Origin of the sequence: Microbacterium sp. ET2 (genome assembly GCF_030347395.1) — a bacterium.
Classification (GTDB): domain Bacteria; phylum Actinomycetota; class Actinomycetes; order Actinomycetales; family Microbacteriaceae; genus Microbacterium; species Microbacterium albipurpureum.
On sequence record NZ_CP128170.1, the window covers coordinates 171380 to 227025 of the forward strand.

Consider the following 55646-nt stretch of genomic DNA (forward strand, 5'->3'; position numbering starts at 1 on the left):
GGAGCCGGCGTCGTCCACCGCGACCTCAAGCCCGCGAACATCCTCGTCACGCCGTCTCCCCTGCCGCATCGCCTGTTCCGCGCCAAGCTCGCGGACTTCGGCATCGCCTACCTGCTCGACAGCGCGCGGATCACCACACCCGGCACCGTGATCGGCACCGCCTCCTACCTCGCCCCCGAGCAGGTGCGGGGTGCCGCCCCTGCACCACCAGCCGACATCTACGCGCTGGGGCTGGTGCTGCTCGAAGCCCTGACCGGCACGCGGGCGTTCCCGGCCGCGTCCGCCGCCGAGGCGGCACTCGCCCGACTGGCCGCACCGCCGGTGATCCCTGCCGACGTGGGGCAGGGATGGCGGGCGCTCCTGGAGCGCATGACCGATCTCGATCCGGCCCGCAGGCCCACCGCACTGGAGGTCGCCGTGTCGTCGGCGGACCTCACCGGCGTCACGCCCGTGGAGATGTCGACCGCCGTGCTTCCGGCGGCACCCGCGCGCGGTGAGGAGCCGACGGCCGTCCTCGCCCCTTCCGATCCGATCGGGGCGACCTCCCCGACCCGACGTCGCCGCGCCCCGGTCGTCTGGGGGGCCGTGGCGACCGGTGCGGCCCTGGTCCTGGGACTGGGCACGTGGGCCGCCGTCAGCGCCGGCACCGCGCAGCCGGGACCGGTGGCGACGGTGCCCGCGACGAATGACCCGAGCGAGGGCCCCGTGCCTGCGACGACCACCTCCGACCCCGGGGTGGATCCGGCCGTCGAACAGCCCGCCGATCCTGCCCCGCCGGCCGACGACGAGGCCCAGCCCGAGGCCGAGGAGGCGCAGCGCGAGGCCGAGAAGGCCCAGCGAGAGGCCGAGAAGGAGGCCGAGAAGGCACGCAAGGAGGCCGAGAAGGAAGCAGAACGAGACCGCGAACAGGCCGACGACGGGCCCGGCGACCGCGACGACTGACGTCCCGGCCGGAACGCACGAAAGCCCCCGGGCGAACCGGAGGCTTTCGAACTGTTGGTGACCCCAGCGGGATTCGAACCCGCGTTACCGCCGTGAGAGGGCGGCGTACTAGGCCGCTATACGATGGGGCCGTCAGGCAACCGTTCGATTATGCCATGGCCCTGCCGCCGCGAACAAATCGGGTCAGCGCCGGCGAAGGCCGCTTGCCGATGCCGCCCCGCACAGGTTGACTCAGGGCATGCGAGTCACCAAGCACGAACACGCGGCGCTCACCATCGAAGACTCCGGCTCGACGCTGGTGATCGATCCAGGCGCTTTCACCGACCCCCTTTACGACCTCAGCGACGTGGCCGCGATCGTGCTGACGCACGAGCACCCCGACCATTGGACCGCTGATCATCTCGACCGCATCCTGAAGATGTCGCCGGGAACCCCCATCTACGGTCCGGCGGGCGTCGCCGCGGCCGCCGCGGGCTTCGATGTGATCGTGGTGAACCCCGGTGACACTCTGGAGCTCGGACCGTTCCGCCTGCGGTTCTTCGGTGGCCAGCACGCGGTGATCCACTCATCCCTCCCGGTCGTCGACAACGTCGGAATCCTCGTCAACGACGTCTTCTATTACCCGGGCGACTCCTACACCGTCCCGGGTGGGGTCGACGTGCAGTTGCTGGCCGCCCCGCTGGGCGCCCCCTGGCTGAAGATCGGCGAGGCGATCGACTTCGTGCTCGCGGTGAAGCCGCGGAAGGCGTTCGGCACGCATGACATGACCCTGTCGGTCCTCGGCCGCGATATGCACCGCGGGCGGCTGCGCTGGGCGACCGAGCAGAACGGCGGCGAATTCCTCGATCTCGACCCCGGGGACTCGATCGACGTCTGATCCTCGTTCACGGCGAAACGACGAAACCCCCGAGGAATCGGGGGTTTTCGTTGTGCTGGGGTACCTGGACTCGAACCAAGAACAACTGAACCAGAATCAGCCGTGTTGCCAATTACACCATACCCCACTGGCCTCAGCCGAAGCCGTGCCGAGGGTCGAGTCTAGTGGACCTCGGACTGCTCGCCAAACCGAGAGCGGATGCCGCAGCGCTTCACCCGAGGTGCGCGACCAGCCGACCCAGCCGCCGCAACGATTCGTCCTTTCCGAGGAGCTCCATCGACTCGAACAGCGGCGGGGAGACACGTCGACCTGTGATCGCGACGCGGGGCGGACCGTACGCCACGCGCGGCTTCAGGCCGAGGTCTTCGACGAGGACGCGCGCAAGGGCTTCCTGCACGGCCGCGGCCGTCCACTCCCCCGCCGGCACGAGCTCGAGAGCTCCGACGCTGGCGACGAGCACCTCGGAGGCATTCGCCGGCAGACCGGCCAGCGCATCGTCGTCGTACTCCGGGTCGGCCACGAAGAGGAACCCGAGCATGCCCGAGACATCGCCGAGCAGCTGCATCCGCTCCTGCACGAGAGGAGCGGCCTCCCGAAGCAGTGCCGCCTGGTCGTTCGACGGCGGGTCGGTGATGACGCCGGCCGTGGCGAGGTACGGGACGATGCGTGCCGCGAAATCGCCGGGCTCCAGCATCCTGATGTGATCACCGTTGATCGACTCCGCCTTCTTCTGATCGAATCGAGCGGGGTTCGGATTGACGTCGGCGATGTCGAAGGCCGCGACCAGCTCGTCCAGGCTGAAGACGTCGCGGTCGGGAGCGATCGACCACCCGAGGAGAGCGAGGTAGTTCAAGAGCCCCTCGGGGATGAAGCCCTTCTCGCGCTGAAGGAACAGGTCGGCGCGAGGGTCGCGCTTGGAGAGCTTCTTGTTCCCGTCGCCCAGCACGAGCGGCATGTGGCCGAAGCGCGGGATGCAGGTGGTCACACCCGCATCGATGAGCGCGCGGTACAGCGCGAGCTGACGCGCAGTGGAGGGCATGAGGTCTTCGCCACGGAGCACATGGGTGATTCCCATGAGCGCGTCGTCGACCGGGTTGACGAAGGTGTAGAGCGGAACACCGCCGGCCCGCACGATGACGAAGTCCGGGAACGATCCCGCGGGGAAGGTCACCTCGCCTCGGATGAGATCGACGTAGGTGAGGTCCTCGTCCGGTACTCGCAGGCGCCACGCCGGCTCACGGCCTTCGGCGCGGTAGGCGGCCTTCTGCTCCTCGGTGAGGTCGCGGTCGAAGTTGTCGTAGCCGAGCTGCCTCGCGCGGCCTGCCGCCTCGTTGCGTGCGTCGATCTCCTCGGCGGTGGAGAAGCTCTCGTACACCGCGCCGGAGGCGATGAGCTCCTCCAGGACGCCGCGGTAGATCTCGTGCCGCTGCGACTGACGGTAGGGCGCGTGAGGACCGCCCACCTCGACGCCTTCGTCCCAGTCGATCCGCAGCCACTGGAGCGCGTCGAGGAGCTGCAGGTAGCTCTCTTCGCTGTCGCGCGCCGCGTCGGTGTCCTCGATGCGGAACACCATGGTGCCGCCGTGGTGTCGTGCGTAGGCCCAGTTGAACAGGGCGGTTCGCACGAGTCCGACGTGCGGCAGACCTGTCGGCGAGGGGCAGAATCGGACGCGGACGTCGGAACCGGTGGCGGTCGTGGTGCGGGGATCGGGCGTAGCAGGCATCCGTGCCAGTTTAGGCGTCCGCCCGAGCCCGTCCGCGTAGCGCCAGAGGGGCGAGCGCCGAGGTCGCGACCACGGCGATCGACACCGCGACCGCGAGCCCGCCGTAGCCGATCCACCCGAGCACCACGCCCGCGAGGATCGCTCCGGCCGCCCCCACGAGGCTCATGAGGAAGTCGCTCGTGCCCTGGCGCTTCGTGCGGTGAGCCTCCGACGAGGCCTCGGTGAGCAGCGCCGACCCCGCGACCGTCGACGCGCTCCATCCGAGGCCGAGGAGGATGAGACCGACCGTCACCCAGAGGGTCGAGTCCTGCCCGAAGGAGGCCGTCACGAGCGCCGCGGCGAGGATCGCCTGCCCGACGAGGATGGTCTGCACGCGCCCGATACGGTCGGCGAGCAGGCCGAACACGGGGGCGACGGCGTACATGCCGGCGATGTGGAGGCTGATGGTGAAGCCGATGACCGTCAGTGTCGCACCCTGGTGCAGCAGGTGGACCGGCGTCATCGCCATGACGGACACCATCACCCCGTGCGCCGCGGCGATGGCGAAGATGGCGTAGCGAGCCGGCCGGGGATGGTCGATGCGGGGCGCGATGGGCGACCCGCCCGCTGCATCCCTGCTGAGCACCAGCTGCTGCGCCGTGAGCAGCGGATCGGGTCGGAGCGCGGAGAGGTAGAGGGCGATCGCGAGCGCCTGCCCCAGAACAGTGAAGACGTAGGGACCGGTGAGGGCGGGAAGGCCGAGGAGGTCGCCGACGGCCTCGCCGGGGCCGGTGAGATTCGGGCCGAGGACCGCGCCGATCGTGGTCGCCCAGACGACGATGGACAGGTCCCGGCCTCGAGTGGCATCGGTGGCGAGGTCGGCCGCGGCGAAGCGGGACTGCAGGTTCGCCGCCTGGCCCGCGCCGACCAGAAGGAAGGCCACGAGCAGGAGCGGGAACGACGCCGCTGCCACGGCGGTGATCACGCCGGCGACACCGACGAGCGCGATCGCCATTCCGGCGGCCAGCGACAGCCGTCGGCCGCGTCGCCGGGCAAGCGCGGCGAGCGGAACGGCGGTGAAGGCCGTGCCGAGCGTGACGGCCGCGGCGGCCAGGCCCGACAGCGACTCCTTTTCCGAGACCTCGCCGGCGAGGATGGCACCGAGCGAGATCGTCGCGCCGAAGGCGATGCCGCCGAGGATCTGTCCCGCTGAGAGCACCCGCACGGTCCGGCGCTGAATGACCGCCGCAGCGGCCAGGTCGTCGTCGAACCCGGTCGCCGGTCGCGAGCTCGGTGAGCCCCCGGCATCCGGAGTCCCGGTCATCACCCCTCGCCGGCGGCGCGCGCGGTGTTGCGGAGGGTCCCGAGCCCTTCGATCTCTACGTCGACCGTGTCGCCGGCTGCGATCGGTCCCACCCCCGCCGGGGTTCCGGTGAGCACGACATCGCCGGGGAGGAGGGTGAACGCCGCCGAGGCGTAGGCGATGATGTCGGCGACGGAGAAGATCATGTCGGTGAGGGGCGCGCTCTGCACGGTCTCGCCGTTGCGCCGCGTCGTCAGACGCGCCGGCGCGGTCGGGTCGAACTCGGTCTCGATCGCCGGTCCGAGCGGACAGAACGTGTCGAAGCCCTTCGCACGCGACCACTGTCCGTCGCTTTTCTGCAGGTCGCGAGCCGTGACATCGTTGCCGATCGTGTAGCCGAACACATGATCCAGAGCGCGCTCGGCGGGGACGTTCTTCGTCACCCGGCCGATCACCGCCGCGAGCTCGCCTTCGAAGTCCACCCGCTCCGACTGCGGCGGCAGCACGATTACGTCGCCGGGGCCGATGACGGCGGTGTTGGGCTTGAAGAACAGCAGTGGCTCGGCCGGCACGTCGTTTCCGAGCTCGGCCGCGTGGTCCTGATAGTTGCGACCGACGCAGACGATCTTCGAGCGAGGAATGACCGGCGCCAGCAGCGTCACCGCGCCGAGCGGCACCCGCTCCCCGGTCGTGTCGAAGCCGGCGAACATCGGGTCGCCGGCGAGGACGACGAGTTCGCCGTCGTCGACGATTCCGTAGCTGATCGTGTCGTTGTGGCTGAAGCGGGCGACTCTCACCCGCTCAGCCTAGCGATCGCACCCGCTGCCGGAGGGTCAGCCGTCGAGCCGCAGCAGCCAGCCGTGGCGGTCTTCGCGCCGACCGTATTGGATGTCGGTGAGTTCCTGGCGAAGGGACAGGGCCAGTTCGCCCATCGGCTGCTCGTCGAGGAACCCCTTGCCCTTCAGCACCCCGATCGGGGTCACCACGGCCGCGGTGCCGCAGGCGAAGACCTCGACGATCTCGCCGGAGGCGACGCCCTCGCGCCATTCGTCGATCGAGACGGCGCGACCCTCGACGTGGTGGCCGCGGTCGATGGCGAGCTGCAGGATCGAGTCGCGCGTGATCCCCTCGAGGATCGACTCCGACTGCGGGGTGACGATCCGCCCGTCCTTGAAGACGAAGATGATGTTCATCCCGCCGAGTTCTTCGACGTTGCGGTGCTCGTCGAGGAACACCACCTGGTCGCATTCGTTCTCGTAGGCCTCGGACTGCGGCAGCAGGCTCGCGGCGTAGTTGCCGCCGGTCTTGGCCGCTCCGGTGCCGCCCTTGCCGGCGCGCGAGTAGTCCTCGCTCAACCAGATCGACACGGGCTGCACGCCCCCCTTGAAGTAGGCGCCTGCCGGGCTCGCGATGACGTAGTAGTTCACCTTGTGGGCGGGGCGCACTCCGAGGAAGGCCTCCTTGGCGAACATGAACGGCCGGAGATACAGACTCTGGTCCGCGCCGCCGGGCACCCACGCGCCGTCCACAGCGATGAGCTCACGCAGCGACTGGATGAAGTAGCTCACCGGGAGTTCCGGGAGGGCGAGCCGGCGCGCCGAGCGCTGCAGGCGTCGGCCGTTCTGATCGGGGCGGAAGGTGTGGATCGAGCCGTCGGCGTGGCGGTACGCCTTGATCCCCTCGAAGATCTCCTGGCCGTAGTGGAGGACGGCGGCGGCAGGATCCATGGCGATCGGACCGTACGGCTGCACGCGGGGACGGTGCCACCCGCCTCCCACCGACCAGCAGATGTCGACCATGTGATCGGTGAAGTGGGTGCCGAACCCGGGATTGGCCAGGATCGCGTCACGCTCCGCCGGCGTCTTCGCCGCCGGATTGGTGGTGACGGCGAACCGCAGCGGGGCGAGGCCGGTGTCGGGATCTGAGTCGATGAGCGTCATGCGGGCATCCTGAGGTGTGTGGCGCGGAGGTGTCCAGGTTACGCCTGGAGGCGTGCGACGATGTCGTCGCCGATGCGCGAGGTCGTTCGCGGTGCGCCGCTGCGGGCGGCGATGTCCTCCTCGACCGCGCGCGTGACGCGATCGGCTTCGGTGCCGAGACCGAGGTGATCCAGCATCAGAGCGACCGAGAGGATGGCCGCCGTCGGGTCGGCCTTCTGCTGCCCGGCGATGTCGGGAGCCGATCCGTGGACGGGCTCGAACATCGACGGGAACGCCCCCGCGGGGTTGATGTTCCCGGAGGCAGCGAGGCCGATGCCACCGGTGACGGCGCCGGCCAGGTCGGTCAGGATGTCGCCGAAGAGGTTGTCGGTGACGATGACGTCGAAGCGACTGGGGTTCGTGACCAGGAAGATGGTGGCCGCGTCGACGTGGAGGTAGTCTACGGCGACATCCGGATGCTCCGCCGCGACCTCGCGCACGATGCGCTGCCAGATCGCTCCGGCGTGCACGAGCACGTTGGTCTTGTGCACCCAGGTCAGCCGACGCGAGCGGCGCTCGGCGAGGCCGAAGGCGTACCGGACGACGCGTTCGACGCCGAAGGCGGTGTTGACCGATGTCTCATTGGCGACCTCCTGCGCCGTTCCCCGGCGGATCGCACCGCCGTTGCCGACGTACGGGCCCTCGGTGCCCTCGCGTACCACCACGAAGTCGATGTCGCCGGGGTCCGCCAGCGGTGTGGCCGAGCCGGGGTACGTCTTGGAGGGCCGGAGGTTGACATAGTGGTCGAGCTCGAAGCGGAGCCTCAGCAGGAGACCCCGCTCGATGTTGGCGTCCTTCAGCCGCGGGTCGCCCGGCACACCGCCGACGGCGCCGAGCAGGATCGCGTCGTGCCCCGCGATCGCAGCGAGATCGTCATCGGTGAGCGTGTCTCCGGTGTCGAGGTAGCGTCCGGCGCCGAGCGAGAACCGGGTCTTGTCGAAGGTGACGCCACCCGCCGTGACGGCGTCCAGCACCTTCTCCGCCTCGGCGACGACCTCCGGGCCGATCCCGTCTCCGGGGATCACGGCCAGCTTCACCACACGCGACATCGCACTCCTGTCCATCGGAAGCCTCGTCCGACGAACGGGTCGGTCACGAGGCGCGGGATCCCTTCAGAGTAGCGGCCGCGACGACCGCGGCGAGGACGACCAGTCCCGCCCCGATGAGCGCGGTGACGCTCACCCCGGCGGAGAACGCGTGCGCCGCCGCGGCCTGCACCGCCTCCCCCGCTGCGCCTCCGAGATCCGCCGCGGCCCGCACGGCCCCGGCGAGGGTCTCCTGCGCGTCCGCCGCGACAGCGGACGGGACGCCCTCGGGAAGGACCAGATTCATTCGGTAGAGCGCGGTCAGAAGACCGCCGAGCACCGTCGTCCCCAGCACCGCGCCCAGCTCGTACGCCGTCTCCGACACCGCGCTGGCCGCTCCGGCTTTGGCGGGTGGCGCGCTGGCGAGGATCAGCTCATTGGACACGGTCTCAGCCGCCCCGATGCCCATCCCGAGCGCGACGAACGCGCCGATGAGGAGCCCGGGCCCGGTGTCGCCGCCCGCTGCGGCGATGAGGAGATACCCGAGCACCGAGAACGCCAGGGCCCCCGGCACGACGATGCGGGGCGCGACGCGCTTGGCGATCGGCACCACCGTCAATCCTGCCGCGATCATCGCGGCCAGGCCCGGAACGAGGGCCAAACCCGATTCCAGCGGTGTGAGCCCGAGAACGAGCTGAAGGTGCTGGGCGACGAAGAAGAGGAAGCCCACGAGCCCCACGACGCTGAGGAGGTTCACCACGAGAGCCCCGCTGAAGGTTCCCACGCGGAACAGACGCATATCCAGCATCGGGTTCGGCACCCGCAGCTGCCGGCGCACGAACAGCACGCCGAATCCGATACCGGCCAGGGTCAGCAGCGGAGCGGGGCCCGACACCCCGTACACCGCGAGTTCCTTGATGCCGTAGACGATCGGGACCATCGTCGCCAGAGACAGCGCGATGCTGAGGGGATCGATGCGCCCCGGGTTCGGGTCCCGGCTCTCGGGGACGACGAGTGGGGCGAGGATCAGCAGGGGGATGAGCACGGGCACGGCCATCAGGAACACCGCCCCCCAGGAGAAGTGCTCGAGGAGGATGCCGCCGACGATCGGTCCGAAAGCGGAACCCGCCGAGAACATCGATGCCCACACCGCGATGGCGAAGCGGCGCTGATCACGGTCGGTGAAGATGCTGCGCAGCAGCGAGAGGGTCGACGGCATCAGCATCGCGCCGAAGACGCCCATTCCGGCGCGGGCGGCGATCAGCCACTCTGCGCTCGGGGCGAAGGCGGCCAGGGCCGAAACGGTGGCGAAGCCGGTCGCGCCGAGCAGCAGCATCCGTCGTCGACCGAATCGGTCGCCAAGCGTCCCCATCGTGACCAGCAGTCCCGCGAGGACGAGCGGATACGCGTCGATGATCCACAGCTGCTGGGTGCTCGAAGGGGCCAGATCGGCGGAGATGGCGGGCAGCGCGAAGCTCAGCACCGTGTTGTCGACCGAGACCAGGAGCACGGGAAGCATGAGGACGACCAGCGCCGCCCAGCCGCGCCACCCGACCCGCCTGCCCGCGGCGTCTGCGAGTTCGATCTCCTGTGTCAGTGTCATCATTACTATACCGTCCGGTCGGTATAGTAACAGAGCGGAACCCGTCACGTCGATACGATCGAGGCCATGAGCAGACCGCCCCTCGCCCGAGAGAAGGTCCTCGACGCGTTCGAGGCGCTGCTCATCGATGAGGGGGAACGAGGCTCGACCCTGGATGCGACCGCACGGGCCGCGGGTGTGTCCAAAGGCGGTCTGCTGTATCACTTCGCCTCGAAAGAGACGCTCGAGCAGGCACTGCTCGAGCGCCTCCACGCACTGGTCGACGCCGACGTGGCAGCCACCGCTGCGGCGCCGGAGGGCCCGATCGCCTATTTCCTGCGCACGTCGGTGATGAACGATGACGATCTGGATCGCGCGCTGCTCGCCGTGGCCCGTCTCGCGCAGGGCGGGAACGCCGCGGCCAGCGAAGCGCTGCGCGACGTCCGCGCGAAGTGGGCCGACGTGCTGCGTCCGCACACCCGCGACGCCGCGGCGCTGGATCTGGTGATGCTCGTCAGCGACGGTCTCTACTTCAACAACGCCCTCGGCGGCGGGAATGTCCCCGGACCGACGCCGCGCGGTGCCGCACTGGATGCCCTCGTCGGGCTCGTCGAGCGCGCCGCGGGCACCTGAACCGCTCCGGTCAGGCTTCGGTGATGTCGATCTGCCGGAAGAGATCGGCCCCCGTCGCTCGTCTCATCTCGTCGAGGATCTCATCGGGCACGGGCGAGTCGACGGTGAGCACGCTCAGCGCGCGCCCCGTGCTGTCGGGCTGCGCCACCTGGAGGGCCTCGATGTTGATGTCGGCGTCGCCGAGGTGTTTGCCGTAGATCGCCACGATGCCGGGCCGGTCGGCGTACCGCATGACGAGGTGGTGGCGCGCGATGGCGACTTCGATGTCGTAGCCGTTGATGCCGACGACCTTCGGAACCATTCGCGTACCCGCAAGCGTTCCGGCCACCGTGAGGACCGTGCCGTCGGAGAGGGTGCCGCGCAGGACGGTGATGTTCCGATAGAGCGGGCTCTCGGCCTCGACGATCAAACGGGCCTCGATGCCGCGCTGTTCGGCGAAGAGCGGCGCGTTGACGTACGAGACGTTCTCGCTGACGATGTTGGTGAAGATGCCCTTCAAGGCCGCGAGCCGGTAGACGCTGACGTCGTACGCGGCGAGGCTCGCCGCGCACCTCGATGTCGAGGCTGGTCAGAGCGCCGTGCGCGAGAGCGGTGAAGAACTGGCCGAGCTGTTCGACGAGCGCGATGCCGGGGCGGACGAACGGGTCGATCACTCCCCCGGCGACGTTGACCGCGTCGGGGACGAGATCGCCCTCGAGAGCGAGCTTGACCGAGCGCGCCACGGAGACGCCCGCCTTCTCCTGCGCCTCCTCGGTGCTCGCCCCGAGGTGCGGGGTTCCGACCACGTTGGGGAGCGACACCAGGCGCGCAGCCACCGAATCGGCGGCGGGCGGCTCGGAGGTGAAGACGTCCAGGCCCGCGCCGGCGATCACTCCGGTCGTGAGGGCGGTGTAGAGGGCGTCTTCGTCGATGAGGCCGCCGCGGGCGACGTTGACGACATAGGCCGAGGGCTTCATCAGCGCGAGCTGGTCGGCACCGATCATCCCCGTCGTCTCGGGAGTCTTCGGCATGTGCACGGTGATCGCGTCGCTCTGTCGCAGCACCTCGTCGAAGGGCAGCAGCTCGACACCCAGCTGCTGGGCGCGCGCCGGCGTGACATAGGGGTCGTAGCCGACCACGCGCACACCGAAAGCGCGAAGGCGCTCGGCCACGAGCGCCCCGATTCGACCGAGACCGAAGATGCCGACGGTCTTCTCGAACAGCTCGACGCCGGTGAAGGCGCTGCGCTTCCACTGCCCGTCGGCGAGGGACGCGTGGGCGGCGGGGATGTGACGGGCGAGGCTCAGGATATGACCGACGGTCAACTCGGCGGCGGAGATCACATTGGAGGTGGGCGCATTCACGACCATCACACCCCGAGCGGTCGCGGCCTTGATGTCGACATTGTCGAGGCCGACACCGGCGCGCGCGACCACCTTGAGGTCGGGAGCGGCCACCAGCGCCTCGGCGTCGATGCGCGTCGCTGATCGGACCAGCACCGCGCGCGCGTCGGCGAGGGCGGACAGGAGCGCGGAACGGTCGGTGCCGTCGACGTGGCGGATGTCGAAATCGGGCCCGAGGGCGTCGATCGTGGCGGGCGAGAGCTGTTCGGCGATCAGGACGACGGGCTTGGACACAGGGGCAGACCTTCGGTGCGGGCGCGAGCGGCGACGAGCGGCTGAGGGATGTCCCGCCGCACGCGGGGCGGGCAGCTGTCAGCCTATCGCGCGGGCTCGGGGGCCTCCGACCGTATGACGTACGGCGGAGACGTCAGCCCAGAAGCTGGGCCCCGTACGTGTAGGCGTAGGCCAGGACATTCACCCACAGCACGGCGACGACGGCGAGGCCGACCAGCAGCACCAGGGCGAACTCGCCGAGCGGTCGCCGGTAGCCCACCGCGAACGCCACCCCGAAGGCGACAATCGGGAACACGATCGTGAACCCGAGCACCGCCCAGCCGAGCGCGTTCAGCCCGAGCGGACCCGACGCCTGGGCGACGAGGAGGGTCACGGCGTTCCAGACGACGTACGCGTAGAACAGCCCGAACGCACCGCTGACAGCGACGGTGACCCAGACGGGTCGCCGGCGGAGAGGCGCGGCGGCGGAAGTCGAGGTCATGATCCGAAAGCTCCCACGACGATGAACGGCCAAGGCACGAGCAGCACGACACCGGCTCCGAGGAGCACCCAGCGAAGCCATGCCGCAGACCGGCGGGTGAGCGTGTACACCGCGGTGAACCACAGTGCGGGAGCCGCCACCGCGAGCCCGACGGCCGCCGCGTTCCCGGTGGTCCACACCGGGGGGGCGATGCCGTCGCCGGAGACGAGGAAGGAGGCGACCCCGTGAACGCGCAGTCCGCCGATCAGCCAGCCGATCGAGAACAGCAGATAGACGCCGCCGAGAATCCCCAGGGCGATCAGAGACGCGTTGCCCATCCCGCCGGGTGCGTCGAGTTCGGCAGTTTCGTCGCCCGACGCGGTGTCGGCGCCCGTCTCGACGTCGGATTCGCTCGCCGCCTCCTCCGTCGGCGGACTCTCATGACTGCCCTTCCCCACCGCACGGTAGCCCGGCGGCAGCGTCGGTGGCGCTCCCTCGGCCGCGGAGGGCGGGTCGACCGGGGCGGGGTCGTCGCCCTCCCAGCGGAAGGCGTCTTCGTCGCGCGACGTCACCGCCCCAGCGTATCCGCCCCGCGGTCACCCGATGGTGATCGCCTCGGTCTCGACGGCTTTGGCGTACTGCAGCGAGAGCCCGACCGCGAACTCGTCATCCGCCTCCGTGTAGCGGTTCTGCAGGCCTCGGTCGATCACGTTCCAGGGGCGTTCGTTGGAATGGATGCCGTCCGCGCCGTTGTCGGGGACGAACTGGGTGTAGTCGAACGGATGACTTGCCGAGGCGTCCAACGGAACGGAGAACGTGTCCACCGCGAGCGTTCCTCCGGCCAGATCGAATTGCAGCAGACGCTGGAAGCCGGTCGCCCGTTCGCCGGTGGGCGTGCGGAACTCCTGGTAGTCGGCCACGGCCTCCATCACCGTGTGGCCGGGTATGCCCCCGGCATCCTCGGTGATGATGGCGCCGACGCCGTGGAAGTGTCCTGACAGGACGAGCACCACGTTGCGGTGAGGGGCGATCACCCTGTCCCACAGCAGGTCGGCGTGCGACAGCCACCGCGACGAGTTCGACCGGGTGGCGGGGCCGCCGTGCCCCTTCGGGGTGACGTGCTCGTGCGTGGCGACCACGATGTTGGCGTCGGGGTGAGCGCCGACCACTTCCTCCGCCCAGGGGACGTCGTCTCCGCCGTAGCCGTAGGGCAGGCTCAGCACGACGAACGGGGCGCCGCCTGCCTCGAAGGCCGACCAGCTCGCCCGGTTGTCGCCCGGCTCGATCGAGCCGCCGTACCACGGGGTGTCGGCGTACCGGTCGGGGCCGAAGTAGTCGTTGAAGAGGACGTTGGTCAGTCCCCGCTTGTTGTCGTGATTGCCGGGCAGCACGCTGTTGGCGACCTGCGCGTCGAGAGCACCCTGCAGCTGAGAGGCCACCTCGAACTCGTGTCGAGCCCGCGCCTCGCGCTGATCGGGATCGATCCAGCTCTGGATCAGGTCGCCGGTGTGGACCGCGAACTCGATCTTGCGCGGCTCGGCGTTGCGGATGATCCAGTCGATCTCGGCCGCGTACACCTCGGGATAGCTTTCGGACAGGTATTGCGTGTCGGTGATGTGAGCGAGCGCAAGATCGTAATCGCCCGGGTCGGCGATGCCGGCTGCGTCATGAACCACTGCCTGACCCGGGACCACCTGGATGAGGATCTGCGCCAGTCCGTCGGACACCTCGGCGGGCTCCACCATGCCGCTGAGGACCACCGACTCCGCCGCCGTCCGATCCGCGGCCGTTCGGGTGCCTGCCGCCTCGTCGAGCAAGCGCCACGAGCGCTCGCCCGGTTGCCAAACCGACAGCGCGACACCGCTGCGGCCCACCGTGCGTCCACCCCAGGTGACTTCTCCCCCCATCACCGGGAGCGCCAGGCCCAGTCGCAGATACGGGAAGCCGTACCCGTCGTCTCGGCTCGCGAGCGAGGAGGAATCGGCGATCGGCGCCTCTCGGGCGGTCGAGAGCGTCCGAAGCGGCGCGGACGATGACCCCGCGAAGGCCCAGCGGACATCGGCGGGTGCACCGACGCCGGACGGCGCGCGGCGCGCGGTCGCCCGTTCCTCCTCGAGCGGAGTGGTGACGGTCACGGCCTGGATCCGGTCGCGGGCGGCACGGATGAGCGCCGCGGGTTCGAGCACCGGAAGACGGTCGATGACGCCGGGCGTCGCGCCCGCGACGACGAAATCGCTCACATCGCTGCCGGTGAACCCCGCGCGCCGATACGTCTCGCCGCGGAGGCGGTCGGGAGCGAAGGTCGCGAGGGCGAGCCCGTTCGTACAGGGACTCGCGCGCTCCACGCTTTCGTCCATCTCGTTGCGGTGGTAGATCCCGACGCTGTCGATACGGTGCCCGAGGTCATCCTGTACCCAGACGCCCGCTCCCTGCAGCGCGAACGGGTCGTCGAAGGTCGCCTCTGCGGCCACCGCCGTTCCGGCGAGGGCGGCGAGCCAGGTCTCCCCGGGTGCGAGTGTGGTACCCGAGGGCACGGTGGCGAGGTCATCGAAGGCGCGGAAGCCGTCCGCCGTGCAGGCGATGATCGTCCATCCGGAGATGTCCTGCGGCGTGTCGGCGTAGTTCCCCAGTTCCACGAAAGCATGGCGATCGCCGCCCGGCACCGGCAGCTCGGGGTCGGTCGCGACCTCGCTGATGGCGACGGGCGGCGATGTGCGTGCGGCCGGGCGGTCAGTGAGCCGGCGATCCACGGTCGCGTTCGGCAGGCCCGGCGTCCGGGTCGCGACCACCCACCCGTCGCGTGTCTTCTGCCAGCTCTGGCCGGAGCGGTAGTCGACGATCCCGTCGAGGCGCTCGACGCCGCTTTGGCACCCCGTGTCGTGCTGGGCCGAGACGGTGACGCCGTCCACGCGTCGACCGTCCGCCGTCACCAGGAGCGCTCCCGACAAAAGGTCGGCCAGCGACGTCCGCGTTCGGATGTCGGGGGCGCCGGTGTAATCCGGACCGCCGACCAGGAGCCTCTCCCCCGGTTCGAGGACCCGGGGAGACTCGAAGGCATGCTGGAGGGTGTCGTCGGACGCCACGCCGAGCGCCGTGCAGCGGTAGAGCCGCCACCCGGTGACGTCGACCGGAATCCGCCCCGCGTTGTGCAGTTCGATCAGATCGTCACCGTGTCCCGCCGGTCCGGCCGCGGTGATCTCGCTGATCTCGATCGAAGGCGGGCGACGGAGGTCGGCATCCGAGGGCGGCACTCCCGGGGTCGAGGTGCCGCGAACCCACGTGCCGTCCACGGAGCGCTGCCAGCTCTCGTCGAGGGCCCAGGCGAGCGCCACCGGCACGTCGGCCTCGCCGCACTCGCTGACGGCGGCGCTGTCCTCTCCCGACGGATACGCGGCGACCGCGTCGGCGACCTCGGCGTCGGGGGCGACCAGGATCAGCCCGAACCCGCGGGTCGACATCATCTGCGAGAACACGGCGTCGGCGGGCCCAGCGAGGTCCCCGGACATCTGGGCCACCACCAGCCGGTCATCCGACGCCAAGGTCACCTGGTCGAGTGGGGTCTCGGGGTTCGACGGTTTCGCGCGGAGTCCGTCCTCATCGCAGCGGAACACCGACCACCCGCGCAAGGACACCGCATCGTCGGAGGCGTTGTGCAGTTCGAAGAATGCGCCGCTGGGACCCGACCTTCCACCGTTCGCTATCTCGCTGATGATGACGTCGCCCGGCGAGGCGGCACGGACGCCGGCGCCGGTGGCCGCGCTCGGGGCGGCACTGGAGACGAGGAAGACGGAGACCAGCAGCAGGGCGGCCACCACGGGCACGAGCTTCCGCACCAGACCACGGTGGCGGGCCGCGGTGAACGCGGCCCGCCACGGACGGGATGGTCAGGTGAACGGGAGGGGGCGGCTCAGCGCGCCGCGGACCCTTCCGTGTAGTCGGAGTCGGTCTGCTTCCACGCGAAGAGCGAGCGCAGTCCCCGGCCGACCTCTTCGATCGGGTGCTGGGCGGCCTTCTCGCGAAGGGCGAGGAACTCCTGGCCGCCGTTGTCCTGGTCGTCGATGAATCGCTTCGCGAAGGCACCGGACTGGATGTCGGCGAGCACGCCCTGCATGTTCTCCTTCACGTGCGGGTCGATCACGCGGGGCCCCGAGACGTAGTCGCCGTACTCTGCGGTGTCCGACACCGACCAGCGCTGCTTGGCGATGCCGCCCTCCCACATCAGGTCGACGATCAGCTTCAGCTCGTGCAACACCTCGAAGTAGGCGATCTCGGGCTGGTAGCCCGCCTCGGTGAGGGTCTCGAAGCCGTACTGGATGAGCTGGGACACCCCGCCGCAGAGCACAGCCTGCTCGCCGAAGAGGTCGGTCTCGGTCTCCTCGGTGAAGGTGGTCTTGATCACACCGGCGCGGGTGCCGCCGATCGCCTTGGCATAGGACTTCGCCACGTCCCACGCCTGCCCGGTAGCGTCGTTCTCGACGGCGATGATGTCGGGGATGCCACGACCGGCGACGAACTCGCGCCGCACCGTGTGGCCGGGTGCCTTCGGCGCCACGAGGATCACGTCGACACCGTCGGGTGCCTGGATGTAGCCGAAGCGGATGTTGAAGCCGTGGGCGAAGGCGAGCGTCTTTCCGGGGGTCAGCTTGTCCTTGATGTGGTCGGTGAAGATTCCGCGCTGATGCTGGTCGGGCGCGAGGATCATGATCAGATCGGCCCACTCCGCGGCGTCCGCGACGTTCTTGACCTCGAAGCCCTCCTCCTGGGCCTTCTCGGTCGACTTCGACCCGTCCTTCAGCGCGATGACGACCTCGACGCCCGAGTCGCGGAGGTTCAGCGCGTGGGCGTGCCCCTGCGAGCCGTAGCCGACGATCGCGACCTTCTTGCCCTGGATGAGCGAGAGGTCGGCGTCGTCGTCGTAGAAGATCTCAGCTGTCATGGATGTTTCTCCTTGTCATGGTCGTTTCGTCTCGCTTCGCTCGCTCAACGACCGGTGCGAGGAAGCCGGAAGTGAAGATCAGCCGCGCAGGACGCGCTCGGTGATGCTCTTGCCGCCTCGGCCGATGGCGAGGAGCCCCGACTGCGCGAGCTCCTTGATGCCGAACGGCTCGACCGCGCGCAGGAACGCCTCGATCTTGCCCTTGTCGCCGGTGATCTCGACCACCACGGCGTCGGGGGCGTAGTCGACCACCGAGGCGCGGAAGAGGTTCACGACCTCGAGCACGTTGGAACGGTTGGCGTTGTCGGCGCGGACCTTGACGAGCATGTGCTCCCGCTGGACCGATGCCGTGGCATCCAATTCGACGATCTTGATGACGTTCACCAGCTTGTTCAGCTGCTTCGTGACCTGCTCCAAGGGAAGCTCGTCGACGTCGACCACGACGGTGATGCGGGAGAGGCCGGGAACCTCGGTGACGCCCACCGCGAGCGACTCGATGTTGAAGCCGCGACGGGCGAACAGGCCCGCGACGCGGGTGAGGAGACCGGGCTTGTCCTCCACGAGGAGGCTCAACACGTGGCTCGGCATCTCACATCTCCCGCTCGAAGGCCGGCGAGTGGTCGCGGGCGTACTGGATGTAGCTGTTGCTCACGCCCTGCGGCACCATCGGCCACACCATCGCGTCGGCGCTCACGACGAAGTCGATGACGACCGGGCGGTCGTTGGTCTCCAGCGCCGTCCGGATGGCGGCGTCGACGTCCTCAGCCCGCTCCACGCGGATCGCGAGGCATCCGTAAGCCTCGGCGAGCTTGACGAAATCGGGGATGCGGATCGTGTCGTGCCCGGTGTTCAGGTCTGTGTGCGAGTAGCGGCCGTCGTAGAACAGGGTCTGCCACTGGCGGACCATGCCGAGGGACGAGTTGTTGATGATCGCGACCTTGATCGGGATCTTGTTGATGGCGCAGGTGGCGAGCTCCTGATTGGTCATCTGGAAGCATCCGTCACCGTCGATCGCCCAGACGACCCGGTCGGGCTCGGCGACCTTCGCACCCATCGCCGCCGGCACCGAGTAGCCCATCGTGCCCGCCCCGCCGGAATTCAGCCAGGCGTTGGGACGCTCGTACTTGATGAATTGGGCCGCCCACATCTGGTGCTGACCCACGCCCGCGGCGTAGACGCCCTCGGGACCGGTCAGCTCGCCGATGCGCTGGATGACGTACTGGGGGGCGAGGAGCCCATCCGTCGTCGGAGCGTAGCCGAGGGGGAATTCGTCGCGCAGTCCGTCCAGGAACGACCACCACTGGGCTATGTCGGGCTCCGCGGCCGCACTCGCCGACCGGAAGGCCGCCTCGAGATCGGGCAGCACCTCCTTCAGGTCGCCCACGATCGGCACATCGGCGGCTCGGATCTTGCCGATCTCGGCGGGGTCGATGTCGACGTGCACCACCTGGGCATCGGGCGCGAAGAGCGCCGCCTTGCCGGTGACGCGGTCGTCGAAGCGCGAACCGAGGGCGATGAGGAGGTCGGACTCCTGCAGGGCCAGCACCGCGGGCACCGTCCCGTGCATGCCCGGCATGCCGAGGTGCTGTGGGTGGGAGTCGGGGAAGGCGCCCCGGGCCATGAGCGTCGTCACGACCGGCGCTCCGGTCGCCTCGGCCAGCGAGCGCAGCTCTTCCGCGGCACGGGCGCGGATCACGCCGCCGCCGACGTAGAGCACGGGCTTCTTGGCCTGCGAGATCAGCTGTGCGGCGGCCTGGATCTGCTTTCCGTGAGCACGGGTGACCGGTCGGTAGCCCGGGAGGTCGATCTTCGGCGGCCACTGGAACGGAGCTTCTGCCTGCTGGGCGTCCTTGGTGATGTCGACCAGCACCGGACCCGGCCGACCCGTCGCGGCGATCTCGAACGCGGCGGCGATGGCGCCCGGGATGTCCTCGGCGCGTTTGACCAGGAACGAGTGCTTCGTGATCGGCATCGTGATCCCCACGATGTCGGCCTCCTGGAACGCGTCGGTTCCCATCAGGTTGGAGAAGACCTGCCCGGTGATGGCGACCACGGGCACCGAGTCCATGTAGGCGTCGGCGATGGCGGTGACGAGGTTCGTCGCGCCGGGTCCCGACGTCGCGATCGCGACACCGACCCGTCCGGATGCCGAGGCGTAGCCCTCGGCCGCGTGGCCGGCGCCCTGCTCGTGGCGGACGAGGATGTGACGGATCTCGGAGGTGTCCATCAGCGGGTCGTAGACGGGGAGGATGGCGCCTCCCGGAAGACCGAAGACGTCGGTGACGCCGAGCAGTTCGAGCGAGCGGACGACCGCCTGCGCGCCCGTGAGCACGGGCGCGGAGGGTGCCGCGGTGCGAGCGGGAGGCCGGGGAATGGCCGTGGCGGATTCGGCGGGCATGCTGAGGATCCTCACAGATGGGATGGAACGGATGCGGGAAGCGGGCCTAACCGGTGACCGCGCCCTCCGCTGCGGAGCGCACGAGTCGCGAGTACTTGGCCAGAACGCCACGGGTATAGCGCGGGGGAAGGGGCTCCCAGCCCTCACGGCGGGAGCTCAGCTCTGCGTCATCGACGAGTAGGTCGAGAGTGCGAGCCGCGATATCGACCCGTATCAGATCACCATCGCGCACGAAGGCGATGGGACCTGCGTCCACCGCTTCGGGTGCTATGTGGCCGATGCACAGGCCGGTTGTGCCGCCGGAGAATCGACCGTCCGTCAAGAGTAGTACATCTTTTCCGAGGCCTGCCCCCTTGATGGCGGCGGTGATCGCGAGCATCTCGCGCATTCCCGGGCCACCCTTCGGGCCCTCGTAGCGGATGACGACGACGTCGCCGGCGGAGATCCGTCCGGCCTCGAGAGCGTCCATCGCAGCGCGCTCGCGTTCGAAGACCCGCGCCGGCCCCTCGAAGACGGCGGCGTCGAAGCCGGCGGTCTTGACGACGGCGCCCTGCGGGGCGAAGGAGCCGTGGAGGATCGTGATGCCGCCCGTGGCGTGGATCGGGTCGTCGAAGCGATGGATGACGTCGCCGTCGACCGGGTCGGGATCGAGGTCGCGAAGGTTCTCAGCGAGGGTCTTCCCGGTGACGGTCAGGGCATCGCCGTGGAGCAGCCCCTCCTCGAGCATCGCCTTCATCACGACGGGGATGCCGCCGTGACGATCGACGTCGTTCATCACGTACTTGCCGAACGGCTTCATGTCCGCCACGTGCGGGACCTTGTCGCCGATGCGGTTGAAGTCGTGGAGACTCAACTCGATCTCAGCCTCGTTGGCGATGGCGAGGAGGTGGAGCACGACGTTCGTGGATCCGCCGAGCGCCATCGCGAGGGCGATCGCGTTCTCGAAGGCCTCCTTGGTGAGGATGTCGCGCGTGGTGATGCCCTGCTGCAGAAGGTTCACCACGGCCTCACCCGAACGGCGCGCGAAGTAATCGCGACGACGGTCGGCCGACGGCGGCGCGGCCGAGCCCGGCAGGCTGAGCCCCAAGGCCTCGGCCACCGAGGCCATCGTGTTGGCGGTGTACATGCCGCCGCAGGCACCTTCTCCCGGGGCGAATGCGCACTCGATGCGCTTGAGGTCGGCCTCCGACATCCGTCCCGCCAGGCACGCGCCCACGCCCTCGAAGGAGTCGATGATCGTGATCTCCTTCTCGGTGCCGTCCGAGAGCTTGACCCACCCGGGCGCGATCGAGCCGGCGTACAGGAAGACGCTGGAGAGGTCGAGACGCGCGGAGGCCATCAGCATCCCGGGGATCGACTTGTCGCATCCGGCGAGGAGCACCGAGCCGTCGAGGCGCTCGGCCATCATGACCGTTTCAACCGAGTCGGCGATCACCTCGCGTGAGACCAGAGAGAAGTGCATGCCCTCGTGGCCCATCGAGATGCCGTCGGACACGGAGATGGTTCCGAACTGCAACGGGTATCCCCCGCCGGCGTGGACGCCTTCCTTCGCGCCCTGCGCGAGCCGGTCGAGACTGAGGTTGCACGGGGTGATCTCGTTCCAGCTCGACGCGATGCCGATCTGGGGCTTGTCCCAGTCCTCGTCGCCCATTCCCACGCCGCGAAGCATGCCGCGCGACGTGGTGGCCTCGATCCCGTCTGTGACGACGCGACTGCGTGGCTTGATGTCGACGGCGGAGGGATCGGGGATGTCGGAGCGCACCATGCTCGCAGTCTATTCCCGTCCCGCGACCCGCCGTTCCGCGAGGCCGCGCAGGAGGCGGGCGAGCGCTGGGATGTCGGGCACGCTGATCGTCGCGGCGGTCTCGCCGGCGCCGACGTGGACGCCCAGATCGCCCTCGCCGAGGCTGCGCAGTGCGTCCTCGTCGGTGACGTCATCGCCTGCGAACAGCACCGCGGTCGCCCCGGTCCGCTCGCGAAGCGCCGCGACGGCGGTGTCCTTCCCCTCATGCCGGAAGGCGTACTCGACGATGTTGTGGCCCGTGCGACGGCGCCAGTGGGGAGCCTCGTGGACGACCATGCCGTCGATGGTGTCGCGCGCGCGGTCGGCGTCGCCGGGTGTCGCGAGTCTGCTGTGCACGGCGAAGCCGAAGGTCTTCGGCTCGACCCACACGCCGTCGAGGTCGGCGGTGATCCCCTCGGCCTCGGCGCGGAGCCGGTCGCGGAGCTCTTTGTCGCCGGCGTCGTCGGGGGTTGCCGCCGCACCGCCGCCCGGGCTCCAGAACTCGGCGCCGTGAGAACCGGCGAGAAGGATCGGCGAGTCGTCCTCGTGCTCGCCGATGACCCGCAGATCGTGCAGGCTCCGGCCCGAAACGAACGCGACGATGGTCTCGGGGGCGGCGGTCAGCGCCAGAACAGCCTCGCGGGCGTCATCCGTCATCCGCGCGTCCATCGGTTCATCCAGCAGGGGCGCCAGTGTGCCGTCGAAGTCGAGCGCGACGAGGAGACGCGGCGTGGCCGCGAGGCGGTCGATCTCCTCGCCTGCCCGGGAGGTGTCGGCGTGCGATGCGCTCATCGTGCCGCCCGCCGGCGCGAGACGTCGGTGAGGGCATCGAGGAACTCACGGGACCAATCCTCGACGTCGTGCTCGAGCACCCGTTTGCGCAGTGCCCGCATGCGCCGGCCCTGGTCGGCCCCGGGCATCTCGATCGCGCGGACGATGGCGTCCTTCAGCCCGTCGATGTCGTGCGGATTGATGCGGATGGCACTGCCGAGCTCGTCGGCCGCGCCGGCGAATTCGCTGAGCACGAGCACACCGCGGTTGTCGACGCGACTGGCGACGTACTCCTTGGCCACGAGGTTCATCCCGTCGCGGAGGGCGGTCACGAGCATCACGTCGGACGCCAGATACAGCGCCACCATCTCCTCGCGTGGAAAGGACTGATGAAGGTAGCGGATCGCGGTGTGGTCCATGGTGTCGTGATCGCCGTTGATGCGACCCACGGTCAGTTCGATCTCGTCGCGCAGCTGAACGTAGGCCTCCACCCGCTCGCGGCTGGGGCTGGCGACCTGGACGAGCGTCACGTCCTCGACGCTCACCCTTCCGTCCTCGAGCAGCTCGCCGAACGCCTTCAGCCGGTGACGGATGCCTTTGGTGTAGTCGAGCCTGTCGACACCGAGCAGGATCTTCTTGGGATTTCCCAGGCTCGCGCGGATCTCGGCGGCCCGGGCCTGGATCTCGGGCCGCCGGGCCATCTCGATGTACGACTCCGCGTCGATCGAGATGGGGAAGGCGCGTGCCAGCGCGAGCCGCTCCCCGCCGTCTTGAAGCGGGACCGTGATCCCCGTGGCTTTCGTGTCGAAACGCAGCTGACGCCGCACCGCGCGGGCGAAGTTGCCGGCATCCTGCACACGCTGGAAGCCGATGACGTCGGCGCCGAGGAGTCCCTCGAGCACCTGTCGCCGCCACGGGAGCTGGGCGAACAGGCCGTATGCGGGGAACGGAATGTGGTGGAAGTACCCGATCGTCAGGTCGGGGCGCTTCTGCCGGAGCAGCTGCGGCACGAGCTGCAGCTGATAGTCCTGCACCCACACCGTGGCGTTCTCGGCGGCGACCTCGGCCGCCGCGTCGGCGAAGCGCTCGTTCACGGAGACGTAGGCATCCCACCACACGCGCCGGTACCGGGGAGCGGAGATGACGTCGTGATAGAGCGGCCAGATCGTATCGTTCGAGAAGCCCTCGTAGTAGTTCTCCACCTCGTCGGCGTCCAGGCGCACCGGGTGGAGGTGGGTGCCGTCGAAGTCGAACGGCTCGATGTCGAGGCCGGGCTTGCCCGCCCATCCGACCCAGGCGCCGCGGGTGCGGCGCATCACGGGTTCCAGGGCGGTCACGAGGCCCCCCGGGGACTGCCGCCACCCGCCATCGGCGTCCCGATCGACCGGGAGCCTGTTCGCGACGACGACCAGCGGGGCTTCAGACACACGGACTCCTCACGAGGCGGACGGCTTGTCACCAGGCTATCGGTCGGTCTCGTGAGGCGCCGTCGGAGCGGGCCGGGGTTGTGTCAAGGCCCGGGTTGTGGCAGGTGGTCGCGATAGCGTGGAGGCATGCGCTCCTACCTGTTCGGTTCCGGCATCATCAGCGCCATCACCGGCGGCCTCGCGCTCCTGCGCGGGCTGCGCAGCGGTGAAGCCTTCACGTGGCGCATGGCCCTCGCGTGGGTCAGCTGGGGCATCAGCCTCGCGCTTGCGATCGGAGCGATCATCGATACGCGGCGGGCGGCGCGCGGGAAGAACATCGACCTCGACTCCCCGGTGAGCGGGCGCGAGGACAAGCTCATGAAGAAGCGCGCACGCCGCGGACGGTGACCCCGGCACGCCGGGGGGGCCCAGATCTCAGCGCGTGAGGATCAGGGCATCTCCCTGACCACCGCCACCGCACAGCCCGACGGCGGCGGTCCCGCTCCCCCGGCGGACCAGCTCGTGCACCGCATGGACGACCAGCCGGTTGCCTGAAGCGCCGATCGGGTGACCGATGGCGATGCCACCGCCGTGCGGGTTGACGACCTCATCGTCCAGGCCCAGCTCCTGCTGCGACCGCGCCACGACAGCGCCGAAGGCCTCGTTGATCTCGACCAGGTCGAGATCAACCGGCTCGATCCCCTGCCTGTCGCACGCCTGCGCGATCGCGCGCGACGGCTGAGAGTGCAGCGAGTTGTCGGGCCCGGCAACCTGTCCTGCGGCGCCGACCACCGCCAGCACCGGCCATGCGTTCTCATCCGCGTGCGAGCGTGAGGTGAGGATGACCGCGGAGGCGCCGTCGGAGATCTGTGAGGAGTTGCCGGCGGTGATCGTGCCGTCTTTCGCGAAAGCGGGGCGGAGGGCGGCAAGGGTCTCGACGGTGGTGTCGGGCCGGATCCCCTCGTCCGCCGACACCACGACGGGCGCGCCTCTGCGCTGCGGCACCTCGACGGGCACGATCTCCGCGTCGAAGATCCCCGCGCGCTGGGCCGCGGCCGCGCGCTGATGCGACCGCGCCGCGACGGCATCCTGAATCTCGCGGGTGATCCCGAGCGCACCGTTGTGGCGCTCGGTGGAGGCGCCCATGCTCTCCGCGTCGTACGCGTCCGTCAGGCCGTCGAAGGCCATGTGATCGAGAACCTCGACCGACCCGTACGCGTACCCGTCGCGGGAATTCATCAGCAGGTGCGGCGCACGCGTCATCGACTCCATCCCCGCGGCGACCACGACGCGCGCATCGCCCAGGCGGATCATGCGGGCCGCATCGATGACAGCCGTCAGGCCCGACAGGCAGACCTTGTTGACGCTTCCCGCATGGACCTGCCAGGGGATCCCCGCTCCGATCGCCGCCTGCCGGGCCGGATTCTGGCCCGCCCCTGCGGCGAGCACCTGGCCGACGAGGACCGCGTCGACGGCGTCGGCGGCGACCCCTGACCGCGCGAGCGCGCCGGCGATCGCCGCGCTCCCGAGCTGCACCGCGGTAAGTGGGGAGAGCTGACCCTTCAGCCGTCCCTGGGCCGTACGTGCTGCAGCGACGATGACGACATCATCGTGGTTCATGCGTGCTCCTCGAGGTTCTTCGAAACGATGAGCGGGGGCTCGGTCTGGGACCGCACCTCATCCACGCTCACACCCGGGGCCAGCTCGGCCAGAACGAGGCCCTCGGAGGTGACATCGATGACCGCGAGATCGGTGATGATGCGATCCACGACTCCGCGCCCGGTCAACGGCAGCGTGCACTCGAGCACGATCTTGGGCGAACCGTCCTTGGCCACGTGCTCCATGAGGACGATGACCTTCGCGGCGCCGTGGACCAGGTCCATGGCGCCACCCGGGCCCTTCACCATCTTGCCGGGAATCATCCAATTCGCCAGGTCACCGTGGCGCGAGACCTGCATCGCCCCCAGGATCGCGGCGTCGATCTTGCCGCCGCGGATCATGCCGAAACTGGTCGCTGAATCGAAGAATGCCGACCCGGGAAGGACCGTGACCGTCTCTTTGCCGGCGTTGATCAGATCGGGGTCGACATCCGCATCGGGCGGATAGGGTCCGACACCCAGGATCCCGTTCTCGGACTGCAGGACGACCTTCACTCCCGCCGGGAGGTGGTTCGGCACGAGGGTCGGCAGACCTATGCCGAGGTTGACGTATGCGCCGTCGCGCAGCTCTTGCGCCGCACGCGCCGCCATCTGGATCCTGGTCAGTGCCATGTCAGCGCCCTTCCCGCTCGTCGGATGCCGCGACCGTGCGCTTCTCGATACGCTTCTCGATCCCGGTGCCGACCTCGATGATGCGATGGACGAAGATTCCGGGAAGATGGATCTGGTCGGGATCGAGCTCCCCCGGCTCGACGAGTTCTTCGACCTGGGCGATGCAGACCCTGCCGGCCATGGCGGCGAGAGGGTTGAAGTTGCGCGCGGCCTTGTTGAACACGAGATTGCCTGCACGATCCCCCTTCCGCGCGTGCACCAGGGCGAAGTCGGTGACGATGGCCTCCTCCAGCACGAACTCGCGAGGAGAGCCGTGCACGTCGAAGACCCTGACATCCTTCGGGGGCGAAGCCACCGCGATCGAGCCGTCCGGGTGGTATCGGCGGGGCAGACCCCCCTCGGCCACCTGAGTCCCCACACCGGTCTGCGTGAAGAAGGCCGCGATGCCCGAGCCGCCCGCCCGCAGCTTCTCGGCGAGCGTCCCCTGCGGGGTGAGTTCGAGCTCGAGCTCCCCGGAGAGGAACTGACGCTCGAACTCCTTGTTCTCCCCCACGTACGACGAAGTCATCTTGCGGATGCGGCGGGCCTGGAGCAGCACACCGAGACCCCAGTCGTCGACACCGCAGTTGTTGCTCACGACGCTCAGATCCGTCGTCCCCTGCGCGAGGATCGCTTCGATGAGGGCGATGGGGTTGCCGGAGAGGCCGAACCCGCCGACCGCGAGGCTCGCACCGTCGGGGACGTCGGCTACGGCAGCGGCTGCCGAAGCGAAGGTCTTATCGATCACGCGCACTCCCCGGGGTTCGTCGGTCTGCTCCTTCCATCCTCGCCGCGAGAAGATCGCAGGACCACCCGGTGCTTGCGATGTGGATGATCCGGCGCGTACCGTCCACATCATGGACAGCGCCGAACGCCAGAGCGTTCCCGGTACGCAGGCGATCGGGCGCGCGGCCCGCCTGCTGCGGATCGTCACCGCCGCCGGGGGCGAGGGGGCCTCGATGAGAGACCTCGCCGCGCACGCCGGCCTGACCCGGCCGACCGCGCATCGCATCCTCCAGGCGCTGCGGCACGAGGGACTGGTGGACTTCGACGAGCGCCTCGGCAGATGGCTTCCCGGTCCAGAGCTCTACCTGATGGGAACGGTGGCGGCCGCTCGGTACGACATCACCGATCTCGCGAGGGACATTGTGCGCTCCCTGGCTGTCCGGACCGAGGAGAGTGCCTTCCTGTCCGTGCGACGCGGGGACGAGACGGTGTGTCTGCTCCGCGAGGAGGGGAGCTTCCCCATCCGTTCCTTCGTGCTGTCCGAGGGGGTGCGCTTCCCTCTGGGAGTCGCATCGGCGGGCCTGGCCATCCTGTCGTTCCTTCCCAGCCACGATGTGGACGCCTACCTCGATCGCCATCCGGATCTCGCCGATCGGTGGGGGGCGTCCCACGCACCAGCGCGGCTTCGCACCCGCATCCGCGAGACGCAGGAGCGCGGCTATGCCGTCAACCCGGGACTCATCGTCGAAGGGAGCTGGGGACTCGGCGCCGCCGTCTTCGCCCGCGACGGTCATCCGCAGTGGGCGCTGAGCCTGACCGGCGTGCAGTTCCGCTTCTCGCCCGACCGGCTCGCCGATCTCGGCAAGACCCTCCTCGCCCACGCCCACCAACTCACCGCGCGCATCGCCGCGACCGGGCGATGAGCCGACCACCCCGAGAGCATCCCTCGCGCCCTACCCTGTGCTCATGCCCTCCTCCCCTGTCGGCGCCCCGTGGCGCCGGTCCCTCGCTCTGGTCTGCGTCATCGCGGTGCTGTGGTGCGCCGGCTGCGCATCGCGGACACCCGAGGCCGCGATCAGCACGACGGCGTCGCCCGTCACAGACGAGGTCATCGCAGCCGAACTGCGAGAGGTCCTCTCTCTGATCTCAGAGCGACTCGCCACCGCACCGGCGGTGGCAGCCGCGAAGGAAGTCGGCGGCCAGCTCGTCACGGACAGGGATCGAGAGCAGAGCGTTCTCGAGGCTGCGCAGACGGAGGCCGAACGGCAGGACGTCGATACGTCCTGGGTCCGCGAGGTGTTCGCCGATCAGATCACGGCGAATAAGGACGTCCAGTTCGCGCTTCTCGACGACTGGCGCGTCGGGGTATCCCCCGCCCCGACCCAGGGACCCGACCTCGCCGCCGAGGTGCGACCGATCCTCGATCGCCTCACACCCGCACTCATCGGCGCCCTCGCCGGGCTCGAACCGTATCGAGACGCACCCGGGTGCGCTTCCGTGCTCGCCGAGGTTCGGGACGAACTCGACGGGCAGCTGGAGCCGGCCGTCGAGACCGCCCTCGTCCGCGCGACGGAGAACCTCTGCGTGGCGTGATCGGCGCCTGCCCGTCACGGGGCCTGCAGGGCGCCGACGACCTCGTCGGCCACGACGGCACCACCCTCGGGGGTCAGCAGGATCGAATAGTGGTTGAAGCCCGCGACACGCCGGTGGGAGATAGCGGGTCGTGCGAGGAGGAGCGCCGAGAGATGGTCGGGCGGGTAGAGCCCCGGTTCCTCGTCTCGGAGGCCGCGTGGAACGGTGAGAAGCCGGGTCGGGTGACGCAGCGCGTCCAGGGCGGCGCGCAGGGCCGACCCGGTGGTGAGATCGACGGTGTCGTCGATCGTGACGGCTTCGCTGGTCGACGGTCGTAGTGCGCCGTCTTCCGCCGCGACGAGGTCGTACCGAAAGTAATCCTCGAGCTCGGGCGTCCACGGAGATGAGAAGGCCGGGTGCTCCCGCCAGAAGCGAAGGTAATCGGCCTCATCGGCGAACTTCATGCGAAGACGCGTGGCCGTCGGTCCGAGGATCGCGGCGACCGTCTCCTCCGGCGAGAGCCCTTCCGGTGCACGCAGGGGCAGGCCGCCGTCGACCAGGAGCAGACGATCGAGAAGATCCGGATGCCGGTGGGCGAGCACCACCGACACGAAGCCGCCCATCGAATGGCCGACGACGACGGGCGCCGTCCCGAGGGTCTCGGAGACCACGAGGGCGAGGTCATCGGCGTGACGGGCCATGCCGGCGGGACGGTCCGCCGTGCTGCGGCCTCGGCCGCGCAGGTCGGGTGCGACCACCCGGATCCCGGGCAGCCTGTCGACGGTGTGCGCCCACACGCGGTGGGACGAGGTCACACCGTGAACGGCGAGGATCTCTCCGCGCACGGGTCCGGAAGGTTCCCACACCCCGATTCGGAGAGCGCCCCCTGGAACGGCGACGTCGCGCGCGAGGTAGCGATGCGCGTTCATCGCGCGGTCCAGCCGCCGTCCATCATGTAGGAGGCCCCCGTGACCATGCCCGCGCTGTCGCCGACCAGCCACCCCACGAGGGAGGCGACCTCCTCGGGCTCGATGAGGCGCTTGACCGCCGTCTCGGTGAGCATGATCTTCTCGACCACCTCGTCTTCGCCGATGCCGTGCAGGCGAGCCTGGTCGGCGATCTGCCGCTCGACCAAGGGCGTTCGAACGTAGGCGGGACTGACGCAGTTGCTCGTCACGCCGGAGCGGGCGCCCTCGAGCGCCGTGACCTTCGACAGGCCCTCGAGTCCGTGCTTGGCCGTGACGTAGGCCGACTTGAATGCGCTCGCTCGCAGACCGTGGACGCTGGAGATGTTGACGATGCGTCCCCATCCTCGCCGGGACATGCCGGGCAGTGCCGCCCGGATGAGCAGGAACGGACACTCGACCATGAGCCGCTGGATGTGCCGGAAGTCCTCCGGCAGAAAATCGACGATCGGGTTGACCCGCTGCATCCCGACGTTGTTGACCAGGATGTCGACGTCCAGCCGGACGTCCTCCAGAGCGGCGGTGTCGGCCAGATCGACCACCCATGGCTCGGCTCCCAGCTCCTCGGCCACCGCCTCGGTCTGGTAGACGTGGTGATCGGCGACGATGACGTGTGCACCGCGGCGACGCAACTCCTTCACGCAGGCCAGCCCGATGCCGCTTGCGCCGCCGGTGACGACGGCGCGCTTTCCGTGCAGGTCGCTGTCTGTCATCCCGGCTCCTTCGCTCGCCGGCGCCGGCTCGAACGGCACCCGACCTCAGCGTAGGACGTCGACGGGGAGGTACACACGAAACGCCCCGGCGTACCGGGGCGTTCGGTGAGGTGGTGCGCCCCCAGGGACTTGAACCCTGAACCCACTGATTAAGAGTCAGTTGCTCTGCCGATTGAGCTAGAGGCGCGAAGCCGGCCGCGACGATGACGACCCGCGAACCGAGGGTCAACATTACCATCACGATGTCGACACGGTGAAATCGGGCCCCGTCCGCCGCATATCCTTGGTCGTGTGACCCTGCCGCCTGCGGATAGCGTTTTCGAGACCCCTCACGACGGGGACCTGACCGAGGATCTGGCCCTCGCCCTGCGCTTGGCCGACGTCGCCGATGCGGTGTCGATGGCCCGGTTCGACGCCGCCGATCTCGACGTGCGCACCAAGGCGGACGCCAGTGAAGTCACCGAAGCCGACCTCGCCACCGAGGAGGCGATCCGCAGGGTCCTCGCGGCCGAGCGGCCGGGGGACGACGTGTTCGGCGAAGAGTTCGGCTCCTCGGGCGCGGGCGCTCGACGCTGGGTGATCGACCCCATCGACGGCACGGCGAACTACCTACGGGGCATTCCGATGTGGTCGACGCTCATCGCTCTGACGGTCGACGGCGTGCCGCGCGTCGGCGTCGTCAGCCAGCCTGCGATCGCTCGCCGCTGGTGGGGGGCGAGCGGCCTCGGCGCCTGGACGCACGCAGCTGACGGCAGCCCTCGACGCCTCGCGGTGTCAGCCGTGGACTCCCTCGCCGAAGCCAGCGTGAGCTTCCAGAGCATCGGCCAGTGGCGGGAGGCCGGCCAGCTGGGTGCCCTCGAGAGGCTGACGGCATCGGTCTGGCGTGATCGGGGCTACGGCGACGCCTGGCCGTACATGCTCCTGGCGGAGGGACGCGTGGAGTTCGTCGCCGAGTTCGGCGTGAAGGAGTACGACGTCGCAGCGCTCGTGCCCATCATCCACGAGGCCGGCGGACGGTTCACCGATTTCGCCGGCACGCAGACGCTGACCACCGGATCATCGCTGGCCACCAACGGTCGGCTCCACCAGACCTTCCTCGACCTGCTCCACTCCCCCACCCCGGAGACCGATCGATGACCTCTGCCCTTCGGCGCCTCTTCGTCGGCGGCGCGTTCGCCGTCGCGCTGCTCGCTCTCACCGCCTGCGCGGGAGAGACCGCCGATGCCGAGCCCTCCGGGGCCCCGTCGCCGGCGGCTTCCTCTCCCGTAGCCGAGCCCTCGGCGGCGCCCACGGAGGAACCTGCGGCCGCTGCCGACCCGACCTGCGAGACGATCATCCCGGAGACTACGGTCGCCGACTACGACAGCGTCGGCTGGAGCGCCCAGGCCTCACCGTTCACCATCACCGGCGAGGAGGTCCCGGGGGGCATCGAATGCGTGTGGGCGAACTTCGACGGGCCTGCCAGCGACCAGCTCCACATCTACGGCTGGGCCCCGATCGATGAGGCGACCGCAGACGAGGCGCGCGAGCGCCTCGAGGCGGAGGGATGGACGGTCGAGGCCGATCCGGCGGGTGTGTACGTCACCGAGCCGGCTGAGACGGCCGTCGCCACCGACGAGAACGGATACGGCATCACCTATTTCTTCGAAGCGGGAACGGTGAAGATCGCCGACACCAAGCAGAGCATCCTCCTCATCGAATGGGGATGAGCGGTCCCGGTCCTATCTCCGCGGGCGCCGTGACCCAGTTCGCGGTGCTCGACGCTCTTCTGGCGGGCGCGTACGAGTCGGGGATGCCGGTGGAGGAGGCGCTCCAGCACGGCGACTTCGGCATCGGATGCTGCGATCGCCTGGGAGGCGAGGTCGTCATCGTGGACGGGACGGCGTACGCGTGCACGGTCGACGGGCCACCCCACCGCATGACCGGCGCCGACATCCTCCCCTTCGCCGACGTCTGCCACGAGCCGTCCGTGATTCCCGTGTCCACGGGTGCCGCGGACCTCGCGGCCCTCACGTCACTCGTCGAGGCCACGACGGTCAGCCGCAATCTGTTCCACTCCGTCCGCGTCGAGGGCGTCTTCCGAACCATCCGCGTCCGGGCGACGCGGCGCGAGCACTTCCCGCTCCGCCCGCTCGCGCAGGTTGCGGACGAGCAGGTCGAAACCGTGCTGACGGAGGTGGAGGGGACTCTCGTGGGGTTCTGGGCGCCGTCGATCTATCAGGGCATCGCCGTTGCGGGACTGCACGTCCACTTCCTCGCTGCCGATCGCCACGCCGGCGGCCACGTCCTGGATCTCACGCTTCGGCGGGGCGCCCTCTCCGTCGGCGCCTTCGCCCGATTCGACCTCGTTCTGCCCACCGACACCGGATTCCTCGCATCCGAGCTCACTCACGACGACGACCACCGGATCGTCGCGGTCGAGGGCGGCGCCCAGCGCCCGGCCGACCGTCAGCGGTAGGGATTTTCGGGGCGGGACTGGTCATCCTCGTCCGAGGCGGCGGTCTGGCCTGCGGCGAAGCCGCGATCCCAGGCGTCGCCCCGCTCCTCGAGATCGCGCGAGAGGGCGTCGAGCCTCAGTACCCGCTGCGCGAAGCGCACCCACTCCCCCCACGTCGCCTCGCACGCCTCCGCCTCAGCGCGCGTCGTCGTCAAACGCCAACGCTCCGGTGCGTCGGCCGGTGCGAACTGCAGCGGGCCGACACGGGTGGGCTCTCTGCGGGGATCGGGCACGGTTTCCTCCTCGTCCGGGAACCCTTCGAGCATGCCCTACCGGCCGTCTCGATCGCCGGGTGTTCCGCGCGCGTCGAGCAGCTCTGTGAGCGATGACCCGGGAAGGGCGATCCATCCCTCCACGCGGGCGAGATGTGCCGCGGCCGGAGGCACGGGGATCGTGGCGCCGATCGCGTGTGCACGAGCATTCAGCGCTGCCACGACGGCGTCGAATGCGTCGGCAGACCGCAGCATGTCCGTCTCGACCGCACGCGGGATGCGCAGCCATGGCGCGGCAGCGGTCAGCGCCGCGACGGCCGCTCGCCGGGCCACGGGATCGACCTTGTAGGACGGAACGGCGATCCCCCACAGGCGCAGAGCGGCCGCAGGATAGACCTCGACGAGCACTCCCGCTCCCGACCGGTCGACGGCAACACCCGACGCGGCGAACAGCGCGGCGAGCTCGGCGCACCGCATCGCGGTCAGGCCGAGGCGATCGGTGGCGACGCTGAGGGGCCACCGCCCCGTTCGCTCACGCACGACGCGATCGGTGTATCGATAGGCCAGACGGCGTCGCCATTCCAGACCGGAATCGGGCCCGCACGGTGGTTCTCCCCGCGCGTGCCGGGTGACGAACTCGACGAAGTCGATCGGCCAGCCCAGCGCGCAGTCGATGCCTACGGACGCCGCACCGCGGGCGGCCGCCACGATGTCGGGATCGTCGATCCCGACCACGAGTCCGGTCACCTCGGCGACCTCGTCACGCCAGTCGATGACCGCCATCGCGGTGCCCTGTGGTGCGGCTGCGAGGTCCACTCCGACGGTCTGCACACGCCCACGCTATCGACCGACTTGGTCCCCATCGCGCCCAGGGCGCCCCCAGCCGCGCTACGGTTTCCTCAACGCCCGGCTCGGCGATTCGGGAGGTATGGAACGCATGGGTTTCGACCACGCCATCGTCATCGGCGCAGGTATCGGCGGTCTTCTCTCCGCCGCGGCCCTGTCGCGTCGGTACGGCAGCGTCACCGTGATCGAGCGCGACAGACTTCCCGACGCACCCCTCCATCGGCGCGGTGTTCCCCAGGACGAGCAGATGCATGCGATCCTCGCGATCGGTCAGGAGTCGTTCGAAGACCTCGTCCCCGGTGTCGCGGGTGAGTTCCTGCGGGCCGGCGCCGCGTGGTACGACTCTCCGCGGGGAATCGCGAGCCTCAGCTCGCAGGGGTGGGCCGCGCGCGGACCCAGTGAGGCGTGGATCTACGGCATTCGCCGCGTGGTCCTCGAAGACGCCCTCCGCCGCAAGGTCGCCGAGATCCCGCAGGTGCGCATCGTGGAGGGTCAGGTCGTGGGCCTGCACCCGACCGCGGAGGGGGCGGTCGGCGGCATCATACTGAAGGGCATCGGCCGACCGCATCTGGAATCCGACCTCGTCGTGGATGCATCGGGCCGCACATCGCATGCATCGGACTGGCTGGCGGAGCTGGGGTTCGTGCCGCCGCCCGAGCAGGAGATCGTCAACGCGGTGAGCTACGCGACCGCCGTCGTTCGCCTCCCCGGCGGGACACTTCGCGACGACATCCAGGGCTACCTGATCCCACCACTGCCCGACAGTCCCCGCGGGGCTGTCCTCCTCCCCTGCGACAACGGGCTTCACCAGATCGTCGCGCTCTCGCAGTCGGACAGCGCGCCCCCTGCGACCCGCGAGCAGCTCATCGCGGACCTCGAGGCGGTCAGATCACCGGTGGTCGCCGAGGCTGCCCGCCGGGCGGAGTTCCTGGGGGATCCCAAACCGTTCCGCATACGCGCCTCGCGTCGACGCCGATTCGAGGACATGCCCGTGCACCCCGGAGGCTTCGTGGCCCTCGGCGATGCCGTGCTCGCCCTGAATCCCATCTACGGTCAGGGGATGTCGGTGGCCGCGGTCGAGGCGAGGACGATGCGTGACATCCTGCTCGAGGCGACGGATGCCACGGGGCTCGCGGCTCGCATCCAGGAAGCGTTCCGCCCGACTCTCGACTTCGTCTTCGATTCGGTCGTCCGCAGCGACGGTGTCTTCCCGGGCGCCATGCTCCACGGTCTCGAGCGGCCCGCCGCGCCGAAGTCGCGGGTGCTCGGTGCCTTGGCCACAGAGGATTGGAAGACGGCGGTGGCCCTGCGCTACGCGGGTCACTACTTCACTGCCGAGCCGCTTCAGGCCCCCGAGATCCGCACCCGTGCGCGCGCCTGGGCTGCCAGCGGCCGGAAGCCTCGAAGATCCGACCCCCGGGACGTCCCGCGAGCCTTCGACGGTTCCCCCCTGCCGCGATAGTGTCCGAGCAGGCGCCGTTTATCGCGGACAGGAGGCGGCGATGGAGCACGTGGACACGATCGTGGTGGGCGCAGGAGTCGCCGGGCTGACCGCCGCCAGACTCCTCCGTGCTGCCGGTCAGCGCGTCATCGTGCTCGAGGCCCGCGACCGCGTCGGCGGCCGGGTGCACACCGCCCGCACCGGTGGGCGGGTCACCGACCTCGGGGCGTCCTGGATCCACGGGATCACCGATTCTCCCGTCGCTGACGCCGCCCGGGCGTTCGGCATGCCGATGATGGAGTTCACCGTCGGCAGCTTCCAACCCGATGGGCGTCCGATCGCGTACCACGCTCCCGACGGGACCCGGCTGCCGGACGATGCGGCAGCAGCGTTCGCGGCGGACGTGCGCACCGTGGATCAGCGGCTTCTGGATGTCATCGCCCGATCGGGGCCCGAGGAGTCGTACCGCGACGTGACGGAGCGTGCCATCGCCGATCAGGCGTGGGGTCCCGAGCGCGCGCTTCGAGTGAAGGAGTTCGTCGAGCATCGGACGGAGGAGCAGTACGGCGCGTGGATCGAGGATCTCGCCGCCCACGGCCTGGACGACGACCAGGTCGAGGGCGATGAGGTGGTGTTCCCCGACGGATACGACCGCCTTCCCACTCACCTCGCCGAGGGTCTGGACGTGAGACTCGGTCACGTCGTCACACGAGTCTCCTGGCACGCGTCGAGAGTCGACGTGACGAGCGACCTCGGGACCGTGACGGCCGCGGCGGCGGTGGTCACCGTCCCCGTGGGTGTGCTGCAGTCCGCGTCCTTCACCTTCGACCCGCCCCTTCCGCCGGTCGTCGCGGAGCCCCTCGCGCGGCTGCGGATGAACGCATTCGAGAAGGTGTTCCTGCGATTCACGGAGCGGTTCTGGGACGACCGCGTCTACGCGGTACGGCAGCAGGGGTCCGAGGGCCGCCGGTGGCACTCGTGGTACGACCTCACGCTGCTGCACGAGGAACCGACGCTCCTCACGTTCGCCGCCGGGCCCACGGCGCAGGAGATCCGCTCCTGGACTCGTGGTGAGGTCACCGCATCGGTCATGGCGCAGCTTCGGAGACTCTTCCCCGGGGCGCCCGACCCGGTGGACGTGGAGGTCACCGATTGGCAGGGCGACTCCTTCAGCCACGGGTCCTACGCGTACATGACCGTAGGCTCCGTCACAAGCGATCACGACGACCTCGCCACCCCGGTGGGCGGCGTGCTCCACCTCGCCGGTGAGGCGACCTGGACGGACGATCCCGCCACCGTCACCGCGGCGATGTGCTCCGGCCATCGTGCGGCAGAGCGCGTGCTCGGCAGACGCGTCGCCATGGAGGACATCTGGAACGTCGAACCCTGACGGCTGCGCCGACGGCGTGATCACCCGGGCAGGGCGAACCGCGGGAGATCCAGGATGCCGCTTCGCGCCTCCTGCACCGCGGCGCACACGGCTCCGAGCGAGACGATGTCGGCACCGAGCGCAGAGGCGACGATCTCGGGCGCGGGGAGGTGCAGCGTGTCGGCCACGGCGGCCCGGGCCGCCTCGATCAGCGGCGCCGCCCCGTCGGCGACGGCGCCGGAGACGATCAGCAGCCGGGTGTCGAACAGGCTCCCGAAGACACCGGCGATCACCGCGAGCGATCCGCCGATGTCGTCGGTGATCCGCCGGGCACCGGGGTCGCCCTGAGCGGCGGCGGCGAAGACATCCTTGCCCTCGACGTCGGCGGGCGCGATCCGGTGCAAGGGGCTCGAAGCCGGAAGCGCACCCGTGGCGATCGCTTCGCGCGCGAGCTCGACCGCCCGGTGCCCGAACCCCCAGGCACTGTCGACGCCACGGACATGATCGAACGCCACCATCTCGCCCGCGCCGCCGTGCGCACCCGTGAGCAGCCGCCCGTCCACCCAGACACCGGCGCCCAGCCGTTCTCCCGCGAGGAGGACCACGAAGTCATCGCAGCCGCGCGCCGCGCCGAGCGTCCGCTCGGCGACCGACGCCAACGACGCGTCGTTTGCGACCTTCATCATGGGGACCCACTCGCGGAACAGTCGCGCGAATCCAGGGTTCATCCGCGTCCAGAACTCGGCCCGGTCGGTCGGAGAATCCCCCTGTGCGTCGACGGGCGCCGGAAGTCCCACACCCATCGCCGCGATCTCCGCTCGGGCCACGCCGGCGTTCTCGAGCGCGCGATCCACGGCATGCACAGCGGCGCGACGCCTGGCGTCGGGCGCGTCGTCGTCGGCGTCCACGGTGAGGCGCTCGACCGCGCGGGTCGTCCCGCGCAGGTCCGACACCGTCGCGGTCAGATGTCCCCGCCCGGCGTCGAGTCCCACGACGAACGCGGCATCCTGACGAAGGGCGAACCGACGGGCGGGACGGCCCTTCCGGTAATCTCCGACGGCGCGCGCGTTGGGAAGCTCGACGATGAGCCCGCGGGCGACCAGCTCGTCGATGACATCGATCGCCGTCGATCGCGTCACCGCGACGCTCTCCATCACGTCCGTGGCGGTGAAGACCTCTGCGTCCCAGGCGTATCCGATGACGCCGAGGAGGCTCGCTCGCCGTGGCGGAAGGGGGACGGCGCCCGGGTATGGCAAGGGGTTGACCTTTCGTGTGTTCCTTTGCATTATGGATGGCAGGAACTTGATTCGCGGCATAAATTTACTGCGGCAAACAAGTGAGTGACAAACTCTGACGAAGGACGATGACGTGCCTCCTGAAAACCCTGCTCGTCGCGCTGCCGCGACGATCTCCCTCCTCGCCCTCGCCGGCGCCCTTCTCGCCGGGTGCTCCGCGGACGGCCGCGAGACCATCCGCTTCACCTTCAGCAAGAGGGAAGCCCTCGACTTCATGAACCAGCTGGTGTCCGACTACAACGGCTCTCAGGACCAGGTTCGGGTGGAGATGGACACCTCGGGCGTGGACGTGGTCTCCGCCAGCTTCGTCCGCGGCAACCCACCCGACATCATGCTCGCCAACTACAACTACGAAGTCGCCCGCTTCGTCGACCGGTGCGCTCTCTCGGATCTCTCCGACACGCAGGCGGCATCGACCGTGCGAGACGACCTCGACGTGCTGATGGCGCAGTACGGATCGTGCGAGGGTCGGACCAGCGCCCTCCCCTACTCGGTCATGGCGTCGTCGGTCATCTACAACCGTGCGATCTTCGAGGAGAACGGTCTGGAGGTCCCCCAGACGTGGGAGGAGCTCATTGCCGTCTGCGACGCGCTGGAAGGAGCAGGCGTGACTCCGTTCTACGCCACCTTCAAGGATGACTGGACGGTCGCCCAGGGCTGGTACGACTACGCCGTCGGCGGTTCGATCGACGTCGTCGACTTCTTCAACCAGCTCGCAGAGGAGGGCGCGGATGTCGGCGAAGGGTCGGCGGTGTCGTTCCAGGACCAGTTCGCCGAGCCTCTGGACAGAATGGCCGACCTCACGGCGTACACCAACGCCGACGCCGACTCCCGGGCCTACAACGACGGCAACCTGGCCTTCGCGCGCGGGGAGGCGGCGATGTATCTGCAGGGGCCGTGGGCCCTCGCGGAGATCGCCAAGACCGATCCCGATCTCGACCTCGGAACCTTCCCGCTGCCGATGACCGATGACCCCGCCGATCTCAAGGTCCGTGTCAACACCGACCTCGCCGCGATGATCCCCGAGGAGTCCGGGCATCAGGACGCCGCGCGGGACTTCCTGGAGTTCCTCTTCCAGCCCGAGAACATCGAGGCCTACAACGAGTCGCAGCTCGGATTCGCTCCGACCGAGGGGGCACCCCCGCCCAGTGATCCGCGAGTGGAGGGGATGACGGCCTACTACGACGAAGGCAGGTTCTATCAGGGACCCTCGGTTCTCGTTCCCAAGACCATCCCCGTCTTCAGCTACGCCCAGGCCCTGGCCCTCGGCGCCGACACCGAGGCGACACTGCGCACGATGGACACCGACTGGGCCCGACTGGCCTTCCGCTCGCCCCTTCCCTCGAGCGAGACCGACGCGCAGGGCGAGGCCACGCGATGACCGCCACCGAGACGATCGTCGCAGGATCGGCGGCGAGCCGCCGCTCCCGGCGGCGCGTGGAACCCATCTACTATCTGTTCCTCCTTCCGAGCCTGGTGCTCTTCACCCTCGCGATCACGGTGCCGGGGATCGTCGGGATCTTCTTCAGCTTCACGGACTCCATCGGCATCGGCTCGTGGAACTTCATCGGCCTGACCAACTACATCGCGCTCTTCAGCGACCCGGCCATTCTGCAGAGCTACCTCTTCACCTTCGGGTTCGCCACGGCGACGGTCATCGTCGTCAACATCGTGGCGTTCCTGCTGGCGGTGGGGCTGACCTCCCGCATCCGATTCCGCACCGGGCTTCGCACGATCTTCGTCATCCCGATGGTGATCTCGGGCATCATCATCGCGTACGTCTTCAACTTCCTGTTCTCCAACTCCGTGCCCTCGCTCGGGCAGGCCACGGGGATCGGATGGCTGCAGGAGAGCCTGCTGGCCAATCCCGACCTCGCCTGGGTCGCGATCGTCGTGGTGACCGCCTGGCAGGCGATCCCGGGCACGCTCCTCATCTACATCGCAGGGCTTCTGTCGGTTCCGGGAGACGTGTACGAAGCAGCCGACATCGACGGCGCCAACAAGCGCCAGCAGCTCCTGCGCATCACGGTGCCGCTGGTCGCGGGCTACGTCGTCATCAACGTGATCCTCGGATTCAAGAACTTCCTCAACGCCTACGACGTGATCGTGGGCCTTACCAACGGCGGGCCGGGAACGGCGACCCGAAGCATCGCGATGAGCATCATCTTCGGCTTCAACAGCGGTGACTACGCCTACCAGATGGCGAACGCGACGATCTTCTTCATCGTCGCCGTGCTCATCTCCATCCTCCAACTCTCCCTCACCCGCGGAAGGAAGGTCTTCCGATGACCACGCAACCCGCCCTGTCCGCCGAGACCGCCGAGGGCGAGCTCATCGCCGACCGCGAGAATCGAAGGACCCGGTCCGCCGAGGACCGACCGAAGGCCAGAGCACGGGGCCGCGTCGGCCAGGAGCGCGTCAACTGGTCGACGACGGTGATCCTCATCCTCTGCGCGGTCACCGTGCTGCTGCCGCTGTACGTCACGATCTCGATGTCGCTGAAGACGTCGGGGCAGGCCGTCGACGGCAACGCCTTCTCCCTGCCGGCACCGTTCAGCTTCGACGGCTTCGTCCAAGCCTGGACCCTCACCCGCTTCCCGGTGGGAGCGGCGGTGTCGCTGTTCGTCACCGCCGGAACGGTGATCCTCACCATCATCCTCGCCGCCTTCGCCTCGTACGCGATCGTCCGCAACTGGGACCGACGGCTGTTCCGCTACTCGTTCTTCTACCTGCTCGCGGCGATGTTCATCCCGTTCCCCGTGGTGGCGCTCCCGCAGATCCAGCTGACCGGTCGGGTGGGCCTGGACAATCCTCTGGGCGTGGTCCTCCTGGCCACGATGTTCCAGTTGAGCTTCAGCGTGCTGCTGTTCACCGCCTTCCTGCGATCCATCCCCTACGAACTCGAGGAGAGCGCCCGCATCGACGGTGCCAGCACCTGGCAGACGTTCTGGAAGCTCATCTTCCCGCTCCTGGCCCCTATGAGCGCCACGGTAGGCATCTTCGCGTTCCTCTACGCGTGGAACGACTTCATGATGCCTTCGCTGATCATCTCCGACCCGAACCTGCAAACCCTTCCGGTGCGGCAGAACCTCTTCCAGAGTCAGTTCAGCAACAACTACAACGTCGCCTTCGCGTCCTACCTCATGGCCATGGCCCCGGCGATCATCGCCTACCTGTTCACGCAGCGCTGGGTCATGGCGGGCGTCACGCAGGGCGCGGTCAAGGGCTGATCCGCCCGCTCCCCCGTATCGACCACCTGAAAGGAAACCCGTTCCCGTGACATCCGCCGGCTTCCCCGCCGTTCAGACCGCCGACCCGCACGAGATCGCGCTGCCGGAATGGTGGCGTCAGGCCGTGGTGTACCAGGTCTACCCCCGCAGCTTCGCCGACGCCGACGGCGATGGCATCGGCGATCTGCGCGGCATCCTCTCCCGGGTCGGCCACCTGCGTGATCTCGGTGTCGACGCGATCTGGTTGAGCCCGTTCTATCCGTCGGAACTGGCCGACGGCGGGTATGACGTCGCCGACTACCGCGACGTCGACCCACGGCTGGGCACCCTCGACGACTTCGACCGTCTCGTCGACGCCCTTCACGCTGTGGGCATCCGCATCGTCGTGGACATCGTTCCCAATCACACCTCCGACCAGCACGCCTGGTTCCAGGAGGCCCTCGCTACGGGCCGCGGGTCGGCGGCGCGAGACCGCTACATCTTCCGCGACGGCACAGGCCCCGACGGTTCCGAACCGCCGACCGACTGGGTCTCGGTCTTCGGTGGGCCGGCCTGGGAGCGCGTCGCAGACGGCCAGTGGTACTTCCACAACTTCGCCGTGGAGCAGCCCGACCTGAACTGGGACAACCCCGACGTACGCGCCGACTTCGTGCGCACCCTTCGCTTCTGGGCGGACCGCGGCGTCGACGGTTTCCGCATCGACGTCGCTCACATGCTGACGAAGGACCTCACCGAGCCGCTGCCCTCTCGGACAGAGCTCGAGGCCCTCCCCCGCGACGGTCACCACCCTCTCATCGACCGCGACGACGTGCACGAGGTCTACGCCGAGTGGCGCGCGGTCTTCGACTCGTACGATCCACCCCGCACTGCCGTCGCCGAGGCCTGGGTCGACCCCGCACGCATCCCGCTCTATGCCCGCGCGGAGAGCCTCGGCCAGGCGTTCAACTTCGATCTGCTCGAGGCCGACTTCGACGCGGGGCAGTTCAGCCGTATCGTCGGCTCGAACCTGCTGCTGGCGGCGGAGTCGGGCTCGTCGACCACCTGGGTGCTCTCCAATCACGACGTCGTCCGGCACGCGACGCGCTACGGCCTCCCCGACGCCGAACGCGGAGAGAACGGTCGACCGGTGCGAAAGCACGGCAACGAATGGCTGCTCTCCGGCGGCCGCACGCCCGAGCTCGACCGCGACCGAGGGCTTCGCCGGGCACGCGCCGCGATCCTCTTCGTCCTCGGACTTCCCGGCTCCGCCTACATCTACCAGGGAGAGGAGCTGGGTCTGCACGAGGTGGCAGAGATTCCGGATTCCCACAGACAAGACCCCACCTTCTTCCGCAGCCCAGGTGAGGACATCGGCCGGGACGGATGCCGCGTGCCGCTCCCCTGGTCGGCCGACGAGCCGTCCTTCGGGTTCGGCGGCGGCTCTCCGCATCTCCCGCAGCCGGCGTGGTTCGCGGCGTCGGCCGCGTCGCAGCAGACGGATGACCCGTCGTCGACGCTCACCCTCTACCGCGATGCGCTTGCCGCGCGCCGGCGCCTGCAGACCGCCGAGAGCCTGGAATGGGTCGAAACCGGGCGCGACGACGTGCTGCACTTCCGACGCCCCAACGGATGGACCGTGATCACCAACTTCGGCACCGAACCCTTCCCCGCGCCGAAAGACGTCACGCCCGTGCTGTCCTCCGGGTCGCTCGAGGGTGACCTGCTCCCGGGAGAGACCACGGTGTGGTTCGAGGCGATCTGACGACCCCATGCCTGGTGGGCGGGCCGTCCTCGAGCCTTCGGGGGCGCTGGCGTGGCGCGGCGGCAACGCGGAACGTCATCGCCCGGGGCAACACCTGGATCCGCACGCGTGGCGCGGAACAGGATCTGCGGTGGGAAACGCTGACGGGGTGGATGGATCGGCAACGCGTCCTCGTGCGGATCGTCATCGCCCTGTCGGCGATCCTCCGGCTCTGGGCACTGCGTCCATTGGACATCGGCGAGATCGTCCTCGTCGTCGTCGTCGCACCGCTCGCCTGGTGGATCGCCGAACTGCTACGCACGAGACCTGATGAGTCCCACAGTGAGTCAGGGGTCGATGCCGTCGGCGGCTCAGAGACGCGGACCTCCCCCGCCGCCCGGAGCTGCGGAGGCACTCGGGACCGTCGTGATGTCGACGGCCACCGCGAGCGATCCCATGTACCCCGACCCGGCACTGCCACTGAACGTGCCCATCTGCAGATCGGCGCCGTCATCGAAGACGTTGTCGGAGGCGATTCCGCCGATCGCGGCGAGGTTCCCCGCCGATCCGGGATAGGTGTCGAGCCCGTAGACATCCTCGAACATCGACGCGGGGAAGGCCACCTGGGAGGTCGCGATGACGTTATCGGCAGACGTCGCCGACGCGGGATCCGGATACACCTCGCAGTGCAGGTGCGGCCAACGTCCGCTGTAACATCCCGGCACGATGGTCTGGAACGTCACCTCGCCGTTCTCGTCGGCGATCTGGATGCCGCGAAGGTACGTCTCGTCCTCGACCCCCTCGGAGTACATCGAATACAGGCCTGCCGCATCGCATTGCCACAGATACACGGCCACGCCGGCGAACGGGACACCCCCGGCGGCGATGTCGGTGATCGTGAAAGTGAACGTGAGGCGCACGCCGTCGACGGTCATGCCACCGTCCAGGCTTGACCGGATATCGCTTCGGACGATGCCCGAGTGCTCGAGGACGTTCACGCCGTTGGAGCCATCGCCCCCTGGTCGACCACCTCGTCCTCAGGCCGGGCGAGCAGGCGCCCCTCGTAAGCGGGGCCTTGCAAGGTCTGCTCAGGTTCGGGAATGCGTGCCATCGTCGTCTCGTCCGTGTGGTGAACAGGTCCACACTGAGGGTCGGATGTTCGCGTCGGCTATGACGATGTTGTGCACCCGTGATGAACGAAGGGCCCGAGGTCCGCGTGTGTGCGCGGACCTCGGGCCCTTCTGTGCGACAGCGGCACTGGTGGAGATGGGGGGAATCGAACCCCCGTCCATCGCTGGGATACTGCGTCTTCTCCGGGCGCAGTCTGTGCAGACGTTCTGCTCGGCCCCGACCTTTGTCACAGACACCTAAGTCGACAGGCCCAGCCTGGGAAGAGTCCCGCGTGACGTCCAGGCGCCGTCACACAGCAAGTCCCCTAGATGACGCCAGAATCCGTAGCGGGAACACCTACGGTCTGACGGAGTTCAGGCTCGCTTAGGCAGCGAGGGCGAACTCAGTGCGCTTAGGTTCGGCACTTATTGGTTCGCAGAGATCGTTAACGAGATAACTCTGCATCCTCGGCCCGCTTCCCGCAGATTCACAGGCGATGTCGAAACCGATCATCCCCATGGAACCCTCGAGAGGGAGCCGCCGTCACACTGTGGAATTGCCATCCTCGGGCGATGTACGACCGAGCACATCAGGATACAACGGATGATGACGCCACGCCATTCCGCGAGGATGGCGACGCGCCGGGTGCCTCTTCCCGGGGCGCCGCCACCACGTCAGGCGAAGTCCAGCGCTCCGCGCACGATCGAGTCGCCGGAGTGGGTCGGATCGCCGTCGACCGGCTCGTCGGAGACATCCACGAGCACGAACTCGCGAAGGTCGATGGTGTCGGGTACCACGAACTCACCGGTCTGGCCCTCGAGCATGCCGAGACTGATGATCTCGGACGCATCTTCGGTGATCAGCCACACTTCGCGGTTGCTGTCGGGGTCGACGTCGGCATCCAGGGCCACCTCGATGACCGTCTCGTCTCCGCGTTCCACGACCACCGCAGATCCCTCGGCACCCGGGTGATCGGGGAATGCTGCGAGTTCCGCAGATGCCAGCTCCACGACCGTCGCCTGCCGTGTCAGCGCCCATCCCCCCACGGCGACGCCCACGACCGCCACGCTGGCGGCCAGCACGAACAACCCGCGGATGAGCCCTCTTCGCCGGCGACGGTGCGCGGGCGCCGCGTCGGAGCCGGCCCGTGATCTGTCCGCTCCCGCGTCTGAGGGATTCGTCGGACGGGTCTGGACCGCGGGGCCGATCTCTGAGACCGCTGTCGCACCGGAGGTCATCGCCGGAGTGGAGAATCCGAGTTCTTCTGAGATACGTGACCAGACGCGATCAGGCGGGGCTTCCAGGTCTTCGAGCAGCACGGTGGAGCGGCCGGCCACCACGGTGCGCGTCAGAGCGGACAGCTCCGCCTTACAGCGAGGGCACGTGCTGAGGTGATCCTGTTCGGCGGGCGTCGCCACCGATTCCCCGATCGCAAGCAGCGTCAGGACTTCGGGATCGAGATGCGACTCAAGATGCGGCATGGCTCACCTCCAATCGGGATCGCAAACGGGTAAGGCTCCGGCGGATATGACTCTTGACGGTGCCGAGTGGCATCTCCAGGCGGGAGGCGATCTGCTGATGCGTCAGATCGTCGTAGAACGCCAGCTTCACCACTTCCTGGGCGTCGGGCTCCAAGCGGCTGATCTCGTCGGCGAGAAGGATGGTATCGCCGATGTCGACTTCGGGGACGTCACGACCCGGAGGCTCTGCGTACCTCTCCAGCTCTCGCTGAAGAGCCCCGATCCGTGCCCGCGCCTCGTGGGTGTCGGCGATCCGGCGGCGGGCGATGGCGATCAGCCACGTCGAGACGCGAGCCTTCGCCGGATCGAAGCTCGTCCGCGAACCCCACGCGGAGACGAACGTCTTCTGCGTGACGTCTTCGGCGTCGCTGCGGTCACCCAGCGAACGCAGCGCCAGCGTGAACACCACCGGCGACCAACGCCGGTAGATCTCCTCCAGGGCTCGCTCATCACCGTCGCGAAACCGCTCACCGACCCCTTCGTCGGCCGCGCCCGGCGGCGAGACCGCCGAATTCTCGATGCTCATGGTGGCGCTCACTCCTGTACGGGGGTGGCGAGGGCCACCACGTTGTCCTCGTAGCGGCCGATCGACGCATCGAACGCGCCACCGCAGGTGATGAGCACCAGCATGGGGGAACCGGATCGGGCGAACAAGTCATCGACAGGAAGGTCGGCCTTCTTGTAGTACGTGACCGAATCCAGTCGGTAGCGGACGAGATTCCCCGTGTCATCGGTCACCTCGATGGGGGTTCCCTGAGCCAGGTCCCGGATGCCGCTGAAGGGGCCGATCCCGTATCCCGGCATGTCGACGTGGGCGGAAACGACGGTCCGGCCCTTCGGGGACTGCGGGCCCGGACCGAATCGGTACCACCCGGCCACTGCGGGGTCTTCCGGCAGCTCCATCGCCTGGTTGGCATCGACGCCCACCGGGACCACCGGGATGTCGATCCCTGCGTCGGCGATCGACACCCGCACCGGAGCCGGTACGACGGCAGCCGGTGCGGGTGTGGCCGGCGCCACGGGGATCTCTAAAGAGGGGGTCGGCGCCGGAGCGGGAACCTCCGGAGCGGGGAGCGAAGTGGCCGGCTGCGGCGCCGATTCGACCGGGGTTCCGCAGCCGGTGAGGGCGAGGACGAGAAGTGCCACAAGTGGTACTGCTCGCCTCGCCCTCACCATCCTTCTATCCTCGCCGATCAGCGTCCGCTGCGGGCGCGGACGGCGACCACGGTGCCACCGGCGACACCGAAGGCGACCAGGAGGCCGGCGGCGAGCCACGCACCCTGCACGAGCGTGTCCTGCGCGGCCAGCTGGCCACCGGCACCCGACGGGACGCCGCCCGAGGGGCCACCGTGCAGACCGTCGATGGTCTGCACCGCCAGAGCGAGGTTGCCGGCCTCAGCCGAACCCCACGCGTAGACGATCGTCAGCGTGCCCTCGGCGACGTTGACGTCTGCCGGGCCGATGACCGGGTCGGTGGTGCCCGCGAGGGCGACCGCAGCCGAGACGGTGCCGGCCGGCAGGTTGAGGGTGGCCTCATTCGGGTTCGTCAGGTCCTCGACGACCGGGGAGCCACCGGCGAGGACGTCGACGGCAGGCGCCGCGGCGACGTGGCGGACCGTCAGGCGGCCCTCTCCCGCAGCGGTCTGAGCGGTGTCGTTGACGAACGCGTTGAGTGCGGGCTCGCCCGCCTCGTTCAGGTTGGCGGTGGCGGTGTAATTCACGCCGGCGTCGAGCGTCACAGACGTCGACAGGATCGGCTCGCTCGCGTCGGCGGCGTCGGTCGCCGTGAGCGCGATGTCGTAGCTGTCCGCCGGAAGTGCCAGCGGACCGGCGAGGTCGCCGGGCTGGAAGTCGTCGAGTGTCAGTTCGCCGTTGACGTAGACGTCCACAGGGGTGTCGGGGATGCCGTGCAGCACCGAAAGCTGAGCCTCGCCGCTCGTGCTTGCGTTCGCGGGAAGGGCAAGGCCCAATGCCGCGACAACGCCGACCGTGAGGCCGGCAACCATGGTCTTGCGCATGAAGATCCTCCTGGGGTGAGGGGCAGTGAGGTTCACCGCCTTTCATGAAGTACTTCTCGGCGCCACCGCCATTTGGATGCAGCAGCATGAGATTTTTCTCGATCGGGGTCGTAGAGTCGCCCTCATGAGTGAGGTCGTGGTGACGGTGCATGGGGAACACGTGGCGAGGGTGGCGCCCGAGGAGGCCGTGGCCACCCTCGTGGTCCGCGCCGAAGGTGTGACCCGCGAGCGCGTGGTCGCCGACGTCTCCGCGTGGAGCGCGCCGATGCGCGACGAGCTCGCGTCCGCGCAGACGGCTGGACGTGTCGTGGCGTGGTCCAGCGACAGTGTGTCGGTGTGGTCGGAACGACCGTGGAACGCCGAGGGCAAGCGCCTGGCGCCCGTCTTTCATGCGGCGGTGAACATGTCGGCGACATTCACCGACTTCGCGGCACTGTCGGCGTGGGCGAGCGGGGTCATCGAGCGCGACGGTGTCCAGTTCACCGGCGTCGACTGGCGACTCTCACCCCTGACCCGAGCAGCCTTGGAACGCTCAGTGGCCGCCGAGGCCGTGACCGTCGCCGTTGAGCGTGCGACGGCCTATGCCCGCGCCCTCGGACTGTCGGATGTGACCGCCGTCGAGATCGCCGACGCCGGGATGCTCACCGACGACCGCGGCGCGCGGGGTGAGTCTGCGCGTCCTCTCATGGCGCGCGCGGCGTTCGCCGGCGACGCGGGCGGGGCCGAGATCCGGCTCCAGCCCGCCGATGTCGTGGTGAGCGCCACCGTCGACGCCCGCTTCGTCGCCCGGTGATCGTTGCTGCCCGTCGCGCGGCTTCTCAGTCCCCGAGACGGTTCCGGGTCCGCATCGCCCGCTCCGCCTCGCGACGGTCCTGACGCTCGCGAAGGGTCTGGCGCTTGTCGAACTCGCGCTTGCCCTTCGCCACGGCGATCTCGACCTTGGCGCGACCGTCGGCGAAGTACAGGCGCAGGGGAACCAGCGTGTACCCGCCTGCCGAGACGGCATGCGAGAGCTTGACGATCTCGTCCTTATGGAGGAGCAGCTTGCGCGTCCGCTTGGCGGCGTGATTGGTCCAGTGTCCCTGCGAGTACTCGGGAATGTGGACGGCGTCGAGGAACGCCTGCCCGCCGTCGATGTAGGCGTAGCCGTCGGTGAGGTTCGCTCGCCCCTGACGCAGAGACTTCACCTCGGTGCCGGTGAGAACGAGTCCGGCCTCGTAGGTCTTGTCGATGAGGTAGTCGTGGCGCGCGCGACGGTTCGTCGCGATGACCTTCTCACCGCGTTCGCGTGCCATGGCTTCATCCTCCTTCAGCGCCGCTCAGCGGCATCCGGTCGTTCGGATCGCCCACGGCAGCCCGCCAGTCTAGCAAGCGGTCAGGTCCGCAGCCACCTGCGGATGGCGAAGCTCGCCGAGAGCGCGGCGAGCACCACGCCGATCGCGACGATCACGGGGATCACGATGGCGACGTCGCCCCCGTCGACCCACGTCGTGACGAATTGCACGCGGCCGCGCAGCTCCTCGACGCCGAAATGCAAGCCCAGGACGACCGTGACGCTCGCGAGGATCGAGCCGATGAGAGCGGCGAAGACGCCCTCCAGGACGAAGGGGGTCTGGATGAAGCGGTTGGATGCTCCGACCATGCGCATGATCCCGAGCTCACGGCGGCGGGCGAAGGCCGAGAGGCGGATCGTGGTGGCGATGAGAAGGACCGCGGCGATGAGCATCAGCCCGGCGATGCCCACCGCGATGTAGGTCGCGACGGTCAACGCCGAGAACAGCGGATCGAGGTACTGCAGCTGATCTTCGACGACTTCGACACCCTCCATGCCCTGGAACGCCTCGATGATCACGTCGGAGCGGCGGTGGTCGACGAGGTTGATCCGGAAGGTCTCATTCAGCTGGTCTGGGGTGATGACGCTGGCGTAGTCCTCCCCGAGCAGGTCGATGACGTTCGCGTAGGCCTCGTCGCGGTTCTCGAAGCGGACCGCGTCGATCAGCGGGGCGATCGCCGGACTGTCCAGCTGCGTCTGGACCGCGGTGATCTGTTCGTCCGTCGCAACGCCGCCGGCACAGGTGCCTTCCTGGGTCGACACCGAGGTGCACATGCTGATCGCGACCTGTGCCCGGTCGGCCCAGAAGTTCTCCATCTTGCCGATCTGCATCTGCATGAGGATCGCTGCGCCGACGAAAGTGAGCGAGACGAACGTGACGAGCACCACCGAGATGACCATCGATGCGTTGCGGCGAAGACCCGTGAACGCCTCAGCCAACACCAGCCCGAGTCTCACGAGGTCGGCCCGACTTCGTCGTCCCGGTCGCGACGACCGAGGCCCAGTCGATCGGCGACGCCGAGCTCGGCGACCTCGACCTCGGGGATGTCCTGCACGGGCACCGGCTGCGTCTGCGGCCGCGTGATGCCGCGGGGCACGGGGGCCTGGGACGTCGCGTGCTCCTGCGGCTGAGCACCAGCCGGAACCGTCGCGGGCTCAGGGGCGGAGTCGCGGGCTTCGCCCGCCCACGGTGGTGCCGCCGACTCGTTCGGCAGGCTCGTCCCGGCCATCGCCGCCGCTTCGCGCTGGAGTTCGAGTACGGCTGTGAGTGCGGCCACGGCCGCGGCGCCCCGTTCGGGCTCCGGAGCGAGACTCGGAATCGCCGAGGTGTCCCCGTACCCGCCGTGGCGCTCGTCGCGGACCATCTCGCCGTTCTTCAGCTCGATCACACGCCGCTTCATCTGATCGACGAATCCCGCCTCGTGCGTGGCCATGACCACCGTCGTGCCGTTGGCGTTGATGCGGGCGAGCAGCTGCATGATGTCCACGGATGTGGCGGGGTCGAGGTTTCCGGTGGGCTCGTCGGCGAGGAGGACCTGGGGCCGGTTCGCCAGTGCCCGCGCGATCGCCACACGCTGCTGCTCGCCGCCGGAGAGCTCGTGCGGGAACCGCTTCTCCTTACCGGCCAGACCCACGAGCGCCAGCACCTCCGGAACCGCCTGCTGAATGAACGCGCGGGACGACCCGATCACCTGGAGGGTGAAGGCGACGTTCTGGAACACCGTCTTGGACGGCAGCAGCCGGAAATCCTGGAACACCGCACCGATGTGGCGACGGAAATACGGGACCTTGCGGTTGGAGAGCGTGCGCACATCGCGTCCCAGCACGACTACCCGACCTTCGCTCGGCACGTCTTCGCGCAGGATCAGCCGGAGGCAGGAGGACTTGCCCGAGCCTGACGCGCCGACGAGGAAGACGAACTCGCCGCGGAGCACCTCGAACTCGACCTTGTTCAGGGCAGGGCGGGAGGTGCCGCGATAGTGCTTCGTGACGTTCTCGAACCGGATCATGGCGTGACGAGCCTAAGCGGCGTCGCCTCAGAGGCGCCGAGCGACACCCGGCGCGGCGTCATCCGTCAGTCGTCGTCATCCTTGCGCTTGCGCCAGCGGATGCCGGCGGCGATGAAGCCGTCGATGTCACCGTCGAACACCGGCGCCGGGTTTCCGACCTCGTGGCCGGTGCGCAAGTCCTTCACCAGCTGCTGGCCGTAGAGGAAGTACGAGCGCATCTGGTCGCCCCAGCTGGCGGTGATGGTTCCCGCGAGCTCCTTCTTCTTCGCCGCCTCCTCCTCGCGCTTGAGCAGCAGCAGGCGCGTCTGAAGCACGCGCATCGCGGCCGCGCGGTTCTGGATCTGCGACTTCTCGTTCTGCATCGACACGACGATGCCGGTGGGAAGGTGTGTGATGCGCACCGCCGAGTCGGTCGTGTTGACCGACTGTCCACCCGGACCGGACGAGCGGAAGACGTCGACACGGATGTCGCCCTCGGGGATGTCGACCTCGACGGCCTCCTCCATCACCGGGATCACCTCGACGGCGGCGAAGGATGTCTGCCGCTTGTCAGCAGCGCCGAAGGGGCTGATCCGTGCGAGGCGGTGGGTCCCCGCCTCGACGGACAGCGTGCCGTAGGCGTACGGCGCGTCGATCTCGAAGGTCGCCGACTTGATGCCGGCGCCTTCGGCGTAGGAGGTGTCCATGACCTTGACGGGGTATTTGTGGCGCTCCGCCCATCGCAGGTACATGCGCATCAGCATCTCGGCGAAGTCGGTGGCGTCGTCGCCCCCCGCACCCGACCGGATCGTCACCACGGCGGAACGGTCGTCGTACTCCCCGTCGAGGAGCGTCTGGACCTCGAGCTGCCCGATGACGTCTTCGAGCTCGGCGATCTCGTGGCGGGCCTCCTCGGCGGAGTCCTCGTCCTCCATCTCGTTGGCGAGCTCGACCAGTACGTCGAGGTCGTCGAGACGCTGCTCGATGTCGGTGACGCGCTTGAGCTCGCTCTGACGGTGGCTGAGGGCGCTGGTGACCTTCTGCGCCTTGTCCACGTCGTCCCAGAGGTCGGGGGCGCCGGCTTCCTCGCTGAGGCGCGCGATCTGGGACTTCAGGGCGTCGACGTCCACGACGGCCTTGATGTCGGAGAACGTGGACCGGAGGGCCTTGATGTCGTCGGACGGATCGAATTCGAGCATGACAGTCCAGACTAACGTGGATCACCGTGTCAGATCTTCCGCGTCGCTCCCCCCGCGCGGCGGCGGTGCTCGGCCGCTTCGCGCCGATGATCTACGGCCCGACCCTGCTCTTCGCCATGGGGGAAGGCGCGATCCTGCCGCTCATCCCCGTGATCGCTGCGCGGCTGGGCGCCGACATCGCCACGGCGGCATTGGTGGCCTCCGCCCTCGTCGTCGGCCAGCTGTGCGGCAACATCCCCGCCGGCTACGCCGTCGCGCGCGGCGGAGAGCGCCTCACCATGGCGATCGCCGGTGTGCTGTCCCTCCTCGGGGTGGTGGGCATGGTGTTCGCACCCGGACTCGGAGTGTTCGCCGCATCGGTCTTCCTCATCGGCTTCTGCGCGGCGGCTTTCGGCCTTGCCCGTCACTCCTTCATGACCACCCGCGTTCCGCTGTCCTTCCGCGCGCGGGCGCTGTCGCTTCTGGGCGGGACCTTCCGACTCGGGATGTTCGTGGGCCCTTTCCTGTCGGCGGGGCTGCTCGCGCTCTTCGGCGACGCGACGGCGAGCATCTGGTTCTTCGGCGTCTGCCTTGTGGCGGTCATCGCACTCGTCCTCCTGGGTCCCGATCCCGAGCAGGCCCTGATCGCCGAGCCGGATCTGAGCGACGCCGCGCATTCCGCTTCCGGCAGGCGGGACACCGGGGATGGTGAAAGCGACACGGGCGAGCCGGTCACCACGGGTGCGGTGCCGGTCCTCGGTCGACACCGGCCCCGCGAGGGCGTGTTCCGCACGATGTGGCGCCACCGCGCAGTGCTCTCGCGACTGGGCGTCGCCGCAGCATCCCTCTCCGCCGTCCGATCGGCCCGGCAGGTCGTTCTTCCGCTCTGGGGCGTCTCCATCGGTCTCGACGCGCAGACGATCGCGCTCGTGGTGGGAGTGTCGGGCGCTATCGACTTCGCACTCTTCTACGCCAGCGGCCAGGTGATGGACCGGTTCGGTCGGCTCTGGGCTGCGCTTCCCGCGATGATCCTCATGGGCGCGGGCTTCCTGGCGCTGGCGTTCACCCATGACCTGGCCTCGGCGGACATGTGGTTCGCGATGTTCGGCGCCGTGCTGGGGGTCGGGAACGGACTCTCCAGCGGCATCCTCCTCACCCTCGGAGCCGACGCAGCGCCCCCCGACGACCCCGCGCCCTTCCTCGGCTCCTGGCGCACACTGACCGATGCCGGGGGTGCCCTTGCGCCCCTCGCCGTATCGGCGATCGCGGCGGCGGCATCGCTGTCGGTCGCAGCGGCAGTGATCGGTGTCGTCGGATTCGTCGGCGCGGGAGCCTTCGCCCGATGGGTGCCGCGGTTCGTGCCGCGCCCCTGACGGAGGACGGGCCGGGCGTACGCTCGGGACATGGTCGTCGTCGGGCTCGTCTTCGCAGCGATCGCTGCGCTCATCCACGTCTACATCTTCATGTTGGAGTCGCTGACCTGGACCAGTGCCCGCACCCGGAAGACCTTCGGCGTCCGCAGCGTCGAGGAGGCGCAGGCGACGAAGGCGATGGCGTTCAACCAGGGCTTCTACAACCTGTTCCTCGCCGTTTCGACGCTTCTCGGGATTGTGCTCGTGGCCGCCGGGGTGACGACGGTGGGCGCGACCCTGGTGTTCGTGGGAACCGGGTCGATGGTCGCCGCGGGCGTCGTTCTCGTCCTGTCGAATCGGCGGATGCTGGGACCCGCCGCCGTTCAGGCTGTGCCCCCGTTGATCGCCGTCTTCGCGCTTGCGGTCGGACTCGCCGTCTGACCCCGGCCGCGTCCGTCAGCGAAGCGCGGTGCGGCTGGTGGCCGTCGCCTCGAGGGCCACTCCCTCGGGGACGAAGAGCGTCGCGATCGGGGGGCGCCACGTGCCCTCGACCGTCACGCGGGCGGACGTGCCGTCGGGCGTCCCCGCCGCGGTGACCCGCAGGTCATCGCCCCACTGTTCCACGAGCGCGGTGGCGAGTTCCGCGACGTCGTCGTCGCTCAGGAGCGCCCGCGGTTCCCCGCCGTCGACCACCAGCTCGAAGCCGTCCGCGCCGGCGAGGGCCGCGGCGTCGGCGGCCGCATCGACGCGCTTCTGGGCGAGATAGAGGCTCGTTGCGTCGACGCAGACGAGGACGACCACGAGCGCAAGGATCGCGTAGCCCAGCGTGAGGAGCAGGACGCTGCCGGAGTCGTCCGCCGTATCGACGGTTCCTCGGTCGCGACGCGTCATCCGCCCTCCCAGAATCGTGAGACCCGCTGCGCCGCCATCGCCTCGACCGGGATGACGGCGATCCGGTCCAGACCGAACACCGGCGGTACCAGCGGGAGTGCGACCGTGCTGCGCACGCCCACGAGGAGGGTCGCCCCCGCTCGGGGGCAGGCGGAACCCGCCGGGGCGCACTCGAGCGAGAGATCGAGGCGATCGGGATCGATGCCGTACTCCCCCGCGACCGAGGCGAGAACCCGCTCGGCGCGTCGGTCGGCGTCGGAGGCATCGCTCGCGCCCGCCACGGCACGCGCAACGTGGCGGGCCCCGGCTTCCACTCCGAGGGCCTGGCCCTGGATCATGGCGAGGGTCACGATGACGTAGACGAGCGGAACAAGGAGGAGCAGACCCACGACGATGAACTCCAGAGCGGCCAAGCCGCGGTCATCGAGGTCGACGGTGGTGTCGTCGGTGTCGGCCCGCTCAATCGAAGGACTCCACGGGTGCATGGGCGCTCACCTCCATCAGTCCGGGAAGCCCGACCAGACCGATCACGGGAAGGGGCGCTCGCACCGTGACCTCCACGGCCGGGTAGCCGAAGGACGCCGTCTCGGCGACGACGACCTGCTCGGCGTAGGCCGCGCCGACGGTGCGCGAGACGATCTGCGACGTGCGGTCGGCCCCGTCGAGGAGGGACGTGTCGGCGAGAGCCGCGTGGTAGGCGCCCTCGACTGCCGCGTCGTGGACGACGTTGCGGACGTAGATGCCGAGTCCGAGCTGAAGCACCCCGAGCGTGAGGGCGGTCAGCATCACGCCGACCAGGACGAACTCCACGGGTGCGGAGCCACGTTCGTCGGCGGCATCCAGGTGCACCGACCGGAGGAGACGACGGATGCCGCCCGCCGCCGGGGGCACGTCAGAAGCCCGAAACGCGCTCGATGGCCTGCTCGAAGAGTCCCGCGAGCGCCGGACCGGCGAGGGCCCAGATCACCACGACCAGCCCGGCCCGTACGTGTGTAGTGTGATGCGCATGACGGTGATCTACTGCAGGATCTCGCAGGACCGGACCGGGGAAAAGGTCAAGGTCGAGCGACAGCTGCGCGAGTGTCGCGCTCTCGCCGCGAAGCTTGAACTCACTGTGGAGCACGTCTACACAGACAACGATGTTTCTGCCACGTCGGGGAAGGTGCGGCCCCAGTTCGAGGCCATGCTCGCGGCGCGCCCGAAGGCGATCATCGCGTGGCATCAGGACCGTTTGTTGCGCCTCACAAGCGACTTGGAGAAGGTAATCGCCCTTGACGTCCCGGTGTACACAGTGACGGCGGGGACGCTCGATCTGTCGACACCCGCCGGCCGCGCCGTCGCCCGCACTGTCGCCGCGTGGTCACAGTATGAGGGCGAGCAGAAGGCTAAGAGGCAGGTCTCAGGGAACGTCGAGCGCGCCGAGAAGGGTGTCTATCAGTTCAGTCGGCGCCCATACGGTTACAAGAGGGTCGAGAAGAAGGTCGTGATCGTCGAGAAGGAAGCGGAGATCGTCCGCGAAGGCTACAAGCGCTATCTCGACGGCGACTCCTACTATTCGATCGCGCAGGACTGGAACGACCGCGGCGTGCCGACGTTCTCGGGTCCGTGGAGCATGGCCCGTGTCCGCGCGATGCTCCGAAACCCCGCCTACGTCGGCGAACTGCACTACAAGGGCGAGCACGTCGGCGCCGGGGACTGGAAACCGATCATCGACCGAGACACGTGGGATGCCTACCTGCGGATGCGTGGCCGGCGTAAACGCGCCGGGGACTGGTCGACGCAGACGAAGCACCTGCTCAGCGGCATCATCTTCTGCGGTGTGTGCGGGTCGAGGATGCTCGCCCGCCCTGACCGTGGCGTGATGAAGTACTCGTGCACGACGAACTGGTGCACGACCCGCCGCGCGTCCGACGTCGAGGCTGTCGTCGAGGGCGTCGTGATCGCTCGC

The 55646-nt window shown here is 69.0% G+C and carries 54 protein-coding genes, 3 tRNA genes, 1 other RNA gene and 1 pseudogene (2 of these 59 running past the window's edge); 19 read left to right on the forward strand and 40 right to left on the reverse strand.

Going from position 1 to position 55646, the window contains the following annotated elements; all coding sequences use genetic code 11:
* Positions 1 to 942, forward strand: partial view of a serine/threonine protein kinase gene (locus tag QSU92_RS00820; protein ID WP_289264222.1) — the 3' portion only. 390 nt of this gene lie to the left of the window's left edge; only the last 942 of its 1332 coding nucleotides appear in the window; its start codon lies beyond the left edge, outside the window; its stop codon occupies positions 940 to 942.
* Positions 943 to 997: 55 nt separating this feature from the next.
* On the opposite strand, the gene QSU92_RS00825 is transcribed toward QSU92_RS00820, so the two are convergent.
* Positions 998 to 1073: transfer RNA gene (locus QSU92_RS00825), tRNA-Glu, on the reverse strand.
* Between the two features lie 107 nt (positions 1074 to 1180).
* Between QSU92_RS00825 and QSU92_RS00830 the strand changes: the two genes are divergently transcribed.
* On the forward strand, positions 1181 to 1819 hold the full coding sequence (locus tag QSU92_RS00830; RefSeq protein WP_289264224.1) for an MBL fold metallo-hydrolase: 639 nt from the start codon (positions 1181 to 1183) through the stop codon (positions 1817 to 1819).
* A gap of 55 nt (positions 1820 to 1874) precedes the next feature.
* On the opposite strand, the gene QSU92_RS00835 is transcribed toward QSU92_RS00830, so the two are convergent.
* The 7 genes from QSU92_RS00835 to QSU92_RS00865 all read right to left on the reverse strand — a co-directional run bounded on the left by QSU92_RS00835 (position 1875) and on the right by QSU92_RS00865 (position 9434).
* Positions 1875 to 1946: transfer RNA gene (locus QSU92_RS00835), tRNA-Gln, on the reverse strand.
* A gap of 84 nt (positions 1947 to 2030) precedes the next feature.
* Positions 2031 to 3542 carry a glutamate--tRNA ligase gene (gene gltX, locus QSU92_RS00840; RefSeq protein ID WP_289264226.1) on the reverse strand — a complete coding sequence of 504 codons (1512 nt, stop codon included), beginning with the start codon at positions 3540 to 3542 and terminating at the stop codon, positions 2031 to 2033.
* A 10-nt stretch (positions 3543 to 3552) separates the two neighbouring features.
* On the reverse strand, positions 3553 to 4845 hold the full coding sequence (locus QSU92_RS00845) for an MFS transporter (protein ID WP_289264228.1): 1293 nt from the start codon (positions 4843 to 4845) through the stop codon (positions 3553 to 3555).
* Positions 4845 to 5621, reverse strand: a complete 777-nt coding sequence (locus tag QSU92_RS00850) for a fumarylacetoacetate hydrolase family protein (protein WP_289264230.1) — start codon at positions 5619 to 5621, stop codon at positions 4845 to 4847. Before QSU92_RS00850 ends, QSU92_RS00845 begins: the two co-directional genes overlap by 1 nt.
* A gap of 36 nt (positions 5622 to 5657) precedes the next feature.
* Entirely contained in the window at positions 5658 to 6764 is a 1107-nt protein-coding gene (locus tag QSU92_RS00855; RefSeq protein ID WP_289264232.1) for a branched-chain amino acid aminotransferase, read from the reverse strand.
* Between the two features lie 38 nt (positions 6765 to 6802).
* The gene (locus QSU92_RS00860; protein ID WP_289264234.1) at positions 6803 to 7852 is read right to left on the reverse strand and encodes a 3-isopropylmalate dehydrogenase; all 1050 of its coding nucleotides are present in this window, start codon (positions 7850 to 7852) and stop codon (positions 6803 to 6805) included.
* 43 nt (positions 7853 to 7895) lie between these two features.
* Positions 7896 to 9434, reverse strand: a complete 1539-nt coding sequence (locus tag QSU92_RS00865; protein ID WP_289264235.1) for an MFS transporter — start codon at positions 9432 to 9434, stop codon at positions 7896 to 7898.
* 63 nt (positions 9435 to 9497) lie between these two features.
* Here QSU92_RS00865 and QSU92_RS00870 point away from each other — a divergent pair, with 63 nt between their 5' ends.
* Complete coding sequence (locus tag QSU92_RS00870; RefSeq protein WP_289264237.1) at positions 9498 to 10043, forward strand: TetR/AcrR family transcriptional regulator; 546 nt, start codon at positions 9498 to 9500, stop codon at positions 10041 to 10043.
* A gap of 10 nt (positions 10044 to 10053) precedes the next feature.
* Here the strand turns inward: QSU92_RS00870 and serA are convergent.
* From serA to QSU92_RS00920, 10 genes and pseudogenes are all read right to left on the reverse strand, one after another.
* Positions 10054 to 11659: pseudogene (serA, locus tag QSU92_RS00875) on the reverse strand (phosphoglycerate dehydrogenase).
* 133 nt (positions 11660 to 11792) lie between these two features.
* Positions 11793 to 12140 carry a bacitracin resistance protein gene (locus tag QSU92_RS00880; RefSeq protein ID WP_289264239.1) on the reverse strand — a complete coding sequence of 116 codons (348 nt, stop codon included), beginning with the start codon at positions 12138 to 12140 and terminating at the stop codon, positions 11793 to 11795.
* Positions 12137 to 12691, reverse strand: a complete 555-nt coding sequence (locus tag QSU92_RS00885) for a DNA polymerase III subunit gamma/tau (RefSeq protein WP_289264242.1) — start codon at positions 12689 to 12691, stop codon at positions 12137 to 12139. The genes QSU92_RS00880 and QSU92_RS00885 overlap by 4 nt, the downstream gene beginning before the upstream one ends.
* 24 nt (positions 12692 to 12715) lie before the next feature.
* A complete protein-coding gene (locus QSU92_RS00890; RefSeq protein WP_289264244.1) occupies positions 12716 to 15952 on the reverse strand; it encodes a lamin tail domain-containing protein in 3237 nt (1078 codons plus the stop codon).
* A gap of 74 nt (positions 15953 to 16026) precedes the next feature.
* Positions 16027 to 17055: a ketol-acid reductoisomerase gene (ilvC, locus tag QSU92_RS00895; protein ID WP_289264246.1), complete on the reverse strand. Its 1029-nt coding sequence runs from the start codon at positions 17053 to 17055 to the stop codon at positions 16027 to 16029.
* A 78-nt stretch (positions 17056 to 17133) separates the two neighbouring features.
* Positions 17134 to 17643 (reverse strand): acetolactate synthase small subunit, encoded by a 510-nt coding sequence (gene ilvN, locus QSU92_RS00900; protein ID WP_289264248.1) that lies wholly within the window; start codon positions 17641 to 17643, stop codon positions 17134 to 17136.
* A 1-nt stretch (position 17644) separates the two neighbouring features.
* On the reverse strand, positions 17645 to 19453 hold the full coding sequence (locus QSU92_RS00905; RefSeq protein ID WP_289264250.1) for an acetolactate synthase large subunit: 1809 nt from the start codon (positions 19451 to 19453) through the stop codon (positions 17645 to 17647).
* 46 nt (positions 19454 to 19499) lie between these two features.
* Positions 19500 to 21218 carry a dihydroxy-acid dehydratase gene (gene ilvD / locus QSU92_RS00910; protein ID WP_289264252.1) on the reverse strand — a complete coding sequence of 573 codons (1719 nt, stop codon included), beginning with the start codon at positions 21216 to 21218 and terminating at the stop codon, positions 19500 to 19502.
* 9 nt (positions 21219 to 21227) lie between these two features.
* Complete coding sequence (gene otsB / locus QSU92_RS00915; protein ID WP_289264254.1) at positions 21228 to 22028, reverse strand: trehalose-phosphatase; 801 nt, start codon at positions 22026 to 22028, stop codon at positions 21228 to 21230.
* The gene (locus tag QSU92_RS00920) at positions 22025 to 23434 is read right to left on the reverse strand and encodes an alpha,alpha-trehalose-phosphate synthase (UDP-forming) (protein WP_289264256.1); all 1410 of its coding nucleotides are present in this window, start codon (positions 23432 to 23434) and stop codon (positions 22025 to 22027) included. The genes otsB and QSU92_RS00920 overlap by 4 nt, the downstream gene beginning before the upstream one ends.
* A 126-nt stretch (positions 23435 to 23560) precedes the next feature.
* On the opposite strand from QSU92_RS00920, the gene QSU92_RS00925 reads away from it, so the two are divergent.
* Positions 23561 to 23821 (forward strand): hypothetical protein, encoded by a 261-nt coding sequence (locus tag QSU92_RS00925; protein WP_289264258.1) that lies wholly within the window; start codon positions 23561 to 23563, stop codon positions 23819 to 23821.
* A 27-nt stretch (positions 23822 to 23848) separates the two neighbouring features.
* On the opposite strand, the gene QSU92_RS00930 is transcribed toward QSU92_RS00925, so the two are convergent.
* Genes QSU92_RS00930 through QSU92_RS00940 form a run of 3 tightly spaced genes read right to left on the reverse strand, consistent with a single transcriptional unit; the run spans position 23849 to position 26470 of the window.
* On the reverse strand, positions 23849 to 25033 hold the full coding sequence (locus QSU92_RS00930) for an acetyl-CoA C-acetyltransferase (protein ID WP_289264261.1): 1185 nt from the start codon (positions 25031 to 25033) through the stop codon (positions 23849 to 23851).
* Positions 25030 to 25683, reverse strand: a complete 654-nt coding sequence (locus QSU92_RS00935; protein ID WP_289264263.1) for a CoA transferase subunit B — start codon at positions 25681 to 25683, stop codon at positions 25030 to 25032. Before QSU92_RS00935 ends, QSU92_RS00930 begins: the two co-directional genes overlap by 4 nt.
* Position 25684: 1 nt before the next feature.
* Positions 25685 to 26470: a CoA transferase subunit A gene (locus QSU92_RS00940; protein WP_289264265.1), complete on the reverse strand. Its 786-nt coding sequence runs from the start codon at positions 26468 to 26470 to the stop codon at positions 25685 to 25687.
* Positions 26471 to 26639: 169 nt separating this feature from the next.
* On the opposite strand from QSU92_RS00940, the gene QSU92_RS00945 reads away from it, so the two are divergent.
* Positions 26640 to 27371 (forward strand): IclR family transcriptional regulator, encoded by a 732-nt coding sequence (locus QSU92_RS00945; protein WP_422880450.1) that lies wholly within the window; start codon positions 26640 to 26642, stop codon positions 27369 to 27371.
* 43 nt (positions 27372 to 27414) lie between these two features.
* Positions 27415 to 28041: a gamma subclass chorismate mutase AroQ gene (gene aroQ / locus QSU92_RS00950; RefSeq protein ID WP_289264269.1), complete on the forward strand. Its 627-nt coding sequence runs from the start codon at positions 27415 to 27417 to the stop codon at positions 28039 to 28041.
* Between the two features lie 14 nt (positions 28042 to 28055).
* Here aroQ and QSU92_RS00955 read toward each other — a convergent pair whose 3' ends face one another.
* The 3 genes from QSU92_RS00955 to QSU92_RS00965 all read right to left on the reverse strand — a co-directional run bounded on the left by QSU92_RS00955 (position 28056) and on the right by QSU92_RS00965 (position 29885).
* Positions 28056 to 28949: an alpha/beta hydrolase gene (locus QSU92_RS00955; protein ID WP_289264272.1), complete on the reverse strand. Its 894-nt coding sequence runs from the start codon at positions 28947 to 28949 to the stop codon at positions 28056 to 28058.
* Positions 28946 to 29698 carry a 3-hydroxybutyrate dehydrogenase gene (locus QSU92_RS00960; RefSeq protein WP_289264273.1) on the reverse strand — a complete coding sequence of 251 codons (753 nt, stop codon included), beginning with the start codon at positions 29696 to 29698 and terminating at the stop codon, positions 28946 to 28948. The genes QSU92_RS00955 and QSU92_RS00960 overlap by 4 nt, the downstream gene beginning before the upstream one ends.
* Before the next feature lie 111 nt (positions 29699 to 29809).
* Positions 29810 to 29885 (reverse strand) — tRNA-Lys (locus QSU92_RS00965).
* A gap of 104 nt (positions 29886 to 29989) precedes the next feature.
* Between QSU92_RS00965 and QSU92_RS00970 the strand changes: the two genes are divergently transcribed.
* The 3 genes from QSU92_RS00970 to QSU92_RS00980 are packed head-to-tail and all read left to right on the forward strand — an operon-like array spanning position 29990 to position 32156.
* Entirely contained in the window at positions 29990 to 30835 is an 846-nt protein-coding gene (locus QSU92_RS00970; protein ID WP_289264275.1) for an inositol monophosphatase family protein, read from the forward strand.
* Positions 30832 to 31407: a hypothetical protein gene (locus QSU92_RS00975; protein WP_289264277.1), complete on the forward strand. Its 576-nt coding sequence runs from the start codon at positions 30832 to 30834 to the stop codon at positions 31405 to 31407. The genes QSU92_RS00970 and QSU92_RS00975 overlap by 4 nt, the downstream gene beginning before the upstream one ends.
* A 29-nt stretch (positions 31408 to 31436) precedes the next feature.
* Positions 31437 to 32156 carry an acetolactate decarboxylase gene (locus tag QSU92_RS00980; RefSeq protein WP_289264279.1) on the forward strand — a complete coding sequence of 240 codons (720 nt, stop codon included), beginning with the start codon at positions 31437 to 31439 and terminating at the stop codon, positions 32154 to 32156.
* On the opposite strand, the gene QSU92_RS00985 is transcribed toward QSU92_RS00980, so the two are convergent.
* Together QSU92_RS00985 and QSU92_RS00990 are read right to left on the reverse strand one after the other, a co-directional pair.
* Positions 32147 to 32428 carry a hypothetical protein gene (locus QSU92_RS00985; protein WP_289264281.1) on the reverse strand — a complete coding sequence of 94 codons (282 nt, stop codon included), beginning with the start codon at positions 32426 to 32428 and terminating at the stop codon, positions 32147 to 32149. The genes QSU92_RS00980 and QSU92_RS00985 overlap by 10 nt on opposite strands.
* Before the next feature lie 36 nt (positions 32429 to 32464).
* The gene (locus QSU92_RS00990) at positions 32465 to 33238 is read right to left on the reverse strand and encodes a DUF429 domain-containing protein (RefSeq protein WP_289264283.1); all 774 of its coding nucleotides are present in this window, start codon (positions 33236 to 33238) and stop codon (positions 32465 to 32467) included.
* Positions 33239 to 33344: 106 nt separating this feature from the next.
* On the opposite strand from QSU92_RS00990, the gene QSU92_RS00995 reads away from it, so the two are divergent.
* Entirely contained in the window at positions 33345 to 34715 is a 1371-nt protein-coding gene (locus QSU92_RS00995; RefSeq protein ID WP_289264285.1) for an FAD-dependent monooxygenase, read from the forward strand.
* Positions 34716 to 34755: 40 nt separating this feature from the next.
* Complete coding sequence (locus tag QSU92_RS01000; RefSeq protein WP_289264288.1) at positions 34756 to 36084, forward strand: flavin monoamine oxidase family protein; 1329 nt, start codon at positions 34756 to 34758, stop codon at positions 36082 to 36084.
* Between the two features lie 20 nt (positions 36085 to 36104).
* Here the strand turns inward: QSU92_RS01000 and QSU92_RS01005 are convergent, their stop codons facing one another.
* Positions 36105 to 37319, reverse strand: coding sequence for an ROK family protein (locus QSU92_RS01005; RefSeq protein WP_289264292.1), 1215 nt, complete (start codon positions 37317 to 37319; stop codon positions 36105 to 36107).
* A 112-nt stretch (positions 37320 to 37431) separates the two neighbouring features.
* On the opposite strand from QSU92_RS01005, the gene QSU92_RS01010 reads away from it, so the two are divergent.
* From QSU92_RS01010 to QSU92_RS01025, 4 genes are read left to right on the forward strand one after another with little or no spacing between them, the layout of a single operon-like run.
* Entirely contained in the window at positions 37432 to 38739 is a 1308-nt protein-coding gene (locus tag QSU92_RS01010) for an ABC transporter substrate-binding protein (RefSeq protein WP_289264294.1), read from the forward strand.
* On the forward strand, positions 38736 to 39647 hold the full coding sequence (locus QSU92_RS01015; protein WP_289264296.1) for a carbohydrate ABC transporter permease: 912 nt from the start codon (positions 38736 to 38738) through the stop codon (positions 39645 to 39647). Before QSU92_RS01010 ends, QSU92_RS01015 begins: the two co-directional genes overlap by 4 nt.
* Positions 39644 to 40588 carry a carbohydrate ABC transporter permease gene (locus QSU92_RS01020; RefSeq protein WP_289264298.1) on the forward strand — a complete coding sequence of 315 codons (945 nt, stop codon included), beginning with the start codon at positions 39644 to 39646 and terminating at the stop codon, positions 40586 to 40588. Before QSU92_RS01015 ends, QSU92_RS01020 begins: the two co-directional genes overlap by 4 nt.
* Before the next feature lie 46 nt (positions 40589 to 40634).
* Positions 40635 to 42329, forward strand: coding sequence for a glycoside hydrolase family 13 protein (locus tag QSU92_RS01025; protein WP_289264300.1), 1695 nt, complete (start codon positions 40635 to 40637; stop codon positions 42327 to 42329).
* Between the two features lie 350 nt (positions 42330 to 42679).
* On the opposite strand, the gene QSU92_RS01030 is transcribed toward QSU92_RS01025, so the two are convergent.
* The 6 genes from QSU92_RS01030 to QSU92_RS01055 all read right to left on the reverse strand — a co-directional run bounded on the left by QSU92_RS01030 (position 42680) and on the right by QSU92_RS01055 (position 46956).
* The gene (locus tag QSU92_RS01030) at positions 42680 to 43243 is read right to left on the reverse strand and encodes a dioxygenase family protein (RefSeq protein ID WP_333783433.1); all 564 of its coding nucleotides are present in this window, start codon (positions 43241 to 43243) and stop codon (positions 42680 to 42682) included.
* 323 nt (positions 43244 to 43566) lie between these two features.
* Positions 43567 to 43935: a transfer-messenger RNA gene (gene ssrA, locus QSU92_RS01035) on the reverse strand.
* 157 nt (positions 43936 to 44092) lie between these two features.
* Positions 44093 to 44899, reverse strand: a complete 807-nt coding sequence (locus QSU92_RS01040; RefSeq protein ID WP_289264302.1) for an anti-sigma factor — start codon at positions 44897 to 44899, stop codon at positions 44093 to 44095.
* Positions 44886 to 45464, reverse strand: a complete 579-nt coding sequence (locus QSU92_RS01045) for an RNA polymerase sigma factor (protein WP_289264304.1) — start codon at positions 45462 to 45464, stop codon at positions 44886 to 44888. Before QSU92_RS01045 ends, QSU92_RS01040 begins: the two co-directional genes overlap by 14 nt.
* An 8-nt stretch (positions 45465 to 45472) precedes the next feature.
* Positions 45473 to 46084 carry a class F sortase gene (locus QSU92_RS01050; RefSeq protein WP_289264306.1) on the reverse strand — a complete coding sequence of 204 codons (612 nt, stop codon included), beginning with the start codon at positions 46082 to 46084 and terminating at the stop codon, positions 45473 to 45475.
* 47 nt (positions 46085 to 46131) lie between these two features.
* Entirely contained in the window at positions 46132 to 46956 is an 825-nt protein-coding gene (locus QSU92_RS01055; protein WP_289264308.1) for a DUF4397 domain-containing protein, read from the reverse strand.
* Positions 46957 to 47080: 124 nt separating this feature from the next.
* On the opposite strand from QSU92_RS01055, the gene QSU92_RS01060 reads away from it, so the two are divergent.
* A complete protein-coding gene (locus QSU92_RS01060) occupies positions 47081 to 47749 on the forward strand; it encodes an SIMPL domain-containing protein (protein ID WP_289264310.1) in 669 nt (222 codons plus the stop codon).
* Between the two features lie 25 nt (positions 47750 to 47774).
* On the opposite strand, the gene smpB is transcribed toward QSU92_RS01060, so the two are convergent.
* From smpB to prfB, 4 genes are all read right to left on the reverse strand, one after another.
* Positions 47775 to 48251: an SsrA-binding protein SmpB gene (gene smpB, locus QSU92_RS01065; RefSeq protein WP_289264312.1), complete on the reverse strand. Its 477-nt coding sequence runs from the start codon at positions 48249 to 48251 to the stop codon at positions 47775 to 47777.
* Positions 48252 to 48331: 80 nt separating this feature from the next.
* On the reverse strand, positions 48332 to 49246 hold the full coding sequence (ftsX, locus tag QSU92_RS01070) for a permease-like cell division protein FtsX (protein WP_289264314.1): 915 nt from the start codon (positions 49244 to 49246) through the stop codon (positions 48332 to 48334).
* Entirely contained in the window at positions 49243 to 50298 is a 1056-nt protein-coding gene (gene ftsE / locus QSU92_RS01075) for a cell division ATP-binding protein FtsE (protein ID WP_289264316.1), read from the reverse strand. Before ftsE ends, ftsX begins: the two co-directional genes overlap by 4 nt.
* Positions 50299 to 50363: 65 nt before the next feature.
* Entirely contained in the window at positions 50364 to 51476 is a 1113-nt protein-coding gene (gene prfB / locus QSU92_RS01080; RefSeq protein WP_289264318.1) for a peptide chain release factor 2, read from the reverse strand.
* Positions 51477 to 51562: 86 nt separating this feature from the next.
* Here prfB and QSU92_RS01085 point away from each other — a divergent pair, with 86 nt between their 5' ends.
* Together QSU92_RS01085 and QSU92_RS01090 are read left to right on the forward strand one after the other, a co-directional pair.
* Complete coding sequence (locus QSU92_RS01085; protein ID WP_289265774.1) at positions 51563 to 52828, forward strand: MFS transporter; 1266 nt, start codon at positions 51563 to 51565, stop codon at positions 52826 to 52828.
* Positions 52829 to 52858: 30 nt separating this feature from the next.
* Positions 52859 to 53248 carry a DUF1304 domain-containing protein gene (locus QSU92_RS01090; protein ID WP_289264320.1) on the forward strand — a complete coding sequence of 130 codons (390 nt, stop codon included), beginning with the start codon at positions 52859 to 52861 and terminating at the stop codon, positions 53246 to 53248.
* 15 nt (positions 53249 to 53263) lie between these two features.
* On the opposite strand, the gene QSU92_RS01095 is transcribed toward QSU92_RS01090, so the two are convergent.
* Genes QSU92_RS01095 through QSU92_RS01105 form a run of 3 tightly spaced genes read right to left on the reverse strand, consistent with a single transcriptional unit; the run spans position 53264 to position 54589 of the window.
* On the reverse strand, positions 53264 to 53698 hold the full coding sequence (locus QSU92_RS01095) for a pilus assembly protein TadG-related protein (RefSeq protein ID WP_289264322.1): 435 nt from the start codon (positions 53696 to 53698) through the stop codon (positions 53264 to 53266).
* Positions 53695 to 54183 carry a TadE family protein gene (locus tag QSU92_RS01100; RefSeq protein WP_289264324.1) on the reverse strand — a complete coding sequence of 163 codons (489 nt, stop codon included), beginning with the start codon at positions 54181 to 54183 and terminating at the stop codon, positions 53695 to 53697. The genes QSU92_RS01095 and QSU92_RS01100 overlap by 4 nt, the downstream gene beginning before the upstream one ends.
* Positions 54158 to 54589, reverse strand: a complete 432-nt coding sequence (locus tag QSU92_RS01105; RefSeq protein WP_333783434.1) for a TadE/TadG family type IV pilus assembly protein — start codon at positions 54587 to 54589, stop codon at positions 54158 to 54160. Before QSU92_RS01105 ends, QSU92_RS01100 begins: the two co-directional genes overlap by 26 nt.
* A gap of 115 nt (positions 54590 to 54704) precedes the next feature.
* Between QSU92_RS01105 and QSU92_RS01110 the strand changes: the two genes are divergently transcribed.
* A protein-coding gene (locus tag QSU92_RS01110; protein ID WP_289264325.1) for a recombinase family protein crosses the window boundary here: on the forward strand, positions 54705 to 55646 show its 5' portion. It continues 396 nt past the right edge of the window; only the first 942 of its 1338 coding nucleotides appear in the window; it begins with the start codon at positions 54705 to 54707; its stop codon lies beyond the right edge, outside the window.

Excerpts from the sequence above, each read along its gene's own strand:
- QSU92_RS00830 (WP_289264224.1), top strand. The coding sequence starts at position 1,181 with ATGCGAGTCACCAAGCACGAACACGCGGCGCTCACCATCGAAGACTCC.
- gltX (WP_289264226.1), bottom strand. The coding sequence starts at position 3,542 with ATGCCTGCTACGCCCGATCCCCGCACCACGACCGCCACCGGTTCCGAC.
- QSU92_RS00845 (WP_289264228.1), bottom strand. The coding sequence starts at position 4,845 with ATGACCGGGACTCCGGATGCCGGGGGCTCACCGAGCTCGCGACCGGCG.
- QSU92_RS00855 (WP_289264232.1), bottom strand. The coding sequence starts at position 6,764 with ATGACGCTCATCGACTCAGATCCCGACACCGGCCTCGCCCCGCTGCGG.
- QSU92_RS00860 (WP_289264234.1), bottom strand. The coding sequence starts at position 7,852 with ATGTCGCGTGTGGTGAAGCTGGCCGTGATCCCCGGAGACGGGATCGGC.
- QSU92_RS00865 (WP_289264235.1), bottom strand. The coding sequence starts at position 9,434 with ATGATGACACTGACACAGGAGATCGAACTCGCAGACGCCGCGGGCAGG.
- QSU92_RS00870 (WP_289264237.1), top strand. The coding sequence starts at position 9,498 with ATGAGCAGACCGCCCCTCGCCCGAGAGAAGGTCCTCGACGCGTTCGAG.
- QSU92_RS00880 (WP_289264239.1), bottom strand. The coding sequence starts at position 12,140 with ATGACCTCGACTTCCGCCGCCGCGCCTCTCCGCCGGCGACCCGTCTGG.
- ilvC (WP_289264246.1), bottom strand. The coding sequence starts at position 17,055 with ATGACAGCTGAGATCTTCTACGACGACGACGCCGACCTCTCGCTCATC.
- ilvN (WP_289264248.1), bottom strand. The coding sequence starts at position 17,643 with ATGCCGAGCCACGTGTTGAGCCTCCTCGTGGAGGACAAGCCCGGTCTC.
- QSU92_RS00905 (WP_289264250.1), bottom strand. The coding sequence starts at position 19,453 with ATGCCCGCCGAATCCGCCACGGCCATTCCCCGGCCTCCCGCTCGCACC.
- ilvD (WP_289264252.1), bottom strand. The coding sequence starts at position 21,218 with ATGGTGCGCTCCGACATCCCCGATCCCTCCGCCGTCGACATCAAGCCA.
- otsB (WP_289264254.1), bottom strand. The coding sequence starts at position 22,028 with ATGAGCGCATCGCACGCCGACACCTCCCGGGCAGGCGAGGAGATCGAC.
- QSU92_RS00925 (WP_289264258.1), top strand. The coding sequence starts at position 23,561 with ATGCGCTCCTACCTGTTCGGTTCCGGCATCATCAGCGCCATCACCGGC.
- QSU92_RS00930 (WP_289264261.1), bottom strand. The coding sequence starts at position 25,033 with ATGAACCACGATGATGTCGTCATCGTCGCTGCAGCACGTACGGCCCAG.
- QSU92_RS00935 (WP_289264263.1), bottom strand. The coding sequence starts at position 25,683 with ATGGCACTGACCAGGATCCAGATGGCGGCGCGTGCGGCGCAAGAGCTG.
- aroQ (WP_289264269.1), top strand. The coding sequence starts at position 27,415 with ATGCCCTCCTCCCCTGTCGGCGCCCCGTGGCGCCGGTCCCTCGCTCTG.
- QSU92_RS00955 (WP_289264272.1), bottom strand. The coding sequence starts at position 28,949 with ATGAACGCGCATCGCTACCTCGCGCGCGACGTCGCCGTTCCAGGGGGC.
- QSU92_RS00960 (WP_289264273.1), bottom strand. The coding sequence starts at position 29,698 with ATGACAGACAGCGACCTGCACGGAAAGCGCGCCGTCGTCACCGGCGGC.
- QSU92_RS00975 (WP_289264277.1), top strand. The coding sequence starts at position 30,832 with ATGACCTCTGCCCTTCGGCGCCTCTTCGTCGGCGGCGCGTTCGCCGTC.
- QSU92_RS00995 (WP_289264285.1), top strand. The coding sequence starts at position 33,345 with ATGGGTTTCGACCACGCCATCGTCATCGGCGCAGGTATCGGCGGTCTT.
- QSU92_RS01000 (WP_289264288.1), top strand. The coding sequence starts at position 34,756 with ATGGAGCACGTGGACACGATCGTGGTGGGCGCAGGAGTCGCCGGGCTG.
- QSU92_RS01015 (WP_289264296.1), top strand. The coding sequence starts at position 38,736 with ATGACCGCCACCGAGACGATCGTCGCAGGATCGGCGGCGAGCCGCCGC.
- QSU92_RS01020 (WP_289264298.1), top strand. The coding sequence starts at position 39,644 with ATGACCACGCAACCCGCCCTGTCCGCCGAGACCGCCGAGGGCGAGCTC.
- QSU92_RS01030 (WP_333783433.1), bottom strand. The coding sequence starts at position 43,243 with ATGACCGTCGACGGCGTGCGCCTCACGTTCACTTTCACGATCACCGAC.
- QSU92_RS01040 (WP_289264302.1), bottom strand. The coding sequence starts at position 44,899 with ATGCCGCATCTTGAGTCGCATCTCGATCCCGAAGTCCTGACGCTGCTT.
- QSU92_RS01045 (WP_289264304.1), bottom strand. The coding sequence starts at position 45,464 with ATGAGCATCGAGAATTCGGCGGTCTCGCCGCCGGGCGCGGCCGACGAA.
- QSU92_RS01055 (WP_289264308.1), bottom strand. The coding sequence starts at position 46,956 with ATGCGCAAGACCATGGTTGCCGGCCTCACGGTCGGCGTTGTCGCGGCA.
- QSU92_RS01060 (WP_289264310.1), top strand. The coding sequence starts at position 47,081 with ATGAGTGAGGTCGTGGTGACGGTGCATGGGGAACACGTGGCGAGGGTG.
- smpB (WP_289264312.1), bottom strand. The coding sequence starts at position 48,251 with ATGGCACGCGAACGCGGTGAGAAGGTCATCGCGACGAACCGTCGCGCG.
- ftsE (WP_289264316.1), bottom strand. The coding sequence starts at position 50,298 with ATGATCCGGTTCGAGAACGTCACGAAGCACTATCGCGGCACCTCCCGC.
- prfB (WP_289264318.1), bottom strand. The coding sequence starts at position 51,476 with ATGCTCGAATTCGATCCGTCCGACGACATCAAGGCCCTCCGGTCCACG.
- QSU92_RS01085 (WP_289265774.1), top strand. The coding sequence starts at position 51,563 with ATGATCTACGGCCCGACCCTGCTCTTCGCCATGGGGGAAGGCGCGATC.
- QSU92_RS01090 (WP_289264320.1), top strand. The coding sequence starts at position 52,859 with ATGGTCGTCGTCGGGCTCGTCTTCGCAGCGATCGCTGCGCTCATCCAC.
- QSU92_RS01095 (WP_289264322.1), bottom strand. The coding sequence starts at position 53,698 with ATGACGCGTCGCGACCGAGGAACCGTCGATACGGCGGACGACTCCGGC.
- QSU92_RS01100 (WP_289264324.1), bottom strand. The coding sequence starts at position 54,183 with ATGCACCCGTGGAGTCCTTCGATTGAGCGGGCCGACACCGACGACACC.